58 protein-coding genes and 3 tRNA genes (1 of these 61 cut by a window edge) are annotated in these 56,196 nt (G+C 62.2%); 20 read left to right on the forward strand and 41 right to left on the reverse strand.

Features of this window, described 5'->3' with window-relative positions:
* Positions 1–29: 29 nt before the first annotated feature.
* On the reverse strand, positions 30–428 hold the full coding sequence (locus tag QCE48_RS09875; protein ID WP_309788009.1) for a hypothetical protein: 399 nt from the start codon (positions 426–428) through the stop codon (positions 30–32).
* Positions 429–538: 110 nt separating this feature from the next.
* Positions 539–1,120 carry a recombinase family protein gene (locus QCE48_RS09880; protein ID WP_309788008.1) on the reverse strand — a complete coding sequence of 194 codons (582 nt, stop codon included), beginning with the start codon at positions 1,118–1,120 and terminating at the stop codon, positions 539–541.
* A 679-nt stretch (positions 1,121–1,799) separates the two neighbouring features.
* On the opposite strand from QCE48_RS09880, the gene QCE48_RS09885 reads away from it, so the two are divergent.
* The 3 genes from QCE48_RS09885 to QCE48_RS09895 all read left to right on the forward strand — a co-directional run bounded on the left by QCE48_RS09885 (position 1,800) and on the right by QCE48_RS09895 (position 3,380).
* Complete coding sequence (locus QCE48_RS09885; RefSeq protein WP_309788007.1) at positions 1,800–2,384, forward strand: hypothetical protein; 585 nt, start codon at positions 1,800–1,802, stop codon at positions 2,382–2,384.
* Positions 2,385–2,476: 92 nt separating this feature from the next.
* On the forward strand, positions 2,477–2,719 hold the full coding sequence (locus QCE48_RS09890; protein WP_309788006.1) for a hypothetical protein: 243 nt from the start codon (positions 2,477–2,479) through the stop codon (positions 2,717–2,719).
* Positions 2,720–2,885: 166 nt separating this feature from the next.
* Entirely contained in the window at positions 2,886–3,380 is a 495-nt protein-coding gene (locus QCE48_RS09895) for a hypothetical protein (protein WP_309788005.1), read from the forward strand.
* Between the two features lie 536 nt (positions 3,381–3,916).
* Here the strand turns inward: QCE48_RS09895 and QCE48_RS09900 are convergent.
* Positions 3,917–3,993: transfer RNA gene (locus tag QCE48_RS09900), tRNA-Arg, on the reverse strand.
* A gap of 78 nt (positions 3,994–4,071) precedes the next feature.
* Positions 4,072–4,902 carry an undecaprenyl-diphosphate phosphatase gene (locus QCE48_RS09905; RefSeq protein WP_309788004.1) on the reverse strand — a complete coding sequence of 277 codons (831 nt, stop codon included), beginning with the start codon at positions 4,900–4,902 and terminating at the stop codon, positions 4,072–4,074.
* A 574-nt stretch (positions 4,903–5,476) separates the two neighbouring features.
* On the opposite strand from QCE48_RS09905, the gene QCE48_RS09910 reads away from it, so the two are divergent.
* The 3 genes from QCE48_RS09910 to QCE48_RS09920 all read left to right on the forward strand — a co-directional run bounded on the left by QCE48_RS09910 (position 5,477) and on the right by QCE48_RS09920 (position 7,555).
* Positions 5,477–6,379 (forward strand): aldose epimerase, encoded by a 903-nt coding sequence (locus QCE48_RS09910; protein ID WP_309788003.1) that lies wholly within the window; start codon positions 5,477–5,479, stop codon positions 6,377–6,379.
* A gap of 130 nt (positions 6,380–6,509) precedes the next feature.
* Positions 6,510–7,190: a peptidoglycan DD-metalloendopeptidase family protein gene (locus QCE48_RS09915; protein ID WP_309788002.1), complete on the forward strand. Its 681-nt coding sequence runs from the start codon at positions 6,510–6,512 to the stop codon at positions 7,188–7,190.
* Positions 7,191–7,252: 62 nt separating this feature from the next.
* The gene (locus QCE48_RS09920) at positions 7,253–7,555 is read left to right on the forward strand and encodes a hypothetical protein (RefSeq protein ID WP_404983351.1); all 303 of its coding nucleotides are present in this window, start codon (positions 7,253–7,255) and stop codon (positions 7,553–7,555) included.
* On the opposite strand, the gene QCE48_RS09925 is transcribed toward QCE48_RS09920, so the two are convergent.
* From QCE48_RS09925 to QCE48_RS09935, 3 genes are all read right to left on the reverse strand, one after another.
* On the reverse strand, positions 7,536–7,733 hold the full coding sequence (locus QCE48_RS09925) for a hypothetical protein (protein ID WP_309787999.1): 198 nt from the start codon (positions 7,731–7,733) through the stop codon (positions 7,536–7,538). The two genes, QCE48_RS09920 and QCE48_RS09925, sit on opposite strands and share 20 nt — an antisense overlap.
* 293 nt (positions 7,734–8,026) lie before the next feature.
* Positions 8,027–8,194, reverse strand: a complete 168-nt coding sequence (locus QCE48_RS09930; RefSeq protein ID WP_200818976.1) for a hypothetical protein — start codon at positions 8,192–8,194, stop codon at positions 8,027–8,029.
* 83 nt (positions 8,195–8,277) lie between these two features.
* Positions 8,278–8,354: transfer RNA gene (locus QCE48_RS09935), tRNA-Pro, on the reverse strand.
* Positions 8,355–8,509: 155 nt separating this feature from the next.
* On the opposite strand from QCE48_RS09935, the gene QCE48_RS09940 reads away from it, so the two are divergent.
* Together QCE48_RS09940 and QCE48_RS09945 are read left to right on the forward strand one after the other, a co-directional pair.
* Positions 8,510–8,968 carry a histidine phosphatase family protein gene (locus tag QCE48_RS09940; RefSeq protein WP_309787996.1) on the forward strand — a complete coding sequence of 153 codons (459 nt, stop codon included), beginning with the start codon at positions 8,510–8,512 and terminating at the stop codon, positions 8,966–8,968.
* A gap of 121 nt (positions 8,969–9,089) precedes the next feature.
* On the forward strand, positions 9,090–9,917 hold the full coding sequence (locus QCE48_RS09945; RefSeq protein WP_309787995.1) for a GNAT family N-acyltransferase: 828 nt from the start codon (positions 9,090–9,092) through the stop codon (positions 9,915–9,917).
* Between the two features lie 32 nt (positions 9,918–9,949).
* Here the strand turns inward: QCE48_RS09945 and ppx are convergent, their stop codons facing one another.
* A complete protein-coding gene (gene ppx, locus QCE48_RS09950; protein WP_309787993.1) occupies positions 9,950–11,461 on the reverse strand; it encodes an exopolyphosphatase in 1,512 nt (503 codons plus the stop codon).
* 229 nt (positions 11,462–11,690) lie between these two features.
* Here ppx and ppk1 point away from each other — a divergent pair, with 229 nt between their 5' ends.
* A complete protein-coding gene (gene ppk1, locus QCE48_RS09955) occupies positions 11,691–13,754 on the forward strand; it encodes a polyphosphate kinase 1 (protein WP_309787991.1) in 2,064 nt (687 codons plus the stop codon).
* A gap of 28 nt (positions 13,755–13,782) precedes the next feature.
* Here ppk1 and phoR read toward each other — a convergent pair whose 3' ends face one another.
* From phoR to QCE48_RS10010, 11 genes are all read right to left on the reverse strand, one after another.
* A complete protein-coding gene (gene phoR, locus QCE48_RS09960; RefSeq protein ID WP_309787989.1) occupies positions 13,783–15,096 on the reverse strand; it encodes a phosphate regulon sensor histidine kinase PhoR in 1,314 nt (437 codons plus the stop codon).
* A gap of 44 nt (positions 15,097–15,140) precedes the next feature.
* Positions 15,141–15,842 carry a phosphate regulon transcriptional regulator PhoB gene (phoB, locus tag QCE48_RS09965; protein WP_062633473.1) on the reverse strand — a complete coding sequence of 234 codons (702 nt, stop codon included), beginning with the start codon at positions 15,840–15,842 and terminating at the stop codon, positions 15,141–15,143.
* Between the two features lie 33 nt (positions 15,843–15,875).
* On the reverse strand, positions 15,876–16,580 hold the full coding sequence (gene phoU / locus QCE48_RS09970; RefSeq protein ID WP_087630611.1) for a phosphate signaling complex protein PhoU: 705 nt from the start codon (positions 16,578–16,580) through the stop codon (positions 15,876–15,878).
* A 32-nt stretch (positions 16,581–16,612) separates the two neighbouring features.
* The gene (gene pstB / locus QCE48_RS09975) at positions 16,613–17,368 is read right to left on the reverse strand and encodes a phosphate ABC transporter ATP-binding protein PstB (RefSeq protein ID WP_309788359.1); all 756 of its coding nucleotides are present in this window, start codon (positions 17,366–17,368) and stop codon (positions 16,613–16,615) included.
* A 145-nt stretch (positions 17,369–17,513) separates the two neighbouring features.
* Positions 17,514–18,395 carry a phosphate ABC transporter permease PstA gene (pstA, locus tag QCE48_RS09980; RefSeq protein WP_309787988.1) on the reverse strand — a complete coding sequence of 294 codons (882 nt, stop codon included), beginning with the start codon at positions 18,393–18,395 and terminating at the stop codon, positions 17,514–17,516.
* Complete coding sequence (gene pstC / locus QCE48_RS09985; RefSeq protein WP_309787987.1) at positions 18,392–19,375, reverse strand: phosphate ABC transporter permease PstC; 984 nt, start codon at positions 19,373–19,375, stop codon at positions 18,392–18,394. The genes pstA and pstC overlap by 4 nt, the downstream gene beginning before the upstream one ends.
* Positions 19,376–19,469: 94 nt before the next feature.
* Entirely contained in the window at positions 19,470–20,501 is a 1,032-nt protein-coding gene (pstS, locus tag QCE48_RS09990; RefSeq protein ID WP_309787986.1) for a phosphate ABC transporter substrate-binding protein PstS, read from the reverse strand.
* A 206-nt stretch (positions 20,502–20,707) separates the two neighbouring features.
* Positions 20,708–22,066 (reverse strand): phosphoglucosamine mutase, encoded by a 1,359-nt coding sequence (glmM, locus tag QCE48_RS09995; protein ID WP_309787985.1) that lies wholly within the window; start codon positions 22,064–22,066, stop codon positions 20,708–20,710.
* Between the two features lie 106 nt (positions 22,067–22,172).
* Positions 22,173–22,973: a dihydropteroate synthase gene (gene folP, locus QCE48_RS10000; RefSeq protein ID WP_309787984.1), complete on the reverse strand. Its 801-nt coding sequence runs from the start codon at positions 22,971–22,973 to the stop codon at positions 22,173–22,175.
* Positions 22,974–23,160: 187 nt separating this feature from the next.
* Positions 23,161–25,047, reverse strand: a complete 1,887-nt coding sequence (ftsH, locus tag QCE48_RS10005; RefSeq protein WP_309787983.1) for an ATP-dependent zinc metalloprotease FtsH — start codon at positions 25,045–25,047, stop codon at positions 23,161–23,163.
* A gap of 184 nt (positions 25,048–25,231) precedes the next feature.
* On the reverse strand, positions 25,232–25,894 hold the full coding sequence (locus QCE48_RS10010; RefSeq protein ID WP_309787982.1) for an RlmE family RNA methyltransferase: 663 nt from the start codon (positions 25,892–25,894) through the stop codon (positions 25,232–25,234).
* A gap of 361 nt (positions 25,895–26,255) precedes the next feature.
* Between QCE48_RS10010 and QCE48_RS10015 the strand changes: the two genes are divergently transcribed.
* Positions 26,256–26,786: a YhbY family RNA-binding protein gene (locus tag QCE48_RS10015; RefSeq protein ID WP_116567962.1), complete on the forward strand. Its 531-nt coding sequence runs from the start codon at positions 26,256–26,258 to the stop codon at positions 26,784–26,786.
* Between the two features lie 72 nt (positions 26,787–26,858).
* Here QCE48_RS10015 and QCE48_RS10020 read toward each other — a convergent pair whose 3' ends face one another.
* From QCE48_RS10020 to gloB, 7 genes are all read right to left on the reverse strand, one after another.
* On the reverse strand, positions 26,859–27,377 hold the full coding sequence (locus tag QCE48_RS10020) for a DUF4149 domain-containing protein (protein WP_309787981.1): 519 nt from the start codon (positions 27,375–27,377) through the stop codon (positions 26,859–26,861).
* Entirely contained in the window at positions 27,377–27,853 is a 477-nt protein-coding gene (greA, locus tag QCE48_RS10025; protein WP_087630621.1) for a transcription elongation factor GreA, read from the reverse strand. Before greA ends, QCE48_RS10020 begins: the two co-directional genes overlap by 1 nt.
* Before the next feature lie 119 nt (positions 27,854–27,972).
* On the reverse strand, positions 27,973–31,227 hold the full coding sequence (gene carB, locus QCE48_RS10030) for a carbamoyl-phosphate synthase large subunit (protein ID WP_309787980.1): 3,255 nt from the start codon (positions 31,225–31,227) through the stop codon (positions 27,973–27,975).
* Positions 31,228–31,266: 39 nt separating this feature from the next.
* Entirely contained in the window at positions 31,267–32,406 is a 1,140-nt protein-coding gene (carA, locus tag QCE48_RS10035) for a glutamine-hydrolyzing carbamoyl-phosphate synthase small subunit (RefSeq protein WP_309787979.1), read from the reverse strand.
* 381 nt (positions 32,407–32,787) lie between these two features.
* Positions 32,788–34,017 carry an MFS transporter gene (locus tag QCE48_RS10040; protein ID WP_309787978.1) on the reverse strand — a complete coding sequence of 410 codons (1,230 nt, stop codon included), beginning with the start codon at positions 34,015–34,017 and terminating at the stop codon, positions 32,788–32,790.
* A 102-nt stretch (positions 34,018–34,119) separates the two neighbouring features.
* Positions 34,120–35,733: a transglycosylase SLT domain-containing protein gene (locus QCE48_RS10045; RefSeq protein WP_309787977.1), complete on the reverse strand. Its 1,614-nt coding sequence runs from the start codon at positions 35,731–35,733 to the stop codon at positions 34,120–34,122.
* Positions 35,734–35,891: 158 nt separating this feature from the next.
* The gene (gene gloB, locus QCE48_RS10050; protein ID WP_309787976.1) at positions 35,892–36,695 is read right to left on the reverse strand and encodes a hydroxyacylglutathione hydrolase; all 804 of its coding nucleotides are present in this window, start codon (positions 36,693–36,695) and stop codon (positions 35,892–35,894) included.
* A gap of 29 nt (positions 36,696–36,724) precedes the next feature.
* Between gloB and QCE48_RS10055 the strand changes: the two genes are divergently transcribed.
* From QCE48_RS10055 to QCE48_RS10075, 5 genes are all read left to right on the forward strand, one after another.
* Positions 36,725–37,561 carry a class I SAM-dependent methyltransferase gene (locus QCE48_RS10055; protein WP_309787975.1) on the forward strand — a complete coding sequence of 279 codons (837 nt, stop codon included), beginning with the start codon at positions 36,725–36,727 and terminating at the stop codon, positions 37,559–37,561.
* Positions 37,561–38,016, forward strand: a complete 456-nt coding sequence (gene rnhA, locus QCE48_RS10060) for a ribonuclease HI (RefSeq protein WP_309787974.1) — start codon at positions 37,561–37,563, stop codon at positions 38,014–38,016. Before QCE48_RS10055 ends, rnhA begins: the two co-directional genes overlap by 1 nt.
* Positions 38,017–38,029: 13 nt before the next feature.
* Positions 38,030–38,767, forward strand: a complete 738-nt coding sequence (dnaQ, locus tag QCE48_RS10065) for a DNA polymerase III subunit epsilon (protein ID WP_309787973.1) — start codon at positions 38,030–38,032, stop codon at positions 38,765–38,767.
* Between the two features lie 66 nt (positions 38,768–38,833).
* A tRNA-Val gene (locus tag QCE48_RS10070) sits at positions 38,834–38,908 on the forward strand.
* Between the two features lie 231 nt (positions 38,909–39,139).
* Entirely contained in the window at positions 39,140–39,769 is a 630-nt protein-coding gene (locus QCE48_RS10075; RefSeq protein ID WP_309787972.1) for a hypothetical protein, read from the forward strand.
* Positions 39,770–39,841: 72 nt separating this feature from the next.
* Here QCE48_RS10075 and QCE48_RS10080 read toward each other — a convergent pair whose 3' ends face one another.
* The 10 genes from QCE48_RS10080 to QCE48_RS10125 form a co-directional block, all read right to left on the reverse strand.
* Entirely contained in the window at positions 39,842–40,369 is a 528-nt protein-coding gene (locus tag QCE48_RS10080) for a hypothetical protein (RefSeq protein ID WP_309787971.1), read from the reverse strand.
* A 12-nt stretch (positions 40,370–40,381) separates the two neighbouring features.
* Positions 40,382–41,266 (reverse strand): baseplate hub protein, encoded by an 885-nt coding sequence (locus QCE48_RS10085; RefSeq protein ID WP_309787970.1) that lies wholly within the window; start codon positions 41,264–41,266, stop codon positions 40,382–40,384.
* A 13-nt stretch (positions 41,267–41,279) separates the two neighbouring features.
* Positions 41,280–43,502, reverse strand: coding sequence for a transglycosylase SLT domain-containing protein (locus QCE48_RS10090; RefSeq protein ID WP_309787969.1), 2,223 nt, complete (start codon positions 43,500–43,502; stop codon positions 41,280–41,282).
* Positions 43,499–43,984, reverse strand: a complete 486-nt coding sequence (locus QCE48_RS10095; protein ID WP_309787968.1) for a hypothetical protein — start codon at positions 43,982–43,984, stop codon at positions 43,499–43,501. The genes QCE48_RS10090 and QCE48_RS10095 overlap by 4 nt, the downstream gene beginning before the upstream one ends.
* Positions 43,985–44,019: 35 nt before the next feature.
* Positions 44,020–44,415: a hypothetical protein gene (locus QCE48_RS10100; RefSeq protein ID WP_309787967.1), complete on the reverse strand. Its 396-nt coding sequence runs from the start codon at positions 44,413–44,415 to the stop codon at positions 44,020–44,022.
* 15 nt (positions 44,416–44,430) lie between these two features.
* Positions 44,431–44,760 carry a hypothetical protein gene (locus QCE48_RS10105; protein ID WP_309787966.1) on the reverse strand — a complete coding sequence of 110 codons (330 nt, stop codon included), beginning with the start codon at positions 44,758–44,760 and terminating at the stop codon, positions 44,431–44,433.
* A gap of 182 nt (positions 44,761–44,942) precedes the next feature.
* Positions 44,943–45,146 carry a hypothetical protein gene (locus QCE48_RS10110; RefSeq protein ID WP_309787965.1) on the reverse strand — a complete coding sequence of 68 codons (204 nt, stop codon included), beginning with the start codon at positions 45,144–45,146 and terminating at the stop codon, positions 44,943–44,945.
* 37 nt (positions 45,147–45,183) lie between these two features.
* On the reverse strand, positions 45,184–45,435 hold the full coding sequence (locus tag QCE48_RS10115) for a hypothetical protein (RefSeq protein WP_309787964.1): 252 nt from the start codon (positions 45,433–45,435) through the stop codon (positions 45,184–45,186).
* Positions 45,436–45,473: 38 nt separating this feature from the next.
* Positions 45,474–46,391 (reverse strand): hypothetical protein, encoded by a 918-nt coding sequence (locus QCE48_RS10120; protein ID WP_309787963.1) that lies wholly within the window; start codon positions 46,389–46,391, stop codon positions 45,474–45,476.
* 29 nt (positions 46,392–46,420) lie between these two features.
* The gene (locus QCE48_RS10125) at positions 46,421–46,972 is read right to left on the reverse strand and encodes a hypothetical protein (RefSeq protein ID WP_309787962.1); all 552 of its coding nucleotides are present in this window, start codon (positions 46,970–46,972) and stop codon (positions 46,421–46,423) included.
* A gap of 85 nt (positions 46,973–47,057) precedes the next feature.
* Here QCE48_RS10125 and QCE48_RS10130 point away from each other — a divergent pair, with 85 nt between their 5' ends.
* The 4 genes from QCE48_RS10130 (at position 47,058) to QCE48_RS10145 (ending at position 49,736) form a co-directional block, all read left to right on the forward strand.
* Positions 47,058–47,750 (forward strand): VapE domain-containing protein, encoded by a 693-nt coding sequence (locus tag QCE48_RS10130; protein ID WP_309787961.1) that lies wholly within the window; start codon positions 47,058–47,060, stop codon positions 47,748–47,750.
* Positions 47,743–48,060, forward strand: coding sequence for a hypothetical protein (locus tag QCE48_RS10135; protein ID WP_309787960.1), 318 nt, complete (start codon positions 47,743–47,745; stop codon positions 48,058–48,060). Before QCE48_RS10130 ends, QCE48_RS10135 begins: the two co-directional genes overlap by 8 nt.
* Before the next feature lie 264 nt (positions 48,061–48,324).
* Positions 48,325–48,876: a recombinase family protein gene (locus tag QCE48_RS10140; RefSeq protein WP_309787959.1), complete on the forward strand. Its 552-nt coding sequence runs from the start codon at positions 48,325–48,327 to the stop codon at positions 48,874–48,876.
* Positions 48,877–49,004: 128 nt separating this feature from the next.
* On the forward strand, positions 49,005–49,736 hold the full coding sequence (locus QCE48_RS10145) for a hypothetical protein (RefSeq protein ID WP_309787958.1): 732 nt from the start codon (positions 49,005–49,007) through the stop codon (positions 49,734–49,736).
* Between the two features lie 153 nt (positions 49,737–49,889).
* Here the strand turns inward: QCE48_RS10145 and QCE48_RS10150 are convergent, their stop codons facing one another.
* The 5 genes from QCE48_RS10150 to QCE48_RS10170 form a co-directional block, all read right to left on the reverse strand.
* Complete coding sequence (locus tag QCE48_RS10150; RefSeq protein ID WP_309787957.1) at positions 49,890–50,279, reverse strand: hypothetical protein; 390 nt, start codon at positions 50,277–50,279, stop codon at positions 49,890–49,892.
* Between the two features lie 128 nt (positions 50,280–50,407).
* The gene (locus QCE48_RS10155; protein ID WP_309787956.1) at positions 50,408–51,568 is read right to left on the reverse strand and encodes a tyrosine-type recombinase/integrase; all 1,161 of its coding nucleotides are present in this window, start codon (positions 51,566–51,568) and stop codon (positions 50,408–50,410) included.
* Positions 51,569–51,815: 247 nt separating this feature from the next.
* The gene (locus QCE48_RS10160; RefSeq protein ID WP_309787955.1) at positions 51,816–52,289 is read right to left on the reverse strand and encodes a DUF2214 family protein; all 474 of its coding nucleotides are present in this window, start codon (positions 52,287–52,289) and stop codon (positions 51,816–51,818) included.
* A 47-nt stretch (positions 52,290–52,336) separates the two neighbouring features.
* Positions 52,337–53,140, reverse strand: coding sequence for a hypothetical protein (locus QCE48_RS10165; protein WP_309787954.1), 804 nt, complete (start codon positions 53,138–53,140; stop codon positions 52,337–52,339).
* 302 nt (positions 53,141–53,442) lie between these two features.
* Positions 53,443–54,507, reverse strand: a complete 1,065-nt coding sequence (locus QCE48_RS10170) for a glycosyltransferase family 4 protein (protein WP_309787953.1) — start codon at positions 54,505–54,507, stop codon at positions 53,443–53,445.
* An 840-nt stretch (positions 54,508–55,347) separates the two neighbouring features.
* Between QCE48_RS10170 and QCE48_RS10175 the strand changes: the two genes are divergently transcribed.
* On the forward strand, positions 55,348–56,196 hold the 5' portion of the coding sequence (locus QCE48_RS10175) for an ABC transporter ATP-binding protein (protein WP_309787952.1). Its footprint extends 972 nt past the window's final position; the window shows 849 of its 1,821 coding nt (coding positions 1–849); the start codon lies at positions 55,348–55,350; its stop codon lies off the right edge, out of view.

The following is a 56,196-nucleotide window of genomic DNA, read 5'->3' on the forward strand; positions in this document are numbered from 1 at the left end:
AGCGACAACCATGACAACCTGACGCAGCGTCAATCATCCCGACCGACCGGCCAAGATGATTGACGGTAAACCGGACATGCTGCTTGACGGTATCCAGCCAGAGCCTCGTATCCCGCCTCGCCCGCGTCAGCCAGTTCGGTTGCCCGGTCCTCGTATCCCACGTAGAACGCGCTGCGCGCCTCCTCGTCGCTCCAATCCGGGCACACGGTTCCCGAGATAAACGCCCACGCTGTAGCACGGTGCTCTGCCATGCTCGACGGGCGGGCGTCCTCGTCCTCCTTCAACGCCCACTGCCAGTCGGTGTCAGCGAAGAAAGCGCCTTCGTCATACGCCTCGTCAGGCGTGGCGTGGCCCGTAAGGTCTGCGGTGACGGCGACGACGGTAGCGTTCGTGGTTTCGGTGTTCAGTGCGTTGGTCTTCTGGTTCATGATCTGCTTTTACGGTATCGTGCAGGCGCGCTGGCCCGCGTGTTGGATGGTTGCCCGGTCTTTCCCTGCCAAGAGTCAACCGGGTTGCTACGGCGTGCGGTGCCAGCGCCCTAGTCAGCCGATGCCTCCTTAGCCGCCTTCATGATGGTTACATGCGTGGTGCGGTACTCCTTCGCCAGTCCTCGCGCCGTAGCGCCCGCGTCCAGCCGCGCCTTGATAGTTCGCTTCTCCTCCAGCGTGAAGCGTTCGGGCCTGCCACCGACACGGCCCGAGGCGCGTGCTCGCTCCAGTCCTGCGTGCGTCCGCTCCACGATCAGATCGCGCTCGAACTGAGCGAAGGCAGCGAACATGCGGCGCACTAGATCACCGGCTGCGCTCGTCACTTCCTGCACCGGCAGGTCCAGCACGACTACGCGGATGCCAGCAGCGCGGAGGCTCGTCACGGTCGAGTCAACGTCAGCGGCATTGCGTCCGAGCCGGTCCAGCTTCGTCACGACCAGCGTATCGCCCTGCTCCAGCTTCTCGACCAGCTTACGGAATACCGGTCGCTCCATCGCGGGCACCGTGCCGCTGATCGTCTCGGCATGCACTCGGCGCGGCTCTACGTCGTACCCCGCGTGCCGCGCTGCGATCTGCTGGTTCGTGGTGTCTTGGTCCTGCGTGGATACTCGGCTGTAAAGGAATGTGCGCATTAATGTTCCCGGTTATAAAACGTGGATAAAATCGTCGCATGGATAGAAACCCTTTGCAAGAGGTTTCTTACCAAAGTCGCGTGGCCTTCCAACGTGGATGCTTAACGAACGTTTTCTATCCGCGCTGTGGGATCGCCGCTGAGCGGACGGCGCATCTGCTGCGCGTCCTTCGACCATTAGAGAAGTGAAGACACCCATCGCCGCTGTTCAGAGGATCGCTGTCTCCGGCTGTACGAAGGCCGAGACCCGGCATGGACTGTCATCTGCCGTCGCGTGGCACGCCGGCGGAGCAGTCAGGCGCGTGCGCCCGCGATTCTTGACACGCAGGCGAGCGTACGGGGGCGCATGGGCGCGGGCGTGCGGCGTATGTCCCCACAGAAATCCGGGCCAATTTTTGGCCCGTGCTTGGGTGTCCCCGTACAGTGAAACGCAGGAGCTTGTTGTAAGGACCCACTTCCAATGTCCGTTACAAGAAATTACACTTCCAGCGGCCAAACATCAGGTCATATAACGGAGATCAGTAATGAGAGGGCATCTACTTACAGCCGCAGCAGCGGCGGTCATCTTGACGGCGTGCGGCGGTGGAGGCGGCGGCAACCCCTCATCAGCTACGCCCGGCCCGTCAGCGGCCGGGCTCTACACTGGAACTACGGACACAAACCGGCAGGCATCGGTCCTCGTGCTCGACGATGGGCGGGTGTATTCGTTGTATTCGGTTGCCGGTAATTCGAGCATCATCGCGGGCGGCGTCATTGGTACTGTCACGTCCAGCAATGGCACGCTGTCCAATGGCAGCGGCTACGACTACAACCTCGAAGGTCAAGGCGTCAACTCTGTGACGCTCTCCGGCACTTATGCGGCGAAGGCTTCGGCTACCACGTCGATCCAGTACTCGAACGGTTCTAAAGTGACGTTCACGGGCAAGTACGATGCGAGCTACGACACAACGCCGACGCAAGCGACTGTCACCGGCACGTTCAAGGGTGAGAGCGTAACGACGTATGGCACCGATCCAAGCGTCACCATGACGGCAGACGCGAACGGCGCGATCACCGGAACGGGCACCGGCTGCTCGTTCACCGGCTCCATCAAGCCCCACGCGTCGGGTAACGTTTATGACGTAACGATCAACTTCGGCACAGGCGCCTGCGCTTATCCGAACACATCAGCGACCGGCGTTGCGGTGACTGATGGGACGGCGATGCGTGCTGAACTCCAAACGCCCTCAAAAGCTGGCGTGCTGTTCCTAGGGACGAAGCAATAACGATTTTCAAAGCGAGCGGGCCGACGCTCTGTCCGACCGGCTAGCTCGCCTCCGCAGGGCAACTACTAAATCAAGACTGAAAGGCCAATTGAATGAAACGGGGAAAGTTAATGATCGCCGCAGCAGCTTGTGCGGCGCTCGCGGGCTGCGCATCACCTATGGTGTGGAACAAATACGGCGCGACTACAGCCGATTATCAAGTGGACTCTTACGCGTGCGAGAAGGATGCGCGACAGAGCGGATACTTCGGAGGCGGGATATCCGGTGCGATCAACATGCGTGACTTCTTCAAGCACTGCATGGTGGCGCACGGCTGGGCGCTTCAAAAAGCGTAATCAGCCAATCCAAGACGCGTGGTGTCGCTAGCGAGTCGCTTCATCGGCCCACGCGCAACACACCAACCGGGCAGCGAATAACCGCATCGATTTTGGTGCGCTTGCTCAGACCTTTAGCCCGCGCCCAGTAGAATCTAAGACTCCGACCACCTGCGCTGGAGCCGCCTTGCTGCTCGACTTCCTGAACACCGCTGCTACTTACGCTGATCCGCTGTCGAAGATCGCCACTGGATTTGCCGCCCTCGGTGGCGGCTGGCTCTGGTTATCGAAGCTGGCCGCGATACAGGCCGAGGCCATGACTGGCGAATGGACGAATGAGGGTGATGTGTCCGGCCCACCGTGCACGCATTCGGTCAGCCTCACTACCGAAGTCACCGGGCGGCACGTCGGCGGCACAGTGCAGGCGTGGGAGGCCGTCGAGCACTCGCCATACGCAAGCATCTCGGGCTGGCGCTGCGGGCCGTTTATGCGGGTTCGAGTCATCCATGTGCGACAGGGTGAAGTGTCCGTCCTCGGGACGATTACGATGCGGTTCCGACAGCGAGGCCCTATGCGCTTCCTGTCCTTCAGGTACTCGGCACCGAACACGCTGTATCCGAAGCGGGCGGAACTGTGGGACGTGCCGAAGCGGCCGAAGCAGCCACCTTGGATGGAGACATGAGCGGCTTTTAGGACCGATAAGGCGAGCCACGCGAGCCTGACCCCCGGGAGCGTACTTGCTCTGCCGGGACAACGCTGGGACAATTGGCCCCGAAAACCCCGTCAGAAAGCTGTGCCCGCACCTCCCGAGGCACCACCTAACGCGGCTCTCAGTAGGATGCCGGAATCGTGCCACGCCTTGAAGCGGCGCTGCCAGGCCTCACGCGATGGCATCGCGTCTGCCACGGCGCGACTAAAAGATAATTTCGTCCTACCGCTGACGACCGTATTTAGAACAGTAGTCGCGCTTGAAGTCGTAGTGTCGTAGTGCATCTTCGCTAGATCGGTCTGCGCACGTCGAAGACTTCCACTGCCGTGCACACCACGTTCACGACGAACCCGTTAGTTCGCACCGTCAAAGCTGCCTTATCAGAGCGTGCGCTCCTCGGTCAGTCCCATAGTAGAATTCGAGCACATTTTGAGCACACTGAACTGTGCTCACTTGTTTTCAACCTGCGCAGTGCGCTCGACTTAAGTATTTGATTTCTAGGAAAACGCTGGCACGGCAGGAGGGACTCGAACCCCCGCCCCTCGGCTTAGAAGGCCGATGCTCTATCCAGCTGAGCTACTGCCGCGTCGCAAGCGAGCGAGGATTTTACCTCATCAGCGACGGCCCGGGCGCGGCAAGGCGAACCCGGGCAAGCGCGTGCGCGTCAGACCGGCTGCGGATGCAGCATGAACCACCCCAGACAGAACGCTCCCGCGATCACGCAATACACGCCGAACGACGCAAGCCGCCCGCGTCCTTCGAAGTAATGCATGAGAAACCGCACGCTCAGATACGCGGCGATGCCGGTCAGCACGCCGCCGAGCAGCGCATCGCCCAGTTGGCCGGGCGCGTGAAAGAGCTTCGGCAGTTCGAGCACGCCGGCCGCGAAGATGATTGGCGTGCCGAGCAGGAACGAAAACTCCGCCGCCTTTTCCGCCGTCATGCCGGCGCCGACGCCCGCGATCATCGTGAGGCCGCTGCGCGAGAATCCCGGCACGAGCGCGCCGATCTGCGCGAGACCCACGAGAAACGCCTGGCCGAACGTGAGCTGCTCGGGCGCGCGCCTCGCGCGGGCGCGCTGCAACCGGTCGCCGAGCCACAGCAGCACGCCGTTCACCATCAGCGCCGCCGCCACGATGCGCAGATCATGAAAGATCGCTTCGATGCGCTTTTCCAGCAGCAGTCCGACGATGCCCGTCGGAATCGTGCCGATGATCAGCGCCCACATCATGTGGCCGTGTTCGTTGCGCCGTCCGCCGAGCGAAGCGAACCAGCCGCCGATCAGCTCGACCCAGCGCGTGCGGAAATACCAGAGCAGCGCGAATGCGGTGCCGAGATGCAGCGCGACCAGGAACGGCAGCAACTGAGGCGCGTGCTTGTCGATGTGCATCCCGAAGAGGCCGGGCACGAGGAGCGTATGGCCGAGGCTGCTGACCGGAAAGAGTTCGGTCACGCCTTGCAGCACGCTTAGAAAAATCAGAAACCACAGAGTCACGCGTCGATCCTTTTGACGTTACGAATGGAGGACGCGTCGTGCGAATCCCGTCGTCCGTCGCGCTGCCCGACGGGCAACGGAACGATCGAATGCGCAAAATGGGGATGTGGAACGGCACGGCGCGCGAAAAATCGCACCGATTATGCCGGTGGCGAAATCGAGCGCCAAGCGTTTAGGTCAATCAACATCCGCCGACAGTCAAACGTCGGCAAAACGGATTTTGCAGTAATTGGAGACGAATGAAACCGAAAGGAAATGCGCTTCGCCGCGCACGCATTTTCGTGTGCGTCGCACGCAAAGGGCCAGGTTTCAGGGCATGAGCTTGTATAGGAACAGCACGGTACTCGCGCCGAAAAGCCCGAACATCGCCAGAGCCATCGTCATTGCCAGATCCATGCTTCGCTCCTCGTTCTGTCTGATAGGCAACACAGCACAGAATAACAACACATCGAGGAGGCGGACGTCAGTCGCTGTTTTCCCGAGAAGGGTTTCCCCGTAGAAAAATCCACGGCAGAATCTGCGAGTCTGCAACGACCTCTCACGCCGTCACCACGCCCTCCGGAGCGCTCAAACCATGTCATCCGAGCAAGACATCATCGATATCACGCGCGACGGCGCCTCCATCTCGCTCGCCCCGCAGGCGGGCGGCCGGCTCATGACGTGGCGCGTCGGCGGCGAACCGGTGATCCACTGGCCGGCCACACCCGACTGGTCGCAGCCGGCGAAGATCCGCGGCGGCAATCCGCTGCTGTTTCCGTTCCTCGGACGCCATTTCGTCACGGGCGAGATCGGTAAATGGCGCGACCCCGACGGCGTGATCCACGATCTGCCGACGCACGGCTTCGCCCGCAGCCTGCCCTTTTCGACCACGAAGGACGCGGACGGCCACGGACTGCGCATGACGCTCGTCGACAGCGACGCGACCCGCGCCGGCTATCCGTTCGCGTTCCGCTTCGAGGCGGCGTACCGGCTCGTCGATGCGAACACGCTCGACGTGGAGCTGACGACGTCCAATCCGGGCGAAGTCGCGCTGCCCTACTACGCCGGCCATCACTTCTACTTTCACCTGCCGCACGACCAGCGCGCGTCGAGCAGTGTCGAGCTGCCGCGCACCGAGCAGCGCCATCAGCTGCCGGACGGCTCGATCAGCGAAGCGGTGCCGGGCGCGCCGCGCTATACGCTCGACGATCCTTCCATCGTCGACCGTTTTCACTGTTTCACCGGGCCGTCGGACCAGCCGGTGCGGCTCTTCATGCCAAGCCTTAAGCGCATGGTCAGCTTCGAGCTCGACCAGCCGGACTCGGTGCCGTGGTACGCGGTCACGACCTGGACCGAGGCCGATACTTCCGATTTCTACTGCGTCGAGCCGTGGATCGGCCTGCCCGACGCGATCCACAACGGCCGCGGCCTGCGCTGGCTCGCGCCCGGGAAGACGGAGTCGGCGTCGCTGCGGCTCGTCGTATCGCCGCTGGATTGAGCGTCGGGCGCGGGCGTCGACGGGACCGCGCGCGGCGCCTTTTCGCGGCCGGACGAGCGAAGACGGTAAAATCCGACGTTTGGACCGCCGCGCACCTTTTGCACGCGGCGGCGCTTCGCGAGGTCTAACGTTGGCAACAAGAATTCGACGGCTCCTCTGCGCCTCGCTGGTCGCAGTGTTCGCCGCATGTGGCTCGGCGCCGGTCGGGCCGGGCTTTTATCGCGTGGAACGGGGCGACACGGTCTCGAAGATCGCGCGGGAAAACCGCACCTCCGTGCAGAACATCGTGCGCTGGAACGGGCTTGCCAATCCCGACGCGATCGAAGTCGATCAGGTGCTGCGCGTCGTGCCGCCGGCAGGCATGGCCGCCGCGCCGCGCCCGGCTCCCGCGTCTTCGGCGAGCCGTGGCGACACCGCACCCGATCCCGCGCCCGCGAAGGCGCCCGCGATGTCGCTCGTCTGGCCCGCGCAGGGCGAAGTGATCCGCACGTTTGACGGCAAGACGTCGAAGGGCATCGACATCGTCAATGCGCCGGGCACGAAGGTCGTCGCGGCGGCGGGCGGGACGGTCGTCTACGCGGGCAACGGCTTGCGCGGCTACGGCAACATGCTGATCGTGAAGCACGATTCGGAGTACCTGACTGCGTATGCGCACAATCGCGCGCTGCTCGTGAAGGAAGGCCAGACCGTCGCGCAAGGCCAGCAGATCGCGGAAATGGGCGATACGGACTCGAACCGCGTGATGCTGCACTTCGAGTTGCGCTATCTGGGCCGCTCGACCGATCCGTCGCGCTATCTGCCCGCGCGCTGAGCGCCGGCGGCGCTCATACGGAAGTTACGCGACACATGACAAGGAAAGTTTCGATGAAGAGGATGAACCGAGCCGCGCTTCTGGCGGCGCTGGGTGCGATCGCGACGCTCGCCGGCTGCGCGAACACGTCGACCATGACCTATCTGCCTTCGGGCGATACCGGCTTCGCCATCAACTGCAGCGGCAGCGATGCAAGCACAAGCTGGGCGGAGTGTTACAAAAAAGCCGGCGAGACGTGCGGCGCCTATGGCTATGACGTCGTATCGAAGGACACCGACAACGGCGCGACGGCGGGCGGCTCGGTGGGCGGCATCTTCGGGGCGAACATCAAGAATCGCTCGATGGTCATTCGCTGCAAGCAATGACGCCTGCGTGGCCCACGAGCATGGCGCGCAGCCGTAGATGGCCGCTCAAGCCGGGGCTGACGCGGCGGGGTTTGGGCGCCTGCCAGTGACCCGAGAGCGGGTCGATATGCGCCGCGAATGCGACGAGCGCCGCGAGCGCGAACGGGCAAAGCGCGATGAAGATCCAGAGCAGGTGCATGATCGATACAGCCGACGACGAATGGTCCGATCATAACCGCAAGGCAAATATTTCGCTTAGGGCAGAACGCCTAGGCCAAACGCACGGGAATATTTACGCGATCTTTCAGAGACGTCGTGTCGCATCGCGTTACGCTCCGATACAAGCGCACACAACGTCGCGAACAACGGCGCCCTAGAATTCGTTCCAGCCCGTGCATTCTCTGCGCGAACAGTCCGCGCGGGTCAGAGGCCCCGGCGTGCCCGCGTCGGGGCTTCGCCATTTCCAGCCTACGATTTTATGCGAAGGAGCCGCTATTCCGACTTGTCCGGCGCGATCAACATGACGGGCGGACGCGTGTCGGTGGGCACGCCCTTGTAATCCGGCGGGTCCTGCGGCGGACGATGTTTCGGCTGAGTCGACGAATCGGCGCATGCGCAGAGCACGAGCGACACGGCAGCGAACAGAACGATACGGAGCATGGCGTTTCCGGAAGTCGCCGCATTGAACGGCGAAGAAAAACAAAGGGGTTACAAGCCGAAACTTGTAACCCCTTCTTGTACGGTGGTCGGAGCGATAGGATTCGAACCTACGACCCTCTGATCCCAAATCAGATGCGCTACCAGGCTGCGCTACGCTCCGACAAGCCGCAGATGATAGCGTTTTCCCGCACCCCGCGCAATGAAAAGCGACCCCCACGCTTCGCGACACGCAAATCGAGCGCGCCGACGGGCACACATCGCCCGCTCGGCGGTCGAACGGATCACACCAACGGATCACACCCACGGAGACACTCGATGAACCTCATTCTCTGGCGTCACGCGGAAGCCGAGGACCAGGCGGCGAGCGACCTCGCCCGGCAGCTCACCCCGCGCGGACGCAAGCAGGCGCAGGCAGTCGCCAAGTGGCTGCGCGCGCGCCTCGACGACGACGCCCTCTTCCTCGCCAGCCCCGCGACCCGCACGATCCAGACGGCCGAAGCATTCGGCGACCGCTATCGCGTCGTGCCGTCGCTCGCGCCAGGCGGCAGCGCGCAAGCCGTGCTCGACGCAGCCGGCTGGCCGGACGGCATCGCGGAAACGGTGGTCGTGGTCGGCCATCAGCCGACGATGGGTTATGTCGCTTCGCTGCTGCTCTCCGGAGAGGAAGCCGAGTGGTCGGTCAAGAAAGCGGGTGTCTGGTGGTTCCAGCAGCGTTCGCGCGGCGGCGACGGGCACGTCGTCCTGCGCGCGGTGGCGAGTCCCGACCTGCTCTGAGCTTGCAGCACGCCGCGCCGCACCTGACGATCGCTTTCATCGAATCGTCATTGCGACGCCATGCGAGCGTCACGCGCGATTACTACATTGGCGGACTCAAGCCTCCTATCGGGGAACGCCAATGCAAGATTCAGCCACGCCCGCGCTGCCGAAGAAGGCGCATTCAACGCTTCTCCACGACGCGCGCCGCCGTCTGCCGCGCGCAGCGGAAACCGTCGCCGGTCAAGAGCGCCTGCAGGTCGCCTGGGCCCGCACCGACGACGCGCTGCGCGAAGCCCAACGCCTGCGCTACCGCGTGTTTTCCGACGAAATGGGCGCCCGCCTGACGGGTCCCGCCGGCCTCGACGTCGATGCGTTCGACGCCTTCTGCGATCACCTGCTCGTGCGCGATCTCGATTCGCTGAAAGTGGTCGGCACCTACCGCGTGCTGCCGCCGCACCAGGCGGCGCGTGTCGGCCGGCTCTACGCCGAAAGCGAATTCGACGTGTCGCGCCTCACGCATTTGCGGCCGAAGCTCGTCGAAGTGGGCCGTTCGTGCGTGCATCCCGACTATCGCAACGGCGCGGTCATCATGTCGCTGTGGGGCGGGCTCGCGACCTACATGATGCAGAACGGCTACGAGACGATGCTCGGCTGCGCGAGCGTCGGCATGGTCGATGGCGGGCACTACGCCGCGAACCTGTATTGCTCGCTCGCCGCCGACGCGCTGACCGCGCCCGAATACCGCGCGTTTCCGCATACGCCGCTGCCGGTCGAGGAATTGCGCACGGGCGTCGACGTGAGCCCGCCGCCGCTCGTCAAGGGCTACCTGCGTCTGGGCGCGAAGATCTGCGGTGCACCCGCCTGGGATCCGGACTTCAACACGGCGGACTTCCTCACGCTCTTTCGTCTCTCGGACATCAATGCGCGCTACGCGCGCCACTTCATGAGCGACGCGAACGCGCGCTGACCGGCGCGGCCTTCGCATCGGCGACGCGGCTATCAGTCGTCCGTATAAACCACGCGATAGGGCCGCCCGATCTTCTCCCACTCGGCCGTTTCCTGCACGAGGCTGTAGTCGGTGAGCGGATTGTTCGCGACCCAGTCGTTCGGCAGACGCACGTCGAAGCCGCTTGCCGCCTGCTTGACCTCGATGCTCGGCAGGCCCGCATCGGTGCGCCTACGGCATAGCAGCGACGCGAGCCGCAGGCAAAAAAGCAGCGTCCAGTCGACGTCGCGCGAATGCGAAAGCTTGCCGAGCTTGCCCGCGTGTCCGAGCACGAGCGCCGCGAGCCGCGCCTGATCGGTGCGCGAGAAGCCGGGCATGTCGGCGTGGGTCGCGATGTACGCCGAGTGCTTGTGATATGCGCTGTGCGCGATCGACAAGCCGATCTCGTGCAGCGCCGCCGACCACGCGAGAAACATGCGGTTTTCCCCGCGCCGCTCGGCATCGGGTTCGTCGAACTGGTCGTAGAAGCGGATCGCCAGCTCCGCGATGCGGTCGGACTGCGCGGCATCGACGGCATAGCGGCGCTTGAAGCCTTCCACCGTGACCGTGCGCATGTCCTCGTGCTGCGAGCGCCCGAGCAGGTCGTACAGCACACCGAGCCTGAGCGCGCCGTCGGTGGTGTCGACGTAATCGATGCCCAGCTCCTCGAACACGCCGAGCATGATCGACAGGCCGCCCGCCAGCACCGGAATGCGGTCGGGCTTGAGCGCCACCAGCTTCAGCCGGTTCACGTTCTCCGCCTTGATGAGCGCGCGCTTCAGCCTTTCCAGGCCGCCGCGCGAAATGCCGTGCGTGATGTCGGGATCGTTGAAGCCGTTCGCCTCGACGAGTTCCGCGAGCGCGCGCGCCGTGCCCGACGAGCCGATCGCCTGATCCCAGCCGGTATGCTTGTACTCGGCCGAGATGATCTGGATCTCGCGCTTCGCGGCAAGTTCGGCCTGACGCATCGTGTATTCGTCGACGTTGCCCGCCGGGAAGAACTGCCGGCTATGGCTCACGCAGCCGATATAGAGGCTTTCCATGTGGATCGGCGTGTAGTGCGAGCCGATGATGAATTCCGTCGAGCCGCCGCCGATGTCCACCACGAGGCGCTTGCCCGCGCTCGCCGGCACCGAATGCGCCGCGCCCGCGTAGATGAGGCGGGCTTCCTCGCGGCCCGCGATCACTTCGATCGGGAAGCCGAGCGCGGCTTCTGCCTCGACAATGAAATCGCCCGCGTTCTTCGCCACCCTGAGCGTGTTGGTCGCGACCGCGCGCACATGATCCGGATGGAAGTCGCGCAGCCGTTCGCCGAAGCGCTTCAACGCATCCCAGCCGCGCAGTTGCGACGCGCGGTCGAGATATTTGTCGCGCGAGAGGCCCGCGCCGAGGCGCACCGGCTCGCGCAGCGCATCGACCTGATAGATCTGGCTGCCGGCCTCCGTCTCCTCGACGCGTCCGACGATCAGCCGGAAGCTGTTCGAACCCAGGTCTACGGCGGCGAGAAGATGCGGTTGAATGACCATCGGATATCCAGGATTCATGGGAAAGGAACGCCTCGCGGCGCCGCACCAATTCTAATCCAGCCGAGCGCTCAGGCGTCGGGCACCCGGCGGGCCCCGCCGCGCACAGGCGACGCTATTCCCAATCTGCGTAGAATTTGTGACACTGACAGTGTCACGAAAACTTAATCTTACTGTGAGACTATCCGAACGTCCGTTTGCCCTTTCGATAGACCCTCCACTGACCTCGTCGATGTCCATACGCTATCCGCTATTCAACCGCGAGCTGGGCATCCTGGGATTCAACGAGCGCGTGCTGGCGCAGGCCGCCGATACCGCCGTTCCTCTCCTCGAACGTCTTCGCTTCATCTGCATCACGAGCAGCAATCTCGACGAATTCTTCGAAGTCCGCATGGCGGGCCTGCAGGAGCAGATGCGCGACAACCCCGGCTCGCTGTCGCCGGACGGCATGTCGCTGCAACATGTGTACGACCTCGTGGTCGAGCGCGCGCACCGGCTCGTGCGCCAGCAGTACGTGATGCTGCACGACACCGTGATTCCGGCGCTCGAAAGCGAAGGCATTTACTTTCATAACGCCGAGGCGTGGACCCCGCAGCAGACCGAGTGGGCGCGCGAATACTTTCACAACGAGCTGTTGCCGGTGCTCACGCCGATCGGTCTCGATCCGGCGCATCCGTTTCCGCGCGTGCTCAACAAGAGCCTGAACTTCGTCGTCGAACTGGAGGGCAAGGACGCCTTCGGCCGTCAGGCAATGATGGGCATCGTCCAGGCGCCGCGCGCGCTGCCCCGCCTCGTGCGCATGCCCGAGGCGCTCTCGGGTTATCCGCACGGCTTCGTGCTCCTGAGTTCACTGATGCAGCGCTTTGTCGAAGAGCTGTTTCCGCATCTGAACGTGCGCAGCTGCAATCAGTTTCGCATCACGCGCAACAGCGAGCTGTTCGTCGACGAAGACGAAATCACCAACCTGCGCGTTGCGCTGCAGGGCGAACTGCCGGCGCGGCATCTGGGCAACGCGGTGCGGCTGGAAGTGTCGGCGGAGACGCCGCCGCACATGGTGCGGCGCCTGCTCGACGAGAGCCAGTTGAACGAACGCGACTGCTATCGCGTGAACGGTCCGGTGAATCTCGTGCGGCTGATGCAGTTGCCCGAGATGGTGGACCGGCCCGACCTCAAGTTCGTGCCGCACATTCCGTCGATACCCAAGAGCATCGCGAACGCATCGAATCTCTTCGATGCGATCGATCAGGGCGATGTCCTGCTGCATCATCCCTACGAGAGTTTTCAGCCGGTACTCGAACTCTTGTTGCAGGCCGCGAAGGATCCGCAGGTCGTCGCGATCAAGCAGACCATCTATCGCACCGGCACCGATTCGCCGCTGATGGACGCGCTGATGCAGGCCGCGCGCAATGGCAAGGAAGTAACGGTGGTGGTCGAACTGCTTGCGCGCTTCGACGAAGAGACGAACATCAACTGGGCGTCGCAGCTGGAAGCGGTCGGCGCGCATGTGGTGTATGGCGTGGTCGGCCACAAGTGCCACGCGAAGATGATGCTGATCGTGCGGCGCGTGTCGCAGGGCGGCAAGCTCATGCTCAAGCGCTACGTGCATCTGGGAACGGGCAACTATCATCCGCGCACGGCCCGTCTTTATACCGACTTCGGCATGTTGACCGCCGACCAGCAACTCTGCGAAGACGTGCATCACGTATTCCAGCAGCTGACGGGAATCGGCGGCGAGATTCCGCTGCATCAGATCTGGCAGTCGCCGTTCACGCTGCATGCGAAGCTGATGGATGCGATCCACGCGGAAGCCGAGCATGCGCGCGCGGGCAGGAAGGCGCGCATCGTCGCGAAGATGAATGCGTTGCTCGAGCCTTCGGTGATCGCGGCGCTCTACGAGGCATCGCAGGCGGGCGTGAAGATCGATCTGATCGTGCGCGGCGTGTGTTCGCTCAAGCCGGGCGTGGAGGATCTGTCGGAGAACATCACGGTGCGCTCGATCGTCGGACGATTTCTGGAGCATCACCGCATCTTCTACTTCTATGCGCACGGCAACGAAGACGTCTATCTGTCAAGCGCCGACTGGATGGATCGCAACTTCTTCCGGCGTGTGGAGGTGGCGTTTCCGATCCGCGATCGACGGCTCAAGCGGCGCGTGATCGCGGAAGGCTTATCGGTATTTCTCGGCGATAACCAGACGGCCTGGCTCATGCAGAGCGATGGACATTATCGGCGGCGGCGGCCGGGGAAAGCGATGCGTAATGCGCAGTTGGGGTTGCTCGCGAAGTTTTGTTCTTGAGTGGACAGCCGCGGGTTTGGTTTGTGCATCAAACCGCGACAGACTTCCTCAACGCCGTCCGCGCGACCGGAAACCGTACACTGAACGTGCTCCCCCGCCCTTCCTCGCTCTTCACATCGAGCTCCGCGTGATGCCGTTGCAGCACATGCTTGACGATGGCGAGCCCAAGCCCCGTGCCACCCGTATCCCGCGAGCGGCTGCGATCCACCCGATAGAACCGCTCCGTCAGCCGCGGAATGTGCTCCGCAGGAATGCCGAGCCCGCTGTCGCGCACCGAGAACACCGCGCGATCCTGCTCGCGCTGCCACGTCACGTCGATCGTGCCGCCATCAGGCGTATAGCGAATCGCGTTCGTCACGAGATTGGCAAGCGCGCTCACGATCTCCGTCTCCGCACCCGCGACCGTCAGCGCTTCGTCGCTGTGAAAAGTAATGCGATGCCGCCCCGCCGACAGATTGTTCGCGTCGTCTTCGAGATGGCGCATCACTGCGCGCATGTCGAGCAGTTCGTCGCCCGGCGGCCGCATGTCGCCTTCGAGGTTCGCGAGCACCAGCAAGTCGCGCACGATGTTCCTCATCCGCGATGCCTGCTGATCCATCATCTCCAGATAGCGCGCGCGGTCCGCCTCGGTTAGCGGCAGTTCGCGCATCGTCTCGAGAAAACCCGATAGCACCGTGAGCGGTGTCTTCAATTCATGCGAGACGTTCGCGACGAAATCGCGCCGCATCGAATCCGTGCGCTCGAGCTCCGTGATGTCCTGCGTGAGGATCAGCTTGCGATTGTCGCCATAGGGAAAGACCTGCACGGAAAGCGTATGCCGACGATTCACGCCCATCGCGCGCATGATCAGCATCTCTTCGTAATGATGCGAATTCAGATAACGCACGAACTCGGGGCGGCGCACCAGATGCGTGATGTGCTGGCGCAGGTCGCGCTTGGCGTCGAGCCCGAAATGCGTCTCGGCGATCGCGTTGCACCACTCGATCTGATCGTGGTCGTCGAGCATCGCGACGCCGTTCGGCGACGCCTGGATCGCCTGGATGAAGCGCGAGTGCTGCTGCTCGACCTGACGCACCTGCGCATGCCAGCGCTTGGCAAGCTTGTGCAGCCGGTAGTAGATCTCGCCCCAGATGCCGAGCGCGCTCGGCACTTCGCCGTAGACGGGCGCATCGAGCAGACGCCACAGACGTTGCGTGTGATAGGTGCCGAAGAAGCTCTGCACGACGAGCATCACCACCGCGAATGCGAGCGCGATGCGCACGCCGAAGAACGCGCCGACCAACGCGCTCAGCGCTGCGAGCAACGCGAGGGACACGATGGAACGCGTCCAGATGATATTCATGGTCGGTGGGGTCGAAAGAATGAAAGATGCAGAGCGGTGAAGGCTCAGGCGCTCTTGGCGAGCCGGTAGCCGCTGCCCCGCACCGTTTCGATCATAGCATCGCAGCCCGCCGGCTTGAGGGCCGCGCGCAGGCGCTTGATGTGCACATCGACCGTGCGTTCTTCCACGAAGACGTGATCGCCCCACACCTGATCGAGCAGTTGCGTGCGGCTGTGCACGCGCTCCGGATGTGTCATGAAGAAATGCAGCAGCCGGAATTCGGTCGGACCGAGATCGAGCTTGATGTCGTTGCCCGAGTGACTCGCGGCCACGCGATGGGTCGCCGGATCGAGCCGCAAGCCGTTGATCGCGACGACGTCTTCCGTCAGCTGCGGCGCGCGCCGGCGCAGCACCGCCTTGATGCGCGCCATCAGTTCCTTCGGCGAGAACGGCTTGGTGACGTAGTCGTCGGCGCCGATCTCGAGTCCGAGCACCTTGTCTTGTTCGTCGCCGCGCGCGGTGAGCATGATGATCGGGATGTGCTTCGTGCGCTCGTTGTTGCGCAGCTCGCGCGCGAACGTGATGCCGGACTTGCCCGGCAACATCCAGTCGAGCAGCACGAGGTCGGGCAGCACGTCGCTGATCAGGTTCTGCGCCTGCTCCGCGTTGTACGCGCGGATCGGGCAGTGTCCCGCATGTTGCAGATTCACCGAGATCAGTTCGGAGATCGCGGGTTCGTCTTCGATAACGAGGATACTGCTGGGCATCGGCACCTCTGTGACCTTTTGCTTGAAATGAGATTAGCTGAGCGCTTCACGTTCGAGCTGGTCGCGCGGAACGTGCCGCACGTCGGTTCCCTTCACGATATAGATGATGAATTCGGCGATGTTCTTCGCGTGATCGCCGATCCGCTCCACCGCCTTCGCGATGAACAGATAGTCGAGACCCGCGGAGATCGTGCGCGGATCTTCCATCATGTACGTGATGAGCTTTCTCACGAACGCGCGGAATTCCTCGTCGATGGCTTTGTCGTCGCGCACGATCTGCGCGGCCGCGACCGTATCGAGGCGCGCGAACGCGTCGAGCGCGCGGCGCAAAATCGTCACCGCCATCTCCCCCGAGAGCTTGATCTCGGCGATGTTGACCGTGCGGCCCGCGCCGTCCTCGTTGATGCGCTTCACGCGCTTCGCGATCTTCTCGGCTTCGTCGCCGGCGCGTTCCAGATTGGTGATCGTCTTCGAGATCGCCATCAGAAGGCGCAGGTCGCGCGCGGCCGGCTGACGGCGCGCGATGATGTTGCTGCACTCCTCGTCGATCTCGACTTCCATCGTGTTCAGGCGCACTTCGGCCGCGATCACCTGGTCGGCGACGCCGATGTCGAACGTATTGAGCGCCTGCATCGCGTGGATGATCTGCGACTCGACGAGACCGCCCATTTCCAGCACTTTCGACGATACCGCATTGAGGTCGGCGTCGAACTGGCTCGACAGATGCTTATCGGACATGTATTGCTCCTGTAGTCCCTTCTCTTCGGCGGTTAGCCGAACCGTCCGGTGATGTAGTCTTCCGTTTCCTTGCGGGCGGGCTTGATGAAGATCTTTTCGGTGTCGCCGAATTCGATCAGCTCGCCGAGGTACATATAGGCAGTGTAGTCGGAACAACGCGCCGCCTGCTGCATGTTGTGCGTGACGATCACGACCGTGTAGTCGTTCTTCAGCTCCGCGATCAGCTCTTCGATGCGGCCCGTCGATATCGGGTCGAGCGCCGAGCACGGTTCGTCGAGCAGCAGCACTTCCGGACGGATCGCAATGCCGCGCGCGATGCACAGACGCTGCTGCTGGCCGCCCGACAAGCCATAGCCGCTTTGCTGCAGCTTGTCCTTCACTTCGTTCCAGAGCGCGGCCTTGGTGAGCGCCCACTCGACGCGATCGTCCATTTCCGAGCGCGAAAGCTGTTCGAACATCTTCACGCCGAACGCGATGTTGTCGTAGATCGACATCGGAAACGGCGTCGGCTTCTGAAACACCATGCCGACGCGCGCCCGCAACAGCGAAATATCGCGGCGCGTGTCGAGCAGGTTCTCGCCGTCCATCAGGATTTCGCCCTCGGCGCGCTGCTCCGGATAAAGCGCGTACATCTTGTTGAACGTGCGCAAGAGCGTGGACTTGCCGCAACCCGACGGCCCGATGAACGCCGTCACCTTCTTCTCGGGAATGCGCAGGTTGATGTTCTTCAGCGCGTGATACTTGCCGTAGAAGAAGTTGAGATCGTTGACCTCGATCTTCGGCTTCATCGAATCGGCGGGCTTCGCGCTGTGCGTCGGCTTGAAGCTGCCGGGCACGGGGCCGCGTTCGACCGGCGCGTCGGTCTTGTCTTCGACCGCGTTGACATTCAGGTGGCTGACACCACTCGCAACCGTGTTCATGGAATCACTCCGCCTATTTTTTCGAAAGGATCGTGCGTGCGAGCACGTTGAGACCCAGCACGCCGAGCGTAATCAGGAAAACGCCGGCCCACGCGAGCGACTGCCACTGCGGGAACGGACTCATCGCGAACTTGTAGATCGTGACCGGCAGGTTGGCGACCGGCTGGTTCATGTTCCACGAGAAGAACTGGTTCGACAACGCCGTGAAAAGGAGCGGCGCGGTTTCGCCCGCGATGCGCGCGACCGCGAGCAACACGCCCGTCACGATCCCGCCGACCGACGCCTTCAGCGTGATCGACAGAATCATCTTCCACTTCGGCGTGCCGAGCGCGAACGCGGCTTCGCGCAGCGCGTTCGGCACGAGCTTCAGCATGTTCTCGGTCGTGCGGATCACGATCGGAATCTGCAAGAGCGCGAGCGCGATCACGCCCGCCCAGCCCGAGAATCGCCCCACTTTCGCGACGACGAGCGCGTAGACGAAAAGACCGATCACGATCGACGGCGCCGAGAGCAGGATGTCGTTGATGAAGCGCGTGATGCTCGCGAGCCAGCGCTTCTGCCCGTATTCCGCGAGATACACGCCCGCCAGGATGCCGAGCGGCGTGCCGATGAACGTTGCGAGCACGACCAGCATCAGGCTGCCGACGATCGCGTTCGCGAGACCACCGCCGTCGGTGTTGGGCGGCGGCGTCGACTGCGTGAAGAGTTCGACCGACAATCCGCCGATGCCGAGCTTGAGCGTCGTGAACAGAATCCACACGAGCCACAAGAGGCCGAAGGCCATCGCGGCGAGCGACAGCGTGAGCGCGATCGCGTTCTTGCCGCGGCGGCGGCGTTGCAGGCGCTCGCGCGTGGCGTCGGACGCGTCCGTATTGATGTAAGTAGGCTGGCTCACTTGGAACCCTCTCCTTTTTCGAGGCGAAGCAGCATCACCTTCGATATCGCCAGCACGAAGAACGTGATCACGAAAAGAATCAGTCCGAGCTCCATCAGCGCCGACGTGTGCAGGCCCGGGCTCGCTTCGGCGAATTCGTTCGCAAGCGCGGACGTGATGCTGTTGCCCGGCGAAAAGAGCGACACGTTGTCGAGCAGGTTCGTATTGCCGATCACGAAGGTCACCGCCATCGTCTCGCCGAGCGCGCGACCGAGGCCGAGCATCACGCCGCCGATCACGCCGGTGCGCGTGTACGGCAGCACGATCTTCCACATCACTTCCCACGTCGTGCAGCCGATCCCGTACGCCGATTCCTTCAGCAGCACGGGCGTGACCTCGAACACATCGCGCATCACCGCCGCGATATACGGAATGATCATGATCGCGAGGATGACGCCCGCGCACAGGATGCCGATGCCGATCGGCGGGCCCTGAAAGAAGCGGCCGATCACCCAGACGTCGCCGAGCAGGCGTCCGAGCGGTTTTTCGAAGTACGTCGCGAAAATCGGCGCGAAGACGAGCAGGCCCCACATGCCGTAGACGATCGACGGAATCGCCGCCAGCAGTTCGATCGCGATGCCCAGCGGCCGTCGCAGCCACGCCGGCGACAGTTCGGTCAGAAAGAGCGCAATGCCGAAGCTCACCGGCACCGCGATGATGAGCGCGATCAGCGACGTGGCGATCGTGCCGTAGATCGGCACGAGCGCGCCGAACGTTTCGGTCGGCGGATCCCAGTCCGCGTGCCACAGGAAGCCAAGACCGAATTTTTCGATCGTCGGCATGGACGCCACGATCAGCGACACGATGATGCCGCCAAGCAAAAGCAGCGTGACGACGGCTGCAAGGCGCGTCAGGCCGCCGAAAAGGATGTCACCGAGACGCCCCGGGGCGCGCTGCGTGCCGCTGCCGGGAGGCGCCGACGCTAGATTGATGTCCGACATGGGAACCTTGGGTCGGGCCGCGCGGCACCTGCCGCGCGGCGAAACGTACCGCGATTGTCCTGCTTCATCAGCTTAGGACAGTTTCAGACCTGCGTTACTGCGCGACGGCCTTGCCCGACGCGTCCTTCACCTTCGCCTTCCATTGCGTGCGGATTTCAGCGACCACCGAATCCGGCAGCGAGATGTAGTCGAGATCGTTCGCGGCCTGGTTGCCGTTCTTGAACGCCCAGTCGAAGAACTTCAGCGTTTCCGTGCCCTGTTCCGGCTTGTCCTGCGTCGCGTGCAGCAAGACGAAGGTCGCGCCGACGACCGGCCATGCATCCTTGCCCGGCTCGTTCGTGAGGATCTGATAAAACGACTTCGACCAGTCCGCGCCGGCTGCGGCGGCCTTGAAGGTTTCCGTCTTCGGCTCGACGATCGTGCCGGCGGCGTTCTTCAGGCCCACATACGTCATCTTGTTCTGCTTCGCGTACGCCCACTCGACATAGCCGATCGCGCCCGGCAGACGCTGCACGAACGCCGCGACGCCGTCGTTGCCCTTGCCGCCCGTGCCCGTCGGCCAGTTGACGGTCGAGCCTTCGCCGACCTTCGACTTCCACTCGCCGTTCACTTTCGACAGATAGTTCGTCCAGATGAAGCTCGTGCCCGAGCCGTCGGCGCGGCGAACCACGGCGATGTCCGTGTCCGGCAGCTTCACTTTCGGATTGAGCGCGGCGATCGCCGGGTCGTTCCACTTCTTGATCTTGCCGAGGTAGATGTCGCCGAGCACTTCGCCCGACAGCGTCACTTCACCCGGCTTCACGCCCGGCACGTTGATCACCGGCACGACGCCGCCGACCACCGTCGGAAACTGGAAGAGGCCTTGCTTCGTGAGTTCGTCGTCTTTCAGCGGCGCGTCCGAGCCGGCGAAATCGACCGTCTTCGCGACGATCTGCTTGACGCCGCCCGACGAGCCAATGCCCTGATAGTTGACCTTGCCGCCGCCGGTCTTCTGGTAGGCGTCCGCCCACTTCGTGTAGATCGGTGCTGCAAAGGTGCTGCCCGCGCCGGTAATGTCGGCTGCTTGCGCGGAGATGGCGACGAGTGCGCCGATTACGCCAGCCAGCGCGGTTTGCATCAATTTCATGAGACCTCCAGGTTGTGAGCGAATGACACGACAACGCGAAGCATAGGCAGTCTCCGTGACAGTAATGTGACTCTCCGTGAAGCCAGCGTGACAACGGCCTTACGTCGATGAAAGGCGGTGTTTTTTCTCGTTCGAGCGCGCTCAAAATGCGAAAAAGCCGCCGCGATTCGAAATCGCAGCGGCTTTTTTGCGGTTTTGACGGAGAGTCAGGAAGTCGCGTCTTTTACCACTTGCGCAATCGTTTCCGCGTGCCGAATGGCGTCCGTCTCCGAAGCGGCCTCGACCATCACGCGCAGTACGGGCTCGGTGCCCGAGGCGCGGATCAGCACGCGTCCATGCGCCTGAAGCGCGCGTTCCGCGCTCGCGATCGCGGCGTGGATCGCGTCGCTGCTTTTCCAGTCGGCGCCCGGGCTCATGCGCACGTTGATCAGTTTCTGCGGGAACAAGGTGACGCCTTCGAGTTGTTCGGCGAGCGTCTTGCCGCTGCGCTGGATGGCGGCCAGCACGAGCAGCGCGGAGACGATGCCGTCGCCCGTCGAATGCCGGTCGAGCGACAGGATGTGGCCCGAGCCTTCCGCACCGAGCTGCCAGCCATTCTCGCGCAGCTTTTCGAGCACGTAGCGGTCGCCGACGGCCGCCCGTTCGAACTGAACGCCGGCGTTTCTGAGCGCCACTTCGACGGCCATGTTCGTCATCAGCGTGCCGACCGCGCCTTCCACTTGGCCGGCGGTCGCGATGCGATCCTTCACCAGCACGTAGAGCAATTCGTCGCCGTTGTAGAGGCGGCCATTGGCGTCGACGACCTGAAGGCGGTCGGCGTCGCCGTCCAGCGCGATGCCGATGTCCGCGCCGTGTTCACGCACCGCGCGCACGAGCGCCTCGGGCGCGGTGGCACCGACGCCGTCATTGATATTGAAGCCGTTCGGCGAGATGCCGAGCGATATGACCTCGGCGCCGAGTTCGTGGAAAACGTTCGGCGCGACGTCATACGCGGCGCCATGCGCACAATCGAGCGCGATTTTCATCCCGCGCAGATCGAAGCTCGCCGGAAACGTGCTTTTGCAGAATTCGACGTAGCGGCCGCCGGCGTCGTCGAGCCGCCGGGCTTTGCCGAGGCGCTCCGAACTCACGCAGTCGAGCGGCTGCTCCAGTTGCGCTTCGATCTGCAATTCGACGTTGTCCGGCAGCTTGTTGCCGTCGGCGGAGAAGAACTTGATGCCGTTGTCGTAGTACGGATTATGCGAAGCGCTGATCACGACGCCCGCCGCGAGCCGCAGCGCGCGCGTCAGATACGCGATGCCGGGCGTCGGCATCGGGCCTGCCAGCATGACGTCGACGCCCGCCGCCGAAAAACCCGCCTCCAGCGCGGCCTCGAGCATATAGCCCGAGACCCGCGTGTCCTTGCCGATCAGCACGGTCGGACGGCTGCCCTTTTTTTGCCAGCGGTCAGCGCCGGCCAACACCTTGCCGGCGGCGTAGCCAAGCCGCAGCACGAATTCCGGCGTGATCGGGGCCTCGCCTACCTTGCCTCGAATTCCATCCGTTCCAAAATAGCGACGTGCCATTGTGAGTCGACCCTCCCTCATGGGATGCTGAGACGCGCCTCGCGTCCCCGTTTATATGAAACCGTGGAGTGGCGCTCGCGCTGCGCCTGCTCCACGCAATATCTTCTCAATGATGACGGATCCGGGCCGCGTCTTTCGTTGCCTTCCAGACCTTCATGGCATCGACGGTTGGCGCGACGTCGTGAACCCGGACGATCGCCGCTCCCCGTTCCGCCGCGCAAACCGCCGCCGCAACGCCCGCCGCGACGCGCTCGGCCTTCTTGCGACCGGTCGCGGCACCGAGCATCGACTTGCGCGACATGCCGACGAGCAACGGGAAATTCGTGCCGGCCGGCATTGTATCCGCGAGGTGGGCGAGCAATGCGAAATTGTGCGCCTCCGTTTTGCCGAAACCATATCCGGGATCAAGGCAGATTCGCTCACGCCCGATTCCTGCATTCGTCAGCGCTGCCACGCGTTCCTCGAAAAAGGCGCGTACATCCGCGACGACGTCCTCATACACCGGCTCGACCGCCTGCATCGTCTGCGGCTCGCCGAGCATGTGCATGGCGCACAGTCCGGGGTTGCCGTCGCGCACTGCATCGAGCGCGCCGGGCTGCCTGAAACCCCAGATGTCGTTGATCATGTCGGCGCCCGCGGCGAGCGCGGCGCGCATCACAGCCGGCTTGTACGTGTCGACCGACAGCGGCACGTTCAATTGTCGCAATGCCTCGACGATCGGGATGACCCGAGCGAGTTCCTCGTCAAGCGGCACCGGCACCGCACCGGGACGCGTCGATTCGCCGCCGATGTCGATGATTTCCGCGCCATCGGCGAGCATGTCCTCCGCGCGCCGGAGTGCATCATCGCGCGCGAGGAAGCGACCGCCGTCGGAAAACGAATCCGGCGTCACATTGAGGATGCCCATCACGAGCGGCCGCTCGAAACTCAAGACAAAGCGACCGCATTGCAGCGGCGGTGCTGAAAATTGCGATGTGGAAGTCGTCAAGGGATCTGACTGATGATTGGATTGATCAATTTCCGTCGCCACGGGTGCGGCAATGAAAAAGGGCCGGTGTGCGAACACACCAGCCCTCATACGGATCGGGTGAAACTCAGGCCGGCGCGGTAGCGCTGCCCGGCTTGACCTCTGTGCCGCTATTGCCGCTGCTGGGCGTATCGCCCGACGGCGGCGGCAGATTCTTCGGCGGACGCGGCGGACGGCCCGCCATGATGTCGCTGATCTGGTCTGCGTCGATGGTTTCCCATTCGAGCAGCGCCTTCGTCATGGCTTCGACGTTGTCGCGGTGGTCTTCGAGCAGCTTGCGCGCGAGGCCGTATTGCTCATCGAGAATCCGACGGATTTCGGCGTCGACCTTCTGCTGCGTCGCTTCCGACACCGTCTTCGATGCCAGCTTGCCGAACATGCCATCCTGCTCGGTATCGACATAGACCATCGTGCCGAGCACGTCCGACATGCCGTAGCGCGTCACCATGTCGCGCGCCATCTTCGTCGCGCGCTCGAAGTCGTTCGACGCACCCGTCGACATCGAGTTGAGGAATACTTCTTCCGCTGCACGGCCGCCGAACAGGATCGCGATTTCCTCGAGCATCTTGTCGCGATACAGGTTCACGCGGTCATGTTCCGGCAACTGCCACGTGACGCCGAGTGCCCAGCCGCGCGGCATGATCGTGACCTTGTGCACCGGATCGGCGTGCGGCAGCAGCTTCGCGACCACCGCGTGACCGGACTCGTGGTAAGCCGTATTGCGGCGCTCTTCCTCGCGCATCACCGCCGACTTGCGCTCCGGACCCATGAAAATCTTGTCCTTCGCGTCTTCGAAGTCCTGCATTTCGACGATTCGCTTGCCGCGACGCGCCGCAAACAACGCCGCTTCATTCACGAGATTCGCGAGATCGGCGCCCGAGAAACCAGGCGTGCCGCGCGCGATCACCGATGCGTCGACGTCGTTTGCAATCGGCACCTTGCGCAGGTGCACCTTCATGATGTGTTCACGACCGCGGATGTCCGGCAGACCGACATACACCTGACGGTCGAAACGACCCGGGCGCAAGAGCGCCTTGTCGAGCACGTCGGAGCGGTTCGTTGCGGCGATCACGATCACGCCGGAATTCGCCTCGAAGCCGTCCATCTCGACGAGCATCTGGTTCAGCGTCTGCTCGCGCTCGTCGTTGCCGCCGCCCATGCCGGCGCCGCGATGACGACCGACCGCGTCGATTTCGTCGATGAACACGATGCAGGGCGCATGCTTCTTCGCCTGCTCGAACATGTCGCGCACGCGGGCCGCGCCGACGCCGACAAACATTTCGACAAAGTCCGATCCCGAAATGCTGAAGAACGGCACCTTCGCCTCGCCGGCGATGGCGCGCGCAAGCAGCGTCTTACCGGTACCCGGAGGGCCGACCAGCAGCACGCCGCGCGGGATTCGCCCGCCCAGCTTCTGGAACTTTTGCGGATCGCGCAGGAAATCGACGAGCTCGGACACTTCTTCCTTCGCTTCGTCACAGCCCGCGACATCGGTGAAATTGATTGCGTTGTTGTTCTCGTCGATCAGCCGCGCTCGCGACTTGCCGAACGAGAAGGCACCGCCTTTGCCGCCCCCCTGCATCTGCCGCATCATGTAGAACCAGAAGCCGATGATCAGGATCGTCGGTCCGAGGTAATACAGCGCCGATACGAGCGCATTGGGTTCGTCATCGGCCTTGCCGCTGACCTGAACGCCATACTTCATCAGATCGCCGACCATCCAGATATCGCCGGGGGACACGATCTGATATTTCTGACCATCTGCCGGAGTGACCGTCAAGTTACGGCCCTGAACGGTTACGGTCTTGACCTTACCGTTCTTCGCGTCGTCCATGAACTGCGAATACGACACACCTTCCTGGACGCGGGGCTTATCGAACTGCTTGAACACCGTGAACAGCACCAGTGCGATCACGAGCCACACTGCTGCCTTAGAGAACATATTGTTGTTCAAAGCACCACTCCTCACTCATAGACGGGCGCCTACATACACCTTGCGGCACCACGAAAGCATTCTAATCCAGTCCGCTAGCCCCTGCCATAAGCATTCTCTACCACGCAAATAGCGATGGAGGCCCTTTTTTCGGCACATTCGCTGGAATTTGGCGCTTTTTTGCCACTTCCGCCGAACGGAACGCTCACGCGGGACGCTTCAACTGCCGGCCCAAGATAAACGTTTCAGACGATTTGTCACGCGAGGCTTTCGGCTTGCGCGGCGCGACGACTTTGAACTGTTGCTTGAATTTCTCGACGATCTGGCTGTAACCGCTGCCATGAAAGCACTTGACCAGCAAAGCGCCTTCCGGTTTCAGGTGATTTTGCGAGAATTCCAGCGCGAGATCGCACAGATGCTCGATTCGCGCGGCATCCGCGCTCGCCACACCTGAGAGGTTGGGGGCCATGTCGGAAATTACAAGGTCCACCTGACGCGCGCCGACGATTTCGTTGAGCTGTTCCAGTACCGCATCCTCACGGAAGTCGCCCTGGATGAACGTGACGTCGGCAATCGGCTCCATCGGCAGGAGGTCGAGCGCAATGATCGTGCCGTCGATGCCGCCCTCGCGCTCGGCGTCACGCTTCGCGCCCTGCGCGAGCTTGTTGCGCGCGTACTGGCTCCAGCTGCCCGGCGTCGAACCCAGATCGACGATCACGTGCCCCGGGCGGATCAGCTTGTCCTGCTCGTCGATCTCCTTGAGCTTGTATGCGGCGCGCGCGCGATAACCCTCGCGCTGCGCGAGTTTCACGTAGGGATCGTTGATGTGGTCGTGCAACCACGAATGGTTAAAGCGGTTTTTTGCCATCAATAATGAACTCGTGCTGCGTAATCATGCATTCAGCTATGCTTTTAGCGGATAATACGCGTCTATTTGGCCGGCCCCGCTTCGCGCGGTGTGGCCGGCGTGGGCGAAACCGGTGATTTCCGTGCTGCCCGGCCGACAACCTGTGCCGAGCGCTGTTCGTCGTGCCGCGCGGTTCCATTTGGCGGATAATCGGCCCCGTTTCGTTTTTCAGGTGCTCGCGGACCCTGTCCGTCTGACTGTGCGCCTGATGGTAAATGGGTCTCAGCGCTTTTTTCGCATCGCCCCGGTCGCAACCGGTCATGCCGCTTTTGCTCCTTTTGCGCTTCAGCACCCCTCATTTTAGTCGAGTCCGTTAATTCTCATGTCCGCCCTCAAACTCTCTCCCGCCCAACGTGCCGATCTTCGCGCGCAGGCTCATGCGCTCAAGCCCGTCGTTCTCGTCGGCGCCGAAGGGCTGACCGAAGCCGTGCTGACCGAAATCGAAGTCCACCTCGGCGCGCATCAACTCATCAAGATCCGCGTTTTCGGCGACGATCGCGATGCGCGAATCGCGATGTACGAGGAAATCTGCGACCGCCTCGGCGCCGCGCCTGTACAGCATATCGGCAAACTGCTCGTGATCTGGAGGCCGGAAGGCGCCGCGCCGCAAAAGCCGTCGGGCCGCCGCTCCACGATGCCGAGCGCCGCCGAAGCCGCGGAACGTCCGTCGAAGGGCGCGGCACCGCGCATCGTCAAGGCCGTGAAGATCACGCGCGACGCGCCCGCCGTGAAGAAGCCCAAGAAACAGAAGCTGCTCGTGCGCGGCAACGAACGCGTGACGGCGGGCGGCAACGTCAAACGCGCGAAAAAGCGTCAGACCAGCAGCAAGCGCGCCCATCAGGCGTCGAAATAAAAAACGCTGTTGTTCCGGGCGCGGCCCGGACAGAAGACGCGACGCCCGAATCGCGAGGCGCCGCCCGGCCGATCAGCGCCGCACGCGCCGCGCCGCCAAAGCGGCAGACTTGCCGCGCGCGACGATTGGCCCCGTCGACGACTGCCCCGGCAAACGCCAGACGAGCAGAATGCCGAGCAGGCTTTCGACGACGTAAAACGCGCTCGACACGCCATGCAGCACGCCAAAGCGCTGCGCATAGGCCGAATGCGCGAGATCGGTCCCCGCTTCCTGCGCGGCCATCCGCAGCGATTCCATGAACGGCTGCAGGGCGAAATAGCCGATCAGCACGCACAGCAGCATCGCCATGACGATCCACCGCACGCGCTTGTAGTCGGCGAAACCGCTTTTCACCTGACGGTTGCCGATCAGCAGCAGGACCAGCCCGCACACCACGCCCAGTATTCCTTCGATACGAAAGAGCTGCGCCGCCACCGATCCCGCCGACGTGCGCTCGAGCATCCGGAAGAGCACCGGCGCGGCGATGAAGCCGAGCGACAGCAGGCTGCCGACCCACACCATCGCCACGAGCCGGAAGAGTCGATGTGCCATCAGACGTATCGAACGGCGATGATTTCGTACTCGCGCGCGCCGCTCGGCGCCTGGACCGACGCCACATCGCCTTCGTTCTTGCCGATCAGCGCACGCGCGATCGGCGAGCTGATCGACACGAGGCCGTGGTCGATGTCGGCTTCGTCGTCGCCGACGATCTGGTAGGTCACCGCCTTACCCGAATCCAGGTCTTCGAGTTCGACCGTCGCGCCGAACACCACGCGTCCGTCGGCTTCGACCGTCGTCGGGTCGATCACTTGCGCTGCCGCCAGCTTCGATTCGAGCTCAGCGATGCGGCCCTCGATGAAGCCCTGCTTTTCCTTTGCCGCGTCGTACTCGGCGTTTTCCGACAGATCGCCCTGAGCGCGCGCTTCCGCGATCGAATTCACGACCGCCGGCCGCTCGACCGATTTCAGGCGTTGCAATTCCGCGCGCAGGAGTTCTGCGCCACGCTTCGTCAATGGAACTGTGCTCATAAACAACTCGGAGAACAAAAAACAGCCGTAAAAAAATTACCGCGGTTAAGTGCATCTCCCGGTAATCGGAAGACGCCGCTTAACCGCGGCCCTTGAAGCCAAAACCAGTCATCGAGGCCTTAGTTTAGGCGAGCATGCAGACCTTGTAAATCATAGACTTCCAGGTCCTTCAGATAGCGCAGACCTTCGACCGCCGCCCGCGCACCCGACATCGTCGTGTAGTACGTGACCTTGTTCGCCTGCGCGCTCATGCGAATCGAGCGCGAATCGGCAATCGCGGCGCGCGTTTCGTCGACCGTCGTGAAGACGAGCGCGATCTCGCCGTTCTTGATCATGTCGACGATGTGCGGACGACCGTCCTTCACCTTGTTCACGACCTTCACCGGCACGCCGGCCGCCTCGATCGACGCAGCCGTGCCCTTGGTCGCGACGATTTTGTAGCCCAGTTCGTGCAGCATGGTCGCGACTTCGACCGCCTTCGGCTTGTCGGCGTCCATCACGGTCAGGAGCACCGTGCCGGATTCCGGCAGACGCGAACCCGCCGCTAGTTGCGACTTGAAGAGCGCCTCGCCGAAGGTGCGGCCCACGCCCATCACTTCGCCGGTCGAGCGCATTTCGGGTCCGAGCACCGGATCGACCGCCGGGAACTTCACGAACGGGAACACCGCTTCCTTGACGCTGAAGTACGGCGGAATCACTTCCTTCGTGACGCCCTGCTCCGCGAGTTTCTGGCCGACCATTGCGCGCGCCGCGATCTTCGCGAGCGGCAGGCCGGTCGCCTTCGAGACATACGGCACCGTGCGCGACGCGCGCGGATTCACTTCCAGCACGTAGATCACGTCCTTTTTCGAGCCGTCGTCCTGCGGCACCTGCTGGATCGCGAACTGCACGTTCATCAGGCCGATCACGTTGAGCGCCTTCGCCATCGCGCCGGTCTGGCGCTTCAGTTCGTCGACGGTTTCCTGCGCGAGCGAGTACGGCGGCAGCGAGCACGCCGAATCGCCCGAGTGCACGCCCGCCTGTTCGATGTGCTCCATCACGCCGCCGATGAACACGGCTTCGCCATCGGAGATGCAGTCGACATCGCATTCGATCGCGTCGTTCAGGAAGCGGTCGAGCAGCACCGGCGAATCGTTCGACACCTTCACGGCCTCGCGCATGTAGCGTTCGAGGTCGCGCGGCTCGTGGACGATTTCCATCGCGCGGCCGCCCAGCACGTAAGACGGACGAACGACGAGCGGATAGCCGATTTCCTCGGCGAGTTTGAGCGCTTCGTCTTCCGCGCGCGCGGTGCGGTTCGGCGGCTGGCGCAGGTTCAGGTCCTGCAGGAGCTTCTGGAAACGCTCGCGGTCTTCGGCGGCGTCGATCATGTCGGGCGACGTGCCGACGATCGGCACACCGTTCGCTTCGAGATCGAGCGCGAGCTTGAGCGGCGTCTGGCCGCCGTACTGCACGATCACGCCGACGGGCTTCTCCAGATCGACGATTTCGAGCACATCTTCGAGCGTCAGCGATTCGAAGTAGAGACGGTCGGACGTGTCGTAGTCGGTGGACACCGTTTCCGGGTTGCAGTTGACCATGATGGTTTCATAGCCGTCCTCGCGCATCGCGAGCGCGGCGTGCACGCAGCAATAGTCGAACTCGATGCCCTGCCCGATCCGGTTCGGGCCGCCGCCCAGCACCATGATCTTCTTCTTGTCGGTCGGGTTCGCTTCGCACTCGTCCTCGTAGGTCGAGTACATGTAAGCAGTTTTGGTCGCGAATTCGGCCGCGCACGTGTCGACGCGCTTGTAGACCGGACGCACTTTCAATTCGTGACGACGGCGGCGCACCGCGGTCTGATCCGAACCCGTGAGCTTCGCAAGACGCCGGTCCGAGAATCCGCTCTGCTTCAGATACAGCAGTTCTTCGCGCGTGAGGCTCTCGATCGTGCGGCCTTGCAGTGCCTTTTCCTTGAGAATGATCTGTTCGATCTGCGCGAGGAACCAGGGATCAATCGCGGTTTCTTCGAAGATTTCCTGGGGGCTCAGACCGAGGCGGAACGCGTCGCCGAGGAACCAGATGCGGTCCGGGCCCGGCTCGCCGATTTCGCGGATCGCTTCATCGCGGCTCGTGGTCTTTTCATCAAGACCGTCGACGCCGACTTCCAGCCCGCGCAGCGCCTTCTGGAATGACTCCTGGAACGTGCGGCCGATCGCCATCACTTCGCCGACCGACTTCATCTGCGTGGTGAGACGCGAATCGGCTTCGCGGAACTTCTCGAACGCGAAACGCGGAATCTTCGTGACGACGTAGTCGATGGTCGGCTCGAACGATGCCGGCGTCTGGCCGCCGGTGATTTCGTTCTTCAGCTCATCGAGCGTGTAGCCCACGGCCAGCTTCGCCGCGACCTTCGCGATCGGGAAACCCGTGGCCTTCGACGCCAGCGCCGATGAACGCGACACACGCGGATTCATTTCGATCACGACCATGCGGCCGTCTTTCGGGTTGATCGCGAACTGCACGTTCGAGCCGCCCGTATCGACGCCGATCTCGCGCAGCACCGCGAGCGACGCGTTGCGCAGGATCTGGTATTCCTTGTCGGTGAGCGTCTGCGCCGGGGCGACGGTGATCGAGTCGCCGGTATGCACGCCCATCGGGTCGAGGTTTTCGATCGAGCAGACGATGATGCAGTTGTCCTTCGTGTCGCGCACGACTTCCATCTCGTACTCTTTCCAGCCGAGCAGCGACTCTTCGATCAGCAGTTCGCGCGTGGGCGACAAATCCAGCCCGCGACGGCAGATTTCCTCGAACTCTTCCTTGTTGTACGCGATGCCGCCGCCCGATCCGCCGAGCGTGAACGACGGGCGGATCACGGTCGGATAGCCGCCGCTGCCGGTCGCGGCCGCGATCTCGGCCTGCACTTGCAGCGCTTCTTCCATCGAATGCGCGATGCCCGACTTGGCCGATCCGAGGCCGATCTTCGTCATCGCGTTCTTGAACTTCTGGCGGTCTTCCGCCTTGTCGATCGCTTCCGGCGATGCGCCGATCAGCTCGACCTGGTACTTTTCCAGCACGCCGTGATGGAAAAGATCGAGCGCGCAATTGAGCGCGGTCTGGCCGCCCATCGTCGGCAGGATCGCGTCGGGGCGCTCCTTGGCGATGATGCGCTCGACCACTTCCCACGAAATCGGCTCGATGTAGGTCACGTCCGCCGTGTTCGGGTCGGTCATGATCGTCGCGGGATTGCTGTTGACGAGAATGACCTTGTAGCCCTCCTCGCGCAGCGCCTTGCACGCCTGTGCGCCCGAATAGTCGAACTCGCACGCCTGGCCGATGATGATCGGTCCCGCGCCGATGATGAGGATGCTCTTGATGTCTGTCCGCTTCGGCATAACTGCTCTCGATAATGGGGTGCTGTGTTCGGTGCTTTCTTACGCTGCGACTTTCGACGCTTCCATCAGCTTGACGAAGCGGTCGAACAGATACGCGATGTCGTTCGGCCCCGGCGACGCTTCCGGATGGCCCTGGAAACAGAACGCGGGTTTGTCGGTAAGGGCGAAGCCTTGCAGCGTGCCGTCGAAGAGCGAAACGTGCGTGACCTTCGCGTTCGCGGGGAGCGTGGCGGCGTCGACGGCAAAACCGTGGTTCTGCGACGTGATGACGACGCGACCATCTTCGAGATCCTTCACCGGATGGTTCGCGCCGTGGTGGCCGGTCTTCATCTTCATGGTCTTCGCGCCGAGCGCGAGGCCCATGATCTGATGGCCGAGGCAGATGCCGAAGGTCGGAATGCCGCGCGCGATGAGTTCGCGCGTCGCGGCAATCGCGTAGTCGCACGGTTCCGGATCGCCCGGGCCGTTCGACAGGAAGATGCCGTCCGGGTTGAGCGCGAGCGCATCGGCGGCGGTGGCTTGCGCGGGCAGCACCGTGACCTGGCAGCCGCGCTCGGCGAGCATGCGCAGGATGTTGTACTTGACGCCGTAGTCGAACGCGACCACGCGATGCTTCGGCGCTTCCAGCTTGCCGTAGCCCTCGCCGAGACGCCATTCGGTCTGCGACCAGTCGTAGGTTTCCTTCGTCGACACGACTTTCGCGAGGTCCATGCCCGCGAGGCCCGGAAACGAGCGCGCGAGTTCGAGCGCCTTCGCTTCGTCGGTGCCCGCGAGGATGCAGCCGTTTTGCGCGCCCTTGTCGCGCAGGATGCGCGTCAGCTTGCGCGTGTCGATGCCCGCGATCGCGACGACGCCTTGCGCCTTCAGGTAATCGGAGAGCGACTGTTCGGAGCGGAAGTTGGACGCGAGCACCGGCAGGTCGCGAATGATCAGGCCGGCGGCATGGACTTTGGTGGCTTCGACATCCTCGGCATTCACGCCGACGTTGCCGATATGCGGGTAGGTCAGCGTGACGATCTGGCGGGCGTAGGACGGATCGGTGAGGATCTCCTGATAGCCGGTGATCGCGGTGTTGAACACCACTTCGCCGATCGTCGACCCGGAGGCGCCGATCGAATGACCACGAAAGACCGTGCCGTCGGCGAGTGCGAGAATTGCTGGGGAAAATGACGGCAACACGGGAGGCTCCTTGGGGAACACCCTGTTGCCGACCTGCCTATCCGCTGTGTCGGGGTCGCGCGCAGCCTAAAGGCGCGCGCAGACCCGCATCGCGTGACTTGCAGGCGGGCGCATGGTTCGCGGCGGTAGCTCGTGCGGTCCGGATTCGCACGGGGCGAAACGGTCGGCGCAGGGACTCGGCGGCATGCGGCGCGTGCTACAAGGCGCGGCGGATGAACGGTGTGTGGGAGGTAGGCGCTAGGGTGCGGGTTGATGTGCTCAAACCTTCGAATTATAGCGCGGAACCACCCCTTCCGCCAAATTTTGAGACTGCGTCCACGCAAGACGCGTTCCAGAAGCGCCTTTTTGATACCCTTTTCCGCGGATCGGCCGATTGAGAGATCAGGGGACGGCGCGCGTCTTTTGCAGCACGCGACTCGGCAGGACATACCAGATCGCGCTCGCGATCTGCAGCACGATCAGAACGCCCCAGGCGGTCTGATGGGCGATCGCCGGATAGTGTCCGTCCTCGATCGGCCATCGCGACAACCCGCTGCCGATACCTACCTGAAACGCGAAAATCAGCACGAAGATGACGAGCGTGAGGGTCGTGTTGCCGCGCCCGATCATGTGCGACGGGAAGTATTCCGCCAGCACCGCATAGCTCAGGATGCCCGTGCCGCCGAAGACGCCATACGCGGCGAGCAAGAGCGCCGGCGGCAGCGGCGCGCGAAACAGCATCAGCACCTGCACGAGCACGTAGAGCGCCATGCCGATGCCGCAAAACGCGTACACCGAGACCCCGCGCCGCTCCAGTGTGCGCGCCGCCGCGCCGAAGCCGATGCAGCCGGCCATCATCGCGAAGCCGAGCACGGAGACGAGCGCGGCCGTGTGTGCGGGCGTGAGGCCCATCACGTCGAGCAGATAGGGGCGAATCCACAGCGACTGCATCGCGTAGAACACGCCCTGCGTCACGACGGAAAACGACGCGATCTTCCAGAACACCGCGCTCTTCAGGATGTGCCAGGTGCCCTTGAATTGCGTGACGATGTCGGCCTGATGGTGCGGATCGCGCTTGTCGGGGGCGAAGAACAGGATCGCCCCGGCGACCAGCACGGTGAAAACGCCGAGGCCGACGCACACGCTGCGCCAGTCCGCGATCGCGAGGAGCGAAGCGAGCGGCGAGCCAACCACGACGCCGCCGAGCCCGCCGACGGCCATTGTCATCCCGTTGACGAGCGGCAGGCGCGCGACCGGGAAGAATTGCGCGGACGCCTTGAACGCCGCGCTCAGGCACACCGACACGCCCACGCCGATCAAAAGCCGCCCCGCCATCATCGCGGCGAGCCCGTGCGCCATGCCGAAGACCCAGATGCCGAGCGCCGCGAACATCAGCATGCCGGCCGTGACGCGGCGCGGCCCGACATGGTCGAGCAGCACGCCGACGGGAATCTGCGCGAGCGCGAAGCCGATGAAATAAAGCGACGTGAGGAGACCGAGATCGGCGGCGGAGAGGCCGAGTTCGTGAGTGATGAGCGGTGCGAAGCCCAGATTGACGCCGCGAAACACGTAGGAAACGAAATAACCGGCGGCAAACAGCAAGAACACACGCAGACGAACGGAGGACGTCATTCGATGCAGGCGCTTTTCGTATTTAAAGCAGGAGTTTAACTGCGTCGCGGAAATGAAAACGCCGTCACCTTGGTGACGGCGTGGGATCAGGCATCGTGCGCGTTACTTCTTTTTGCTCTTGGAGGACGCCGGCTTGACCGCTTTGGATTCGCTCTTCGTTTCGCTCTTCGCCGACACCTTCGTGACCTTGCCCGCGGATTTCGCCGACCGCGAGGATTTCGACGCCGGCACGTGGGTGCCGATCTTTGTCACGCCGCCGCCCGAACGGCTCGACGCCGACACGGTCTCGACACGCACCGGCCCCGGCTCCGCCGGCACCGCGCGGCCGACCGGCACGTGCAGCACCATGACCTGGCCCGCCATGATCGTTTCGCGACGCGTCCGGTTCCACGCCCGCACCTGCGAAACCGATACGTTGTAACGGTCGGCGAAGGTCGCGAGCGACTGCTGGCGGCGCACGCGGATCACCATCTTGCGCGTGTCGGGCACGTCCGGCTCAACGGCGAGCACCGCGCTTTCGGCGACATCGGCGCTGATGTCCTCGTCGTCGTCGTCGTTGCGCGGAACGACGATCGTCGAGCCCGGCTTCAGGCGCATGCCGGCCGGAATGCGGTTGACCGACATCAGCGTGTCCGCGTCGACGCCGATTTTTTCCGCGATCGCCGCCGGCCGTGCGCGCTCAGTGACCGTGTACGTGGTCCACGATGACAGCGCGCCCGTGTACGATTTCAGGTTGCGCTGGAAGGCGGTGGCGTTGTCGAACGGAAGCAGGATCTGCGGATTCGTCGCGCCGAGAATCACCGGCTTCGCAAACGACGGATTCAGCGAGCGGAATTCCTCGACCGGCATGCCGGCGAGTTTGGACGCCATCGTCACGTCGATGTCGCGCGACGTCGTGACGGTCACGAAATACGGGTGATTCGGAATGTCAGGCAGCGCGAGACCGTACATTTGCGGATTCGCGACGATATTCTTGACCGCCTGCAGCTTCGGCACGTAGTTGCGCGTCTCGTTCGGCATGCGCAGGCTTTCGTAGTCGGTCGGCAGGCCCGCCGCCTCGTTGCGCGCGATCGCGCGCTGCACGTTGCCCTCGCCCCAGTTGTAGGCAGCGAGCGCCAGATGCCAGTCGCCGAACATGTCGTGCAGACGCGAGAGGTAATCGAGCGCCGCGCTCGTCGACGCCAATACGTCGCGCCGCTCGTCCTGCCACATGTTCTGTTTCAGGTTGTAGTCGCGGCCGGTGCCCGGCACGAACTGCCACATCCCGGCCGCCTTCGCCACCGAAAGCGCCTGCGGGTTATACGCCGATTCGATGAACGGCAAGAGCGCCAGTTCGGTCGGCATGTGCCGCTGCTCGAGTTCCTCGACGATGTGATACAGATATTTCTGGGAGCGTCCCGTCATCCGTTCGACGTAGTCCGGACGTTGCGCATACCAGCTCACCTGCATGTCGACGAGGTCGCTCTGCAAATCGGGAATCTGGAAGCCGCGACGAATCCGGCCCCACAGGTCGGCGTCGCCGCTGGCGAGCGAATCGACCGGCGTCTTGTCGACGTTGATCGTTTCCTTGGCGGCTGCGGTTCGGCGGATCGTGTCGGCTACGGCTTGCTGTTTGGAAGCGGAGGGAAGTGAAGCAAGGGAATTGGGCGCTGTCGGTCCTTGGCTGGCACAGGCGGCCAGCGTGAGGACGAATAGCGCGCTAAGAATCTGTCGCATGAACGTCTCGGATTCCAAAAAATATGCTTGGAAATTTGGAGCCGATGGTACGGAAGCGCACTGCGGACGTCAATATAAAAGACAGAAATGCGAACAAAATCCGTGATCTGCCGACGTTTTCCACGTTTCAGATGAAGTTCGCCCCAACTTCCTGCGGGTTAACGGAACTTATCCTTCCAGCCGCGCATCAGCCGAAATGCTTCGAGCCGGTCCGAAACCGCATGCCGATAATGCGCGGCGAGGGTCGCCTGGACGTTCGCATCGTCGACGCGCAAAAACGGATTAACCGATCGCTCGTGGCCGATCGTGGTGGGCAGCGTCGGTTTGCCGGACGCGCGCAGCGCCTTCGCGTCGTCCTGCCAGCGCGCGAGCGCGTCGTTCGCGGGATCGCACGCGAGCGCGAAGCGAATGTTCGACAGCGTGTACTCGTGCGCGCAATGCACCTGCGTGTGCTCGGGCAGCGCCGCGAGCGAATCGAGCGACGCGAGCATCTGCTGCGGCGTGCCTTCGAAGAGACGCCCGCAACCGCTCGCGAACAGCGTGTCGCCGCAAAAGAGATGGGGGGTGCCGTGCGGGTCCGCCTTCTGAAAATACGCGATGTGGCCGGCGGTGTGCCCCGGAACGTCGATCACCGAAACTTCCAGCGCCGGATTCGCGATGCTCACTGTGTCGCCCTCCTTCAGGCGCGCCGTGAGCTGCTCGATGCGCTCGCCCGCCGGGCCGTACACGGGGATGGCGTTCTCGTCCGAACGGCTGGCGAGCAGGTCGCCGACGCCGCCGACATGGTCGTGATGATGGTGCGTGAGTAAAATAGCGGTCAGCTTCCAGCCGCGCTTCGCGAGATAGGCTTCGACGGGCGCGGCATCGCCGGGATCGACCACGACGGCGTCGGTGCCGTCGGACACGAGCCAGATGTAGTTGTCTTCGAACGCCGGCACCGGCACGTATTCAAGCGTTTTCATAAGCGAGCTCAAGAAGGCGGCAACCCCGAATGTCTGACCGATCGATTATAGACTGGCCCGCCTGGACGGGCTCCGCGCCCGGACGCTATGTCCTCGACTGGGAGCAGGAACAGCTCGATCGCGTGGTGTCCGACATCTTCGGCTACCACGCGCTGCAGCTCGGCATGCCTCAGCTCGACGCCCTGCGCGAGAACCGCATGACCGGCCGCGCGCTCGTGCTGGATGCCGCGAGCGGCGCGAGCGCCCCTTTCAGTTGTCCGACGGCGGATCCGCGGCCGAGCGTCGCGTCGCTGCCGTCGGCGAATCGCGGCCTGCACGCGCCCGAGGGACGCAGCACCGTCTGGTGCGATCTGCTCGATTTGCCGTTCGAGGCGCAGAGCGTCGATCTGCTCGTGCTGCCGCACACGCTCGAATTCACGAGCGATCCGCACCGGCTCCTGCGCGAGGCCGAGCGCGTGCTGATGCCCGAAGGCCAGTTGATCATCCTCGGCTTCAATTCGCTGAGTCTCTGGGGCGCGCGGCAGTCGCTCGGCAAGGTCGCCGGGCGGCCGTTCGTGCCGGACGCGCACGACATGATCGCGTTCACGCGCATCAAGGACTGGATCAAGCTGCTCGGATTCGACCTTGAACGCGGACGCTTCGGCTGCTATCGTCCGCCGCTCGTCGCCGAAAAATGGCTGCAGCGCTATCAGTTCATGGAAGCGGCCGGCGACCGCTGGTGGCCGATCTTCGGCGCCGCCTACATGATCACGGCGATCAAGCGCATGCGCGGCATGCGGCTGATCGGCCCGCGCAAGCTCAAAAAGCCTGCCCTCGCGCCGGGACTCGCCCCGGTCGCGACCCCGCACACCCGCAACGAGCATTGATGACTTCAGACTCCGCACAAAAAGTAATCGACATCTATACCGACGGCGCCTGCAAGGGCAATCCCGGCCCGGGCGGCTGGGGCGCCCTCTTGCGGTTCGGTTCGCAGGAAAAGGAATTGTTCGGCGGCGAAGCCGCGACCACCAACAACCGCATGGAACTGATGGCCGTGATCGCGGCGCTCGAAGCGCTCAAGCGGCCGTGCCACGCCGTGATCCACACTGATTCGCAATATGTCCAGAAAGGCATCAGCGAGTGGATCCACGGCTGGAAAAAGAAGAACTGGATGACGGCCGCGAAGACGCCCGTCAAGAACGCCGACCTCTGGAAGCGGCTCGACGCGCTCGTCGTGCAGCATCAGATCGAATGGCGCTGGGTGAAGGGCCATTCCGGCCACCCTGAAAACGAACGCGCCGATGCGCTCGCGAACCGCGGCGTGACCTCGCTCGCAGACTAACCCTCGAAAACCCATGCGCCAACTCGTACTCGATACCGAAACCACCGGCCTCAATGCCCGCACGGGCGACCGCATCATCGAAATCGGCTGCGTCGAGCTGATCAACCGGCGACTCACCGGCAACAACCTGCACTTTTACGTCAACCCGGGGCGCGACAGCGATCCGGGCGCACTCGCCGTGCACGGCCTCACGACCGAATTCCTCAGCGACAAGCCGAAATTCGCCGAAGTCGCCGCGCAATTGCGCGACTTCATCGCGGACGCCGAGCTGATCATTCACAACGCGCCGTTCGACATCGGCTTTCTGGACGTCGAATTCGGGCTGCTCGGACTGCCGCGCCTGACCGAATGCTGCGGCGGCGTGATCGACACGCTCGTGCAGGCGAAGCAGATGTTCCCCGGCAAGCGCAATTCGCTCGACGCGTTGTGCGACCGGTTCGGCATCAGCAACGCGCACCGCACGCTGCATGGCGCGCTGCTCGATTCTGAACTGCTCGCCGAGGTCTATCTCGCGATGACGCGCGGCCAGGAAAGCCTCGTCATCGACATGCTGGGCGACGTGCCGGCGGCGGGCACGGCGCTTAACCCGCGCATCGCGCTCGACGATCTCGATCTGGTCGTGATCGCCGCGAGCAGCGAGGAAGCGAGCGCGCACGAGTCCGTGCTCGACGGTCTCGACAAGGCCGTCAAGGGCACGAGCGTCTGGCGGGCGCAGCCGGCGGTGGTGGAAAATGTCGAGGCAGCGGCATAAATTCGCGCATTGCTTTAAAGAATCACTTTACGAACGCGATAAACCCTGACATAATTTTGCTTCTTCGGGTGGTTAGCTCAGCGGTAGAGCACTGCCTTCACACGGCAGGGGTCACTGGTTCGATCCCAGTACTACCCACCAGAATCGGTAGTAGAAGTATTAAGGGCTTACGTTGATCAAACGTAGGCCCTTTTTCTTTTGCAGTTTTCGTACGCAGCGCCCGGTACGGAAAACTGCACGGACGTTCGCGCCTTACTCGTGGCCTACGTCCCGTCGCGCGGCTGTCTATCCCGTGCGCAGCCGCCCTGTTTCCGGCGTTTCGCCTTGTACAATCGGCGGCAACCAACAACAATCAGACGAACTCGCGCGGCCATGAAATTCTTCCAGAGGATATGGAAAGACCCGGTTTGGAGCAACGTAATCGCCACAGCAATTTTCGCGCTCGTTGCGACGGTGGGCGCGGCTCTCTGGGGTCACCTGTCGGACGTTAAGTGGAGCGCGCCTGTTACGTTCCCGACATGGGAAGTGGCTGTGTGGGCCGTGATGCAAATAGCCGCAGCGGCTTGGATCGGTTGTTCACTGATATTCGGGATGCGGCCCGTTTTTCGGTTCGTGCCGGACCCGGAGCGCGATGCAGCCCGCGCGTTCTCGGAAGTCGCGCTGGACGCTCCGCTGAAGCTTCACTTTGAGTATCTGGGTGGCCGCGACATGTACCCTTCCAACGGCAAGAGCTTTTGGGACGGAACGTATCTGCAAGCTTTCCGTCTGGTGGGGCCGCACCTAAAAGCGAAGCCTGCTGAACGGGTGGTTAAAACGCGGTTCAACAAAACGCTTTCCGCAGAACTGAAAGACTACGCGATTGTGCACGTCATGCCGAACGACTTCGACTCGATGAAAATCCGGTTGGAGTCGCTGGGCGCAATCAAATTGGTTCACGACCAGGACACACTTCGATGGGAACTGACGAGTGATGGGGAGCGGCTTCTAGCAAAGCTTCACTGAGCCGGAATGCAGAAGGCCCGCAACGCAGATCGAACCGCGCTACGGGCCTTCTGACACGCCCAACTGGCGACATCACCCGCCCTTCGCCTTCGCTTTAGCCTCCTTCGCGGCTTCCTCAGCTTCCAGCGCGGCCTTCACTTTCGACTTAAGCAATTCGCGATGCATAGTGAAGGCGTCCTCCAAAGAGTAGTCCTCCTGTAGCTCGCGCCATGTCGCCTTCCCTTCCACGAAGAGCCAAGCCAGCACCGGGTGCTGCCCGTCCGGATCGTCCGGCATATCCGTGCGCGACCGGAACCGGCTGGGAACGGCGACCTTGCTCACCGTGAACCCGAAGTTCAGCTTGCGAATTTCGAACATGACCAAATCGAGCACTTCGCGCGGCTGCATCGCGCCGCAAACGTCCCGCACGTACCGGTCGATATTCGCCGCGACCTTCAAAGGGTGCCATTCCTTGTCGCCCGCCTGAACTTCGGTGAGGGCCAGTAGTTCGGTCGGATGGATCGAGTCCAGCCGCGAGAACATGCCGACCGCGCCCGCTGCGGCGAACTGCCGCGCCCGATAGTTCACGCCGAACATATTGAATTCCGCTGTCGTTCTCATGATCGTTTGTCCTTATGCCGCAGGGCTGGCGTTCACGTGGCAATAGAACGGCGCGTCTCGACTCGTCAACTCATAGTCGATACTCATCACCACATACACACCGTTCAACGAAGGGTTCTGCGTGGGAACGAAATTCGCGGCCTGCGCGAGTTTAATGGCAGGGTCCATGAACACCGTCCCTTCCGCGCCCCACTCGTTCCAGCACGGGATGCCGATAAACTCGTTCAGCGTCACTGTATCGGACGGGTTCAGCACCTTGTACCGGTCCTTCACGATGAGGAAGTTGTCGTCAATAAACGCCGCAACGTCCGGTCGATAGAACTGTTCGAGGTACAGCGGCAGATCGCCCGCCATAGCCGTGGAGCGCGCGGCATTGGATACGATATTGCCGTCATACTTCGTGTCGCACTTAATGTGCGCTTCATCGAAGCCCATCACGCCGCCCGCCCACAGGACCAACTCTTTAAAGGTCGTGTTGTAGGGCGGCGGTTGGTCGATGAACGCCACCTTGTTGACCTGATGCGTGTAGCACTTGATCCGGATCGTGATGTTAGGCGGACCTTGCACAAGGCCGCACTCCACGACCTGACCGTGATAAATGGTCGAAGTCGTGTCCGTTCCGTCATCGCTCAAATAACCTGCGGCAATCTCCATATCGAGATAGACGGGGGTGATTTGGTTGGAGGCTGTCTTGCGGCGATTGAACGCGGTAAATTGCGACAAGAGTTCTTGCCGGAACTGCTGCGTTAGGTTCGTGAGGTCGATGGTCGCATCGTTCTGCGAAGACAGACAATCCTTCCGCGCGTGAATGCGAAGGTTGAACGATTCGTCCACAATCACATCGCCGCCCGGCATGTGGAACGTGACCTTGAGTTTCCGTTTTCTGAGTGAAGTCATTTTTCAGTTTTCCTTATTGTTTGCGGCCGGTCGCTACGCTGTTGGATGCCTTGCCGTATTGGCTTTGAAGTTCCACGCGAACGTCTTGCAGGAAGTCCTTCACGTTGCCGGTAATATTCACGACGATAGGCGTTTGACCAATCGTGTTTTCGCGTCCGCCCGGAGTCGTTTGCGCAAGCACTTGCGGCGCGTACCGGGAGGCGTTAAGCGCTTCGAGGTCTACCGATTTCAGGTTGCCCATAAGATTGGCGCGCTGCATATCGGTAAGCGCCGAGACGCCCAGACCCTGCTTAAGCGCGTCGTGCCGGTTCTTCAATTCGGACATGTAGTTCTGAAGCCCGAAATTAACGTCACCGTGCTTTCCTTCGCCATGCTGAAGCTGAGACAGCGAGACGTTCGCACGCGCGGCGATTTGCTTTTGGAAGTCGATAAGCTGCGTGCTTTCGAGCGATTCCCCGAGTCCCGCCGCCACGTTAGTCGGGCCAGTGAAGCGCCACGGCCCTTTGTAGTTCGGGTCCATCGCGACCGCTTGCGGCCCCGACAGGACCGTTCCGCCGCCCAGCACCTTGTCGGGATACGCGGCGTTCACTGCGCCCCATTTGGTCCGGTCGAATCCGCCGTGGTAATACCGCAGGGCCAAGCGCTGATCGCCGCCCGCCTTCTTCGTCATGGCCGCGAGGATCGCCGCGCCCGCGTCAATGTTCTTCTCCGGGTCGTTCCAGTTCTTGTCGTTCAGGCCGTAGGCTTTCCAGTTGACCTTGTTGATGCCTGCGAGGCCGTATGAACTGTCGCTGTGAGCGTTCGGATTGAAGGTGCTTTCCGTAGCCACGATGCCGCGCAGAGTGCTTTCTGAAACGCCGTACTTCGCGGCCTTGTCCCGGATGATCGCGTCGTAAGCGCTGCTGTTTGCGACACCTTTGTATTGGGCGTTCGCTTGCGCAGGGTCGAAGTCCACGCTACCGGGCGTTTCGCTATAGCCGAGTGCCTTATGGCCGCTGGTCGAGATTCCGCCCGCAAGGCCCGTCACGCCCGCCCACGCGGCGCGCATCTGGTTCGCGTCGATCGTATGGCCGAACTGACCCACCGCCGCACCGAACGCGTTAATGGCGAGTTCCATCTGGCTCACGCCGCTTTGGAAGTCCGCGTTGCCCTGCTCTTCGACCTTCGCCAAATCTTGCTTCTTCGACTGCTCTTCTGCCGCTAGGCGTTCCTGTTCCTTCTGCGCGGCACGTTGCCACCTGGCCGTCTCGTTCGCGGTCTGCGTCTCTTTTCTTGCCGCAGCTTCGCGTTGCGCTTTGTCGTTAATGAGCGCTTCCGCGATGCTGCTGCCCGCGTCCTCTCCTGCCCCGAGTTGGTGATTCATAGCTGCTGCCGCGCCAGCGTCCGTGGTCGGAAGGTGCGCGTCATTAATCATCTTCAGGAGCGTGGTAACGCTCGACAGAACCGGTCCCGCGAACTTCTGCCCTAGCTCCGTGATCTGCTCGTTGAAGCGCGCGAGTTCGTCATTCAGCGTCTTAACGTTCTTCGCCACGTCGAGATATTGCTGCATCTCTTTCAGCGACATGCCGATCTGACCGATGGACGCGCCCAACTCCTTAAACTTCAGAGCCACGTCTTTGTCCATTCCGATCATTTGCGCTTCGGCCTGAACTTGCGAATCGTTCATGCCGTGCCAGCGCCCGCCGAGACGCGTGAGGAAGTCCGTATTCGTGATCGGAGCGCCGCCCGCTGCCGGGTTAATCCCCATCGCTCCCAGAAGCCGGTTAGCCGGTCCTATCCGCGTCGGATCAGCATACGCGCCGCGAAGGAACGACTGCGAACCCGTTACCGCGCGTGCGACCTGATCGCGGCTTACGTTGCCGCTGGCCGCACGGCGCTGAAGGTCTTCCAGCCGAACAGCCGCCATGCCCGCGTCGCGCGATTGCGTGCGCTGCTCGTTAAACTGCGCGCGAACACGCATCGCATTCGTCAGCGCACCGGTCACGAGCGTAGCGCCAGCGGCCATAACGCCGAATTCAGCCGTGATGGATTTCAGACCCGAAAGAAACTGCCCGAGAATCGGGAGCGCGCCGCCCATACCCTTCGTGATCGAGTCTGCGAACGCGGACGCGCCCTTAGCCGAATCGTTCAGGCCTTTGTTCGTCTTTGCGGTAGCGTTGTTCAGCTTCCCCAATTCGGAGATAGCTGCGTTCACTTGGATCTTGTAATTGATCGTGAATTGGTCAAGGTTGCTCATTGCGGCGTTTCTCCCTTCTTGAGCGATTCGATAAGAGGCGTCATAACTGCGTCCTGATACATGACAATCGACTTGCCGATGTTTGCGCACATCGCCGCGAGGTCATCGCGCATGACGTAATGGAGGTTGAGGTCGATTCCGTTGTGCTCCAGAACGCCTTCGAAAACCGCGCGAACGTTCTGCCACCGTTCCAACAGTTCGTTCCGCGCCGCATCGCTATCCAGCGGCTTATCGCCAATCGAAGCGTGCGACAGGACTGCGTTCGTGAAGGCTTGCCGCGTGGAGTCGTCCGCGCTGTAATAGTCCTTCGCGTGCTGCTCGATGGACCACCCGGTCATTGCGCTGAACGCCCCAATGGTTACGTCCACCGTGCCGCGTGAGGTCGTGATCGTGATGCGGGCGGTCTGCTCGCGGTCGAACAGCTTTTGTGCTTCCGGTTCCGGCACTTCGGGCAGGCCGCTGCGGAAAATCTTGTCGAGCATTATTGATAGTTATCCTATGTTTGAAGGTCGAAACTTTAAGCCGCAGCGCCAATCAGCAAGTCGCGAAACTTCTGATAGCCCACGTCCACCTTAGCCACTTCCGCGACCATCGTTCGCGCTTCCTCCACGGTCGTGCGCTCGAAGAGGTCCGTGGCTTCGAACGCCTCGCAAGCGTCCGACGCGAACACGAAGTTAGGCTCACGCCGCGCGGCGATGAATTCAGTGGTGACGCGATGGAACGTGTCGCAGTACGCTTCCCACCGCGTAACGTTTCGGCTCGTCTCCTTACGCATCGCGATATACAGCGCAATCGCGAGGTCACCGAACTTGAACCGCAAGCGCTCCGGGTCGCTAAAGTCCTGCGGCGCGGCCATGCTGTTCGCCATACGGAAGGACAGCGGCGCGTTCTTAAGCATTTCGATTGTGATCATGATTTTGGTCTGTAGTTAGTTGCCGCGCAGGGAGTCCATCGTGGCGCGGTTCTCCGCGAGACGGGCGTTGATTCGCGTGCGCAGTTCGTTTTCCGAAGCCGCATCCATACCTGCGCCGTCCATGATGCGATTCTTCTGTGCGGCCAGTCTCGCTTCGTCCTCTGCGATACTGGTCGATAGGTCGTCCATGCACCGTTTGCGGATGGCGGCGCTTCGCCTTCTGCCCTCTTCCACTGCCGCGTCTGCAATCGCCCGATACATGGCACTGCTACCCGGAACAGACTTCGATCTCACTACTGAAAGCGCGGAATCGCTAGTGCGCATTCTTTTGCTGGTATCGCTCACAATTCACTCCAGTCCGTTCGTACTTCTATGTTTAAGTGCAACAGGCCGCGCAATCAGCACCGATGTATCAGTGCGGCGATGACGTTCAAAGAGACTAGAGCTACTGCTAGGGTGCGTCCAGTCAAGCCAAATCTTCACCGCCACTATCGCGTAGAGGATTGCGCGGAGTGGGTGCAATTACTTCAGGCTGCGGCAACGGTCCGTCTGATGGCCGAATGGGTGATGTTGCAGCAAGCGCCGATGACTTCTCGCGCGCTGGTCGTCGCAGTTACGAATGCGTCCACATCAGCGGCAGACTCGATTGTCGCGATGCTGTTCTTGCAAGCTTCCGCGATGGTATTCAAAATCAGCGTTACGTCTGCCTTTCCTTGCACAAGTGCGTTCATGATTCGTACTCCAAAGTTTGATGGTTAAATGAAATGCTTATTGCTTATGGCGCTGAATCGAATCCATAACGCTCTGGCGCTTCTGCGAGTTTTGCTCGCGAAAGGCTTTCATTTCTGCCGCGACCTGCTGCTTGTTCAGTTCATGCGGATCGGTCTGATTCGCGCTGCTATCCATAGTCAACCATCGCTTACGAACTTCCGCATTGATGGTGTCGAGTTGCGCGATTTGTTCCAGCGCGTCCGCGATGTACCGGGCCGCGCCGATTCCAGCTTGTTTGCTCTTCCGCATGACTGTTACTCCAGATGGTTAAATGAAATTCGGTTGGCTTACTCGCCGCGCACCGGGCGGTACATCTGAAGATTGCTGTCCCACGCGACCGGCAGCGAGACGTATTCCGCGCCCGTACCGGCGAGCATGGCGGCGTGCGCTTCCGTGTAGGCTGCGTCCGATACTTTCGCGTCCGCTACGTGCTTGCGGCGGGTCGATTCGTCCATGCCGCGAAGCCCTTTAACACCCTGCAGCCCGACTACCGTGGGCGGTACGCGCCGGATTCCGCCGTTACGTGCGATCCCGGCGATCATGCGCGCGGTCGCTTTCGCCAAGTCCACAACCAGCGGCGCGATGTCGCGCGGCTTCTCGGTTTTGCCTTCCGCGAATGCGCGGGAATTCACGCCTTTGCCGCCTGTGCTTTCGTTCATGTTGTCCTCTACGGTTTGAAGTTGGTTCCTGAGTGCTTCTGCGGTCACGTTAGCGGCCATTCCTGCCGCCACGAGCGGATCGCCCTGACGTTGTTGCTCACCGAGTGCGACTGCGGTTCCGGCCTGATCGTAGGGCGTCTGCTCGAAGCCGCGAGGCGTCCAGCCGTCCATCGACACTTGCCGCGTCTTGCGACTGGCGGTCATGTGCGCCTTCGGAACGTTCACCGCGAACGTGCCCGCCAGTTCGCCCGTAACGGTCGCACTTACTGCGGAGTCCGCTGCGTAGCTGGTCGAGTCTGCCGCGCGTGCCGTGTGTCCGTTCAGCTTGTTCGAGGCTTGCTGGTTCGCGTGCTTCGTGGCGAGTTGCGGATGCTTCGCGCGGAGAACGTCTCCCCACTTCTGTTCGAAGGCGGGATTCTTCAGCGCATTCGTCATCGCGTCGATCACCGTATCTTCACCGTCTTTGCTGTTGAGGCGGTGCTTGAACTTCGGCGCGAAGCTATCGACCGGCGCGCTGAAGAGGTTGGTATTGCCGTCACGGTTCATGATTCGTTTGCTCCTAATGTGATTGGTGATTACTTCTTTGCTGCTGCTTCGTGCTGGTCGATGATGAATGTGAGACGCCCGCGCCAATTCCAGAGCGCCGCCCGTTCCGCTGGGTCTTTCGCGACCGTGAGCAGCCGATCCACTTCCACCAGCATTTCCTTCGCTGCCGGTAGGATCGACAGCCCCTGCCGAATCTGCTTGTACTCGCCGCGCACTGCCGGGAGGCTTTCGAGGAAGTTAGCGCCGTGAAACGAACGGTCCACGAGCCGCGCATCCAGTTCCGACTTATCCGCGAACGTCACGATGTACGCGACTTGCGGGTGAACTCCTTGCGCGCGCAGCATGCAATAGCCGGTAAGCGCCGCGCGGTGCTCCTTCATCCACTCTTCGCCGCGCTCACGCAACTCCGCTTCGGTGCGCTTCTTATTCAGCGGCCACTTAAGGTGCGCGTTGCTCCACTCGCCGCGCGGCGTGAAGTAGGTTTCCGCTGCGGACTTAACTTCGCGCACGCGCTCGAAAATCCAGAAGTGACCCGGCGTGCCGCCTTCGTACTTCAAAATCTGGTCAATCTCGTGCGCCATGTACGTGACGTCCGGGTTAAGCACTTGCGTCGGACGGCCCTTTTTGTCGTGGAGGGTGCCGGAGGGGGCGCAGGGCGAATTGAGGATGTATTACAACGCTGCGAACGACAAAATCGAGCGGGCCGCGAATGCTCAAGCGGCAAACGAAGCCCGCAAGAAGTTTACGATTGTCGAGGCCCAAAAGACGCAAACGACTGAAGAGGCTATCGAGGACATTCGAGCGAAGGAGGCGTTTAAAGAATGGGCGATGAAGATTAAGCAGAATGACCTCACCATTCGTTTCGAAAAGCGCGTGCCGGATTGGGACGGGACGCCGCGACTGGAAACGGCATTGATCGAGTTGTTGAAGCCGTTCAACACCGAGACGAATCGTGCTGTGGGGAAATACTTCTGGCTATCGCTCTACAACCGCATCACTTCGCCCGGATGCCTCGCACCTATCGTTATTTCGCTGTTCGGCGCGCAGAACGCGGGCAAGTCTCGTTTCAGTAATGAGATTGTGCGGACGGTTCTCGAAGACAGGGAAAAGTCCTCAATCCAGCTGGACTTGGGCGGCAAGAAGGCGCAGAAACTCGACTTCCTTCGCGAGATCACTGGTAATTCGATCATCGCTAACATCGGAGAAATGACCGGCTTCAATCGTGGCGACCTGAACGACATTAAAGATTTCGTCAGCCGCACCTCCGATCCGATGCACTACAAGTACGAAGGTCATTTCGATCAACAGCGACAATGGGTTCGGCGCTATCAATTCCGCCTATCCGGAAGTGATGAATAAGGTCGTGCTGATTGAGGCCAGTGACGCATATAACGAAGCCTATGATCGGCTTTTGAAGAGCACGCCTGTCGATCAGATGCTGAGCGATAAGAAGGCGCTGCATGGCTATCTCGACATCGCCAACAATCCGAACCTCAAAGAGTCTGTCCGGGTTCAAGCATTGAAGGAAGCCTGTGTCCTCGCAGGCATCACGGTGATCGATGACGCGAACCGCACGCGGAAGGTGCCGACTCTGGACGATCTGTACAAGGAGCACGGCGCGGCCCTGATCGCGAAGGCGAACGAAGAGGGATACGACGCCCGGAATTAACGTTCCGGAGTGTTCTGCACAGGGTAGGCGCGGCTGCAACGCCCTAACCGCTCCTACCCTACAGGCTCGCGTTGCGGGCCTTTTCTACGCCGATCAGCGTAACGAGGGTACGCCGCTTTACTCCCATTTCGCTTTACGTCCGAGACGCCTATTTACCTGCGTAAAACGGGTGGTGTCGAGCGCTTTACTTTACGTTTCCTTTCCTTCTAGAATCGCTTTACGTTCTCAGCGAACGCTTAAAATCAAACCACCAAAGGACGGACAATGAACGGCAAAGGTCAAAACATCGGCTATGTAAGAGTTAGCACTACCGATCAAAACACTGCGCGGCAACTCGAAGGCATCGCGCTGGATCGGGTCTTTGAAGAGAAGGCGAGCGCGAAGGGCACGCGGCCAGTGCTGGAAGAAGCATTAATGTACGTCCGGCAAGGCGACACATTCTATGTCCACTCTATCGACCGACTCGCACGCGACACGCGACAACTGCTGGACATAGTAGAGCGACTGGTGAACAAGGGCGTGACGGTCGTGTTCCCTAAGAACTCGCTGACCTTCGCGGCAGACCGTAGCGACCATACCGCAAAGCTAATGCTGACCATGCTAGGCGCGTTCGCAGACTTCGAGCACTCCATGATCCGCGAGCGCCAACGCGAAGGCATAGCAGCCGCCAAGGAGCGCGGCGTGTACAAGCAGAAGTTGACCCACGCGCAGCTAGAGGCCATCCGCGCCCGTCTGGAGGGCGGCGAACTGAAGAAGGACATCGCAGCGGCCTATGGAGTGAGCCGCCCTACCCTCGATTCATACCTGAGGAAGTGATTTCGTTTGCCTACGTTTCAGACCTTGCCTGACCCACTTTCTGCACGAGGTCCATTTATTTCCATCTCACTCTGAATTATTTTTCGGTTCCGTCAAAACGCATATCACTTTTACTTAGGAGTTCTATAATGAAAGCACGTAACATCATCGCCGCAGCAATACTTCTTTCGACCATCGCAGCAGCGCACGCTCAGACACCGCATCAGCGCGAGGTGATCGGCAACATAAATCAGGCAATGGGCGCGCTCTCGCATTCGGCACCAGCGAACTGCGAAGTGAACACAGACGCGTGCGTGCGGCAGACTCTCGCATACGCCTATCGTTACAGTCACAGGCTTCCGGAGCAACTTGGCGTTCCTGAGCATTTGGTGCCGTTCTCTTTCGGACAATGGGCACTATTCGCGTCAGGTGGAATCTTGGAAGGCGACGCATTCCAGATCGAGTCTGACCCGAAGTTCCGCGCCGCCTACATCAAGGTCAAGGGATTGGAGCGGTTCCGCTTCCGGAACCTTCCTCCAGAGCAGCAGAGTGTGATTCTGGAGAACTTCCGCCCGTCATTCGTGGACCCTAATTCGGATTCGACCACCACCCGGCAATACTATCGCGCGGCGTATATAGCGTTGATGCACGATCACCTTCCGAGCGAGGGTGTGATTTATCACTGGGACAAGATCGGGTACGGAAAGAAGGCCGAAGAGGTCAGCTTGTGGATCGCGATCACGATGGACGCCATCAACACGCCGGAATACAACCAGCAATGGATTTCCGCCGACAAGATGCTTCATGGCTGGCCGCAAGACGCATACACCGTCCCGGTCAGCCATCGGCGCGACTTCTGGGATAAGTGGACCAGCAACTAACTCGGAGGATGCGGCCTAGACGTGAAAACGCCCGCCCTAGATCACTCTAGCTGGCGGGCGTTTAGGTCGCGGCGTGCTATCGACCGTATATGACGTACAGCACGATCACTAAAGCCGTCCAAGTCGCTGCGGCCACTATGCAAAGAACCTCCGTCACGCGCTTACCCCGGTAACGAGCGAGAAAGAGTACATCTTCCCGCCCTGTTCGAACGTCTCTTTTCCGCTGCTCTTAAGTGCGAGGCGGAAACGGATGTGCTTCGAGAATTCGAGCCTGAGCGAACGGAATGCGTCCGCTACGCTCTTGAATGTTTGCGTTTCGCCGTTGTGGGTGACCACGACCGCATGTTTAACGATACGTGCGGCGCGTACCTTCTCGTTGGCCCAGCTGCGGCTGACGCCTGCTGCGTTGCCGAGCTTCGGCATTTGGAACGCCGGAAACTTGATCGGTTCAAGTCCAAAATCGCTACGCGTCGGGAAGCGTTCCCATGCGGCGGCCATGACTGCGGGTGCTGCGACTTTTGCGGTAAGGGTTTTGCGGGACATGATTCGTATTCCTCACTAATTCGGTTCTGGGTTGGGTTCGGGTCGCTGCTCACTACGGAATCTATTCTCCTGAAAAATCACATGGATGCGTTACAGAAACTTACATTCACCTGACGAAATTGTTGCTATCAACTCTGCGCGGCTGATAGTAAGTTGATACGGTCGAGCGCTTCCCGCGTCCGATCCGCACGAAGGTGGCCGTAGTGCTTGTCGATCATCGCTGTACTCGTCCCGGCCATCCGCGCGACCACGAAAGCGTCCATGCCACCCGCGATCATCTCGCTGATGGCCGTGTGTCGAATCGAATAGAGCACGAGCGAATCGGACAGACCCGCTGCGGCCACCGCTTTATCGAAGGCGTTGCCCCAAGTCTCTTTCCGCCACTTCGCGCCGCCCGTAGTCGTGAACAGGAGCGCGTTGCCGATCTTGAACTCAGCGCGGCCTCGCACGAAGGACAGGGCAGCACTCGACAACACGATTACTCGCGGCCCGGTCTTTCCGTCCAGCGCGAGCGTGCCCTGCTCCCGGTCGAAGTCGCACGCGCGCACTCCCGCTAGCTCGCCCGGTCGCGCTCCGGTAAGGAGTAGCGCCGTTACGAAGGCCCGAATATCGTGCGCGGAGGCGGCTAGAAGGCGCTCGCGGTCGCTCGCCGGTACGAATCCCTGCCTACGCCGCCCGACAGCGCGAAAGGGTGTTACGGCGCGCCACGCCGCATCCGTGTCGATTAGGCCCATTCGGTACGCGAAGTTGAGCGCGGCCTTAAGGCTCGACAGTTGCCGATTCGCGCTGTCCTTCGCCGCCCGGAGCGCTTCGCCTTCCTTCCCGTCCACCTGCTTCCGGACCCAATCGAGAAGGTGCTGCGCTTTAAGGTCCACGAGCGCCACCGCGCCGATAGGTTGCGCGTCGATCATGTACCGGAACCGCGCGGCGGAATCCTTCGCGGCCTTGTCCGACTTCTGGAGCCGCTGGTGCTCGACATACAGCGCGCACGCCTTCCGAACGGTCATAGCTTCGGGCGGCTGCTGCGCTTGTTCTTCCGAGACGGGCCGGGCCGCCCATTCGATTACGCGCACTGCGGCCGTATCGAAGTCGGGAAGGTCCGGACCTAGAGCGACGAAGCGCTGCCGCCCGTCCTCCCCGCGCAGCCGCCCTAGCCAATGTCCTCCCGTCTCGGTACGCCGAAAGCCTACGTAGAGTCCCGCCCGTATGCGCGCCCAGTAGGGCTCACGCCTAGGCGTTAAGCGGTCGCGGATGGTCTTACTGTGGATCAGGTTTGTTGCGGTCGTCATTAGGTTCTCCGTACTAAAAAGTACGAAAATCCTAACGGAAAGTTGTGAGATAACGCTAGATATAGGCCATAAATTGCGTGTTTTCAGTTGTAAAGCGTTCGAGGTTCGCCTTCACACGGCAGGGGTCACTGGTTCGATCCCAGTACTACCCACCACGATAGAGGCAGGCGTTTTCAGTTCGAGACGTCTGCCGGAAAACCCCGGTACTGCAAAGCGCCGGGGTTTTTTACTTCCTGCAGACCGAACGCTACCCCGCCCACACGCCCCGCGCCATCCCGCTCGCCGCGATCACCATCACGATCACAAGACCGGCTTCCAGATCGCTCATCCACGCGAAGCGCCGGGCGCGCGACAGATCGATCGCGCCGCCGTGCGCCGCGGCGACACGCCATCGGATCAGCGCCATCATCGGCGTGATTTCGACGAACAGGATCAGCACGAGCGCCGTCATCTTCAGGTGGAAAAGCGGCTCGTGCAGATAATACGAACCGCCCTTCTCGAATCCGCCGAATGCGCGCATCACGCCCGTGACGAGCAGGACCAGCGCCGCAACGCCCCATATACCGTCGGCGCGAAAGACGTCGCGCAGGCCGGTCGCGTTAGCGTGGAGCGTGTTGGACCCGTCGAGTTTTCGCAGCGCGCGGGCGCGCGCCAGCACCGACGCGAACGCGAAGCCGAATGCAAGCAGATGAATCGCGGCCAGCAACCAACGTAGCATCATGCTTCCCCCTCCCTTTGCAGACAAGAAAGTCGTGACGGCCCGGCCGCTCAAACCTGCCGCAGCGTGCTGTCGAGTGCGCGGGCGGCGCTGCGATCGCCTTCGCTCGAAAGCGGTGCGCGAAAGACCGTCGTCCGGTTGTGACCCGCAGCCGCCGGTGAATCCCACAGCAACTCCATTTTCGGACGACTCGAAAAAGCGCCCCGCCGCGCTGGCGACGGCGCGGGCACGGTCGCGGCGTCCTCGGCAACGCCGTTGCCGCCCGCGGCCTGCGGCCATTTCACCGACAACTCCCGCGCGTCGTACTGTCCGAGCTTGCGGCTCTCGGCCCAGACGACGGCCGTGCGCGTCGTCGGATCGAGCGAGATCGCATAGCGGCCGATCGCGAAACGCCGCGCGGCGATATTCGTGCGCCACAGCGCGCGCGGCCGGCAGATCCAGATGACGACGGCATACAGCGCAGGCGCCGCCACGAGCCAGCCATTCGATTCCGCGAGCGCGTGCATCGCGCGCCGCCAGCCCGCGTGCCACGTGAAGAGGCCGACCGAAAACACCGCGAAACCGAATGTCAGCATGGCGAGCAGGCGCAGTGCCTGACGCAGCCACTGGGGCAGCGGATGCAACGGCCGTTCGGCGCGCGCACGCGCACCGGGCAGGAAAATCAGGAGGAACAGCAGCACGAGATTGACGCAGGCCCACGGCGAGGACGTCATCGCGCGCAGCGACGAGACATAGCCCATCTGCGACATCGAGAACACCCATCGCGCGACGAGCACGAGCCCGATCGCCCGCAGCGCGAAGACGGTGCCGGCGCCCGGTGCCGGGATCGCGCTGGTTTGCTTCGTTCTCGCCAAAACGTTTGCTCCTGTCCACGGTTCATGCCGGCCGATTCGACGATCGCCGACGCTGTCGCTGCGCGCTTGCGGCCGGATTGCGGCCCGTCGCGGGCCACGGTCTGCCCCGCATTGCGCGAAGCCCGGACATTATAGGGAGATTGCCATGAGGGCTTTCGATTTCATGTCGCACGACGGCATTACGCGCGAAAAGCGCGCAACAGTGTGCGATTGTGACAACGCCCCGTGAACCTTGCGGTTCACGGGGCGTTTTTATCGACAGCGCTCAGGCGGCCCGGCGACGAACCGCCTGCCGGTCAGGCTCAGCCTGCGTTGACTTCGCGCAGCACGGTGCGGCGCTTCTGGCGCAGCAGCTCTTCATACGACTGGACATAGCGCTCGGCCATGACCTTCGACGAGAAGCGCTCTTCGAACGCCTTGCGGACCTTCGCGCGCGGCAGCGTGTCGAGACGCTTGACTGCTGCGATCGCGCTCAGTTCGTCCTCGACGACGAAGCCCGACACGCCGTTCTCGATCACTTCCGGCACCGAGCCGCGGTTGAACGCGATCACCGGCGTGCCGCAGGCCATCGCTTCGATCATCACGAGGCCGAAGGGCTCCGGCCAGTCGATCGGGAACAGGAGCGCGTGCGCGTTGCCGAGGAATTCGGTCTTCTGCTGCTCGTTGATTTCGCCGATGTACTCGACGTGCGGCAGCGCGAAAAGCGGCTTGATCTGCTCTTCGTAGTAGGCGCGGTCGGCCTTGTCGAGCTTCGCGGCGATCTTGATCTTCATGCCCGCGGCCTGCGCGATGCGGATCGCACGGTCGACGCGCTTTTCCGGCGAAATGCGGCCGAGGAACGCGAGGTAGCCCGGTTCGACGTTCGGAATCGGCTTGAGCAGGTTTTCCGGCAGGCCGTGATACACCGTCGACAGCCAGTTCGCCTGCGGCAGCGGCTGACGCTGGTTATCCGAGATCGACACGACCGGCACGTCGCTGAACGTATTGAAGACCGGCTGCAGTTCGGGCAGGTCGAGACGGCCGTGAAGCGTCGTCAGGAACGGCACCGGCTGGCGCGCGAACAGCGAGAACGGGTAGTAGTCGATGTGGAAGTGCAGCACGTCGAATTCGTCGGCGCGACGGCGGACTTCTTCGAGCAGCAGCATGTGCGGCGCCATCGTGTCGCGAATCGTCGGGTCAAGGCGCAGCGCCTGCGGCCAGAAAGCTTCGAGCTTTGCCGACGTGATCGAATCGCCGCTCGCGAAAAGGGTGACGTCGTGCCCGGCGTCCACCAGGGCCTCGGTCAGGTAAGACACCACGCGTTCCGTGCCGCCGTAGAGCTTCGGGGGAACGGCTTCGTGGAGGGGCGCGATTTGAGCGATTCGCATGTCGGAAACTCCTAATAAAGATTCAGGCTAAGTACTACGTGTCGTGTCGAAGTATCGAAAGCGAATCGCTCGGCTCGGGCGGACGCGTCCGCTGGCGCAACAAAGCCAGCGGCGGAAATCGGATGCTCGAGTAAAAAAGCGACAGTTCGCTGATCACCGGGGTTTTCGCGCGGATGGCTGACGAGAGCAATTGTGATTCCAGCTCCTGATCTGCCGCGCATCAGCAATAAACGCGCAAGTGTCTGAGGCGTTGACTCGAACCTACAGAAACCTGTCAAAAATCCTAAGGGCAAACCCGTAGCGGATTATGGAGGTTTTTACACGCCGCTCGCGTAGTCATTTCAACTTATTTACCTTGTTACAAAGGGGAAACACTTTGCAAACCCCTGTTTATTAAGGCTGTTCTACATTGGGAAGCGTCTGTTCGCGCGGGCGCAGGGCGTTTGATCTGCCGCCCGTCCTTTTCTCGATGCGCCCGTCGCACAAAATGCCAGCGGGCCCGGGTTGTGCTCCGACGTGCAAACGCCGGTCGACCGGTGCGGCGATGCAGACGGCTCGGCCTCGATCGGTGTGGCTTGCCCGTTGCCTCATTGCGGCGCGCATTGCTTACAATGCGCCGCGCCCGAAACGTCGGCGACTGGCGTCAGAAATCGCGCGTCAGGGCGATCCGGGCATGTGCGCGGCGGCCCGCAAGCGATTTTGGCTTCTTTGTCCCATCTCATAACTGGCTACAATTCAGCCAGGGATCGCACGCCGGCGCCGCGTCACTTTCTCGACGAACGCGGCACCGTACTCAGGCGCACTACGAGCTCAACCGATCTACGACCAAAAAACGACCAATTGGACCAACTCACCGTCTCCCAGCGTAACGCGCACAACGCCAAGCTAGCGAGCTACGCGCATCGCCCGCTTGCGTTCCTGCTCCGCTACATCCGCCGTCACCCGATCGCCCACGCCACCGTTCTCATCAGCGTGTTTGCCGCGGTCGGATGCGCCCTCGCCTCGCAGTACGCGATCAAGCACCTGATCGACGTGCTCGGCCAGGGCCGCGGACATCCGGGCCCCCTCTGGGGCGCGTTCATGATCCTGGTCGGACTGATCGCCGCCGACAACATGCTGTGGCGCGTCGGCGGCTGGGTCGGCGCGCATGCGTTCGTCACCGTGACGGGCGACCTGCGCCGCGACCTGTTCTCCTACCTGAGCGGCCATTCGCCGACCTACTTCTCCGAGAAACAGCCCGGCATGCTCGCAAGCCGGATCACGGCGACGTCGAACGCGATCTACACGTCCGAGAACGTGATGGCGTGGAACGTCCTGCCGCCGTGCATCGCGGTGCTCGGCGCGATTGTGATGATCGTCACGGTGAATCCGCTGATGGCGGGCGGCCTGATGCTCGCGTCGGCGATTCTTTCGCTGATCCTCTACCGGCTCGCGAAGCGCGGCTCAGCGCGGCATCACAACTTTGCGTCGAAGGCGGCTTCGGTCGACGGCGAACTCGTCGACGTGATCGGCAACATGGCGCTCGTGCGCGCCTTCGGCATGACCTTTCGCGAGCAGAAGCGCTTCGGCTCGACCGTCAAGGCTGAAATGGTCGCGCGCCAGCAAAGCCTCCTGTATCTGGAAAAGCTGCGGCTCTTTCACGCGGTCGTGACGGCGATCCTCTCGGCGGGCCTGCTCGGCTGGGCGCTG

The organism is Caballeronia sp. LZ024 (genome assembly GCF_031451455.1).
Lineage (GTDB): Bacteria > Pseudomonadota > Gammaproteobacteria > Burkholderiales > Burkholderiaceae > Caballeronia > Caballeronia telluris.

Coding starts and splice junctions, on each gene's coding strand:
- QCE48_RS10075 (WP_309787972.1), top strand. CDS start 39,140: ATGAAATTCTTCCAGAGGATATGGAAAGACCCGGTTTGGAGCAACGTA.
- QCE48_RS10010 (WP_309787982.1), bottom strand. CDS start 25,894: ATGGCAAAAAACCGCTTTAACCATTCGTGGTTGCACGACCACATCAAC.
- QCE48_RS10110 (WP_309787965.1), bottom strand. CDS start 45,146: ATGAACGCACTTGTGCAAGGAAAGGCAGACGTAACGCTGATTTTGAAT.
- QCE48_RS09880 (WP_309788008.1), bottom strand. CDS start 1,120: ATGCGCACATTCCTTTACAGCCGAGTATCCACGCAGGACCAAGACACC.
- QCE48_RS09945 (WP_309787995.1), top strand. CDS start 9,090: ATGCAAGATTCAGCCACGCCCGCGCTGCCGAAGAAGGCGCATTCAACG.
- phoB (WP_062633473.1), bottom strand. CDS start 15,842: ATGCCCAGCAGTATCCTCGTTATCGAAGACGAACCCGCGATCTCCGAA.
- dnaQ (WP_309787973.1), top strand. CDS start 38,030: ATGCGCCAACTCGTACTCGATACCGAAACCACCGGCCTCAATGCCCGC.
- folP (WP_309787984.1), bottom strand. CDS start 22,973: ATGGGCATCCTCAATGTGACGCCGGATTCGTTTTCCGACGGCGGTCGC.
- greA (WP_087630621.1), bottom strand. CDS start 27,853: ATGAGCACAGTTCCATTGACGAAGCGTGGCGCAGAACTCCTGCGCGCG.
- QCE48_RS10140 (WP_309787959.1), top strand. CDS start 48,325: ATGAACGGCAAAGGTCAAAACATCGGCTATGTAAGAGTTAGCACTACC.
- QCE48_RS10055 (WP_309787975.1), top strand. CDS start 36,725: ATGTCTGACCGATCGATTATAGACTGGCCCGCCTGGACGGGCTCCGCG.
- glmM (WP_309787985.1), bottom strand. CDS start 22,066: ATGGCACGTCGCTATTTTGGAACGGATGGAATTCGAGGCAAGGTAGGC.
- QCE48_RS09930 (WP_200818976.1), bottom strand. CDS start 8,194: ATGCTCCGTATCGTTCTGTTCGCTGCCGTGTCGCTCGTGCTCTGCGCA.
- gloB (WP_309787976.1), bottom strand. CDS start 36,695: ATGAAAACGCTTGAATACGTGCCGGTGCCGGCGTTCGAAGACAACTAC.
- QCE48_RS10085 (WP_309787970.1), bottom strand. CDS start 41,266: ATGACTTCACTCAGAAAACGGAAACTCAAGGTCACGTTCCACATGCCG.
- QCE48_RS10135 (WP_309787960.1), top strand. CDS start 47,743: ATGAATAAGGTCGTGCTGATTGAGGCCAGTGACGCATATAACGAAGCC.
- QCE48_RS10145 (WP_309787958.1), top strand. CDS start 49,005: ATGAAAGCACGTAACATCATCGCCGCAGCAATACTTCTTTCGACCATC.
- QCE48_RS09920 (WP_404983351.1), top strand. CDS start 7,253: ATGAACCGAGCCGCGCTTCTGGCGGCGCTGGGTGCGATCGCGACGCTC.
- carB (WP_309787980.1), bottom strand. CDS start 31,227: ATGCCGAAGCGGACAGACATCAAGAGCATCCTCATCATCGGCGCGGGA.
- QCE48_RS10170 (WP_309787953.1), bottom strand. CDS start 54,507: ATGCGAATCGCTCAAATCGCGCCCCTCCACGAAGCCGTTCCCCCGAAG.
- QCE48_RS09910 (WP_309788003.1), top strand. CDS start 5,477: ATGTCATCCGAGCAAGACATCATCGATATCACGCGCGACGGCGCCTCC.
- QCE48_RS10115 (WP_309787964.1), bottom strand. CDS start 45,435: ATGCGGAAGAGCAAACAAGCTGGAATCGGCGCGGCCCGGTACATCGCG.
- QCE48_RS09875 (WP_309788009.1), bottom strand. CDS start 428: ATGAACCAGAAGACCAACGCACTGAACACCGAAACCACGAACGCTACC.
- QCE48_RS10045 (WP_309787977.1), bottom strand. CDS start 35,733: ATGCGACAGATTCTTAGCGCGCTATTCGTCCTCACGCTGGCCGCCTGT.
- QCE48_RS10155 (WP_309787956.1), bottom strand. CDS start 51,568: ATGACGACCGCAACAAACCTGATCCACAGTAAGACCATCCGCGACCGC.
- ppk1 (WP_309787991.1), top strand. CDS start 11,691: ATGTCCATACGCTATCCGCTATTCAACCGCGAGCTGGGCATCCTGGGA.
- QCE48_RS10020 (WP_309787981.1), bottom strand. CDS start 27,377: ATGGCACATCGACTCTTCCGGCTCGTGGCGATGGTGTGGGTCGGCAGC.
- QCE48_RS10080 (WP_309787971.1), bottom strand. CDS start 40,369: ATGAGAACGACAGCGGAATTCAATATGTTCGGCGTGAACTATCGGGCG.
- rnhA (WP_309787974.1), top strand. CDS start 37,561: ATGACTTCAGACTCCGCACAAAAAGTAATCGACATCTATACCGACGGC.
- phoU (WP_087630611.1), bottom strand. CDS start 16,580: ATGTCCGATAAGCATCTGTCGAGCCAGTTCGACGCCGACCTCAATGCG.
- pstB (WP_309788359.1), bottom strand. CDS start 17,368: ATGAAGCCGAAGATCGAGGTCAACGATCTCAACTTCTTCTACGGCAAG.
- QCE48_RS10160 (WP_309787955.1), bottom strand. CDS start 52,289: ATGATGCTACGTTGGTTGCTGGCCGCGATTCATCTGCTTGCATTCGGC.
- QCE48_RS10120 (WP_309787963.1), bottom strand. CDS start 46,391: ATGAACCGTGACGGCAATACCAACCTCTTCAGCGCGCCGGTCGATAGC.
- QCE48_RS09925 (WP_309787999.1), bottom strand. CDS start 7,733: ATGCACCTGCTCTGGATCTTCATCGCGCTTTGCCCGTTCGCGCTCGCG.
- QCE48_RS10125 (WP_309787962.1), bottom strand. CDS start 46,972: ATGGCGCACGAGATTGACCAGATTTTGAAGTACGAAGGCGGCACGCCG.
- QCE48_RS10095 (WP_309787968.1), bottom strand. CDS start 43,984: ATGCTCGACAAGATTTTCCGCAGCGGCCTGCCCGAAGTGCCGGAACCG.
- QCE48_RS10040 (WP_309787978.1), bottom strand. CDS start 34,017: ATGACGTCCTCCGTTCGTCTGCGTGTGTTCTTGCTGTTTGCCGCCGGT.
- pstS (WP_309787986.1), bottom strand. CDS start 20,501: ATGAAATTGATGCAAACCGCGCTGGCTGGCGTAATCGGCGCACTCGTC.
- QCE48_RS10150 (WP_309787957.1), bottom strand. CDS start 50,279: ATGTCCCGCAAAACCCTTACCGCAAAAGTCGCAGCACCCGCAGTCATG.
- QCE48_RS09940 (WP_309787996.1), top strand. CDS start 8,510: ATGAACCTCATTCTCTGGCGTCACGCGGAAGCCGAGGACCAGGCGGCG.
- QCE48_RS10090 (WP_309787969.1), bottom strand. CDS start 43,502: ATGAGCAACCTTGACCAATTCACGATCAATTACAAGATCCAAGTGAAC.
- ppx (WP_309787993.1), bottom strand. CDS start 11,461: ATGGTCATTCAACCGCATCTTCTCGCCGCCGTAGACCTGGGTTCGAAC.
- QCE48_RS10100 (WP_309787967.1), bottom strand. CDS start 44,415: ATGATCACAATCGAAATGCTTAAGAACGCGCCGCTGTCCTTCCGTATG.
- QCE48_RS09890 (WP_309788006.1), top strand. CDS start 2,477: ATGAAACGGGGAAAGTTAATGATCGCCGCAGCAGCTTGTGCGGCGCTC.
- QCE48_RS10015 (WP_116567962.1), top strand. CDS start 26,256: ATGTCCGCCCTCAAACTCTCTCCCGCCCAACGTGCCGATCTTCGCGCG.
- QCE48_RS10130 (WP_309787961.1), top strand. CDS start 47,058: ATGTATTACAACGCTGCGAACGACAAAATCGAGCGGGCCGCGAATGCT.
- phoR (WP_309787989.1), bottom strand. CDS start 15,096: ATGAATATCATCTGGACGCGTTCCATCGTGTCCCTCGCGTTGCTCGCA.
- pstC (WP_309787987.1), bottom strand. CDS start 19,375: ATGTCGGACATCAATCTAGCGTCGGCGCCTCCCGGCAGCGGCACGCAG.